This window comes from Gaoshiqia sediminis, from assembly GCF_025907915.1.
GTDB classification, from domain to species: domain Bacteria; phylum Bacteroidota; class Bacteroidia; order Bacteroidales; family Prolixibacteraceae; genus Gaoshiqia; species Gaoshiqia sediminis.
Window position 1 is genome coordinate 57,672 of sequence record NZ_JAPAAF010000012.1, and the last position, 55,207, is coordinate 112,878.

General features: G+C 46.3%; 38 protein-coding genes and 1 tRNA gene (1 of these 39 running past the window's edge). 32 read left to right on the top strand and 7 right to left on the bottom strand.

The window, feature by feature from the left end; genetic code table 11:
• From N2K84_RS10240 to N2K84_RS10250, 3 genes are all read right to left on the bottom strand, one after another.
• On the bottom strand, positions 1–980 hold the start of the coding sequence (locus N2K84_RS10240; protein WP_282591713.1) for a TonB-dependent receptor. The gene continues 2,326 nt to the left of window position 1, outside the view; the window shows 980 of its 3,306 coding nt (coding positions 1–980); the start codon lies at positions 978–980; the stop codon falls past the left edge of the window.
• A 153-nt stretch (positions 981–1,133) separates the two neighbouring features.
• A complete protein-coding gene (locus N2K84_RS10245) occupies positions 1,134–2,111 on the bottom strand; it encodes a FecR family protein (protein ID WP_282591714.1) in 978 nt (325 codons plus the stop codon).
• 81 nt (positions 2,112–2,192) lie between these two features.
• The gene (locus tag N2K84_RS10250; RefSeq protein ID WP_282591715.1) at positions 2,193–2,783 is read right to left on the bottom strand and encodes an RNA polymerase sigma-70 factor; all 591 of its coding nucleotides are present in this window, start codon (positions 2,781–2,783) and stop codon (positions 2,193–2,195) included.
• Positions 2,784–3,295: 512 nt separating this feature from the next.
• Here N2K84_RS10250 and N2K84_RS10255 point away from each other — a divergent pair.
• From N2K84_RS10255 to katG, 11 genes are all read left to right on the top strand, one after another.
• Positions 3,296–3,928 (top strand): DUF6266 family protein, encoded by a 633-nt coding sequence (locus tag N2K84_RS10255; protein WP_282591716.1) that lies wholly within the window; start codon positions 3,296–3,298, stop codon positions 3,926–3,928.
• Positions 3,929–4,224: 296 nt separating this feature from the next.
• Positions 4,225–6,657 carry a TonB-dependent receptor gene (locus N2K84_RS10260; protein ID WP_282591717.1) on the top strand — a complete coding sequence of 811 codons (2,433 nt, stop codon included), beginning with the start codon at positions 4,225–4,227 and terminating at the stop codon, positions 6,655–6,657.
• Between the two features lie 36 nt (positions 6,658–6,693).
• The gene (locus N2K84_RS10265) at positions 6,694–7,920 is read left to right on the top strand and encodes a DUF4374 domain-containing protein (protein ID WP_282591718.1); all 1,227 of its coding nucleotides are present in this window, start codon (positions 6,694–6,696) and stop codon (positions 7,918–7,920) included.
• 90 nt (positions 7,921–8,010) lie between these two features.
• Positions 8,011–9,201 (top strand): PepSY-associated TM helix domain-containing protein, encoded by a 1,191-nt coding sequence (locus tag N2K84_RS10270; RefSeq protein WP_282591719.1) that lies wholly within the window; start codon positions 8,011–8,013, stop codon positions 9,199–9,201.
• 220 nt (positions 9,202–9,421) lie between these two features.
• A complete protein-coding gene (locus N2K84_RS10275) occupies positions 9,422–10,009 on the top strand; it encodes an RNA polymerase sigma factor (RefSeq protein WP_282591720.1) in 588 nt (195 codons plus the stop codon).
• A gap of 65 nt (positions 10,010–10,074) precedes the next feature.
• Positions 10,075–11,166: a FecR family protein gene (locus tag N2K84_RS10280; protein WP_282591721.1), complete on the top strand. Its 1,092-nt coding sequence runs from the start codon at positions 10,075–10,077 to the stop codon at positions 11,164–11,166.
• Positions 11,167–11,380: 214 nt separating this feature from the next.
• On the top strand, positions 11,381–14,767 hold the full coding sequence (locus N2K84_RS10285) for a TonB-dependent receptor (RefSeq protein ID WP_282591722.1): 3,387 nt from the start codon (positions 11,381–11,383) through the stop codon (positions 14,765–14,767).
• A 19-nt stretch (positions 14,768–14,786) separates the two neighbouring features.
• Positions 14,787–16,508 carry a RagB/SusD family nutrient uptake outer membrane protein gene (locus N2K84_RS10290; RefSeq protein WP_282591723.1) on the top strand — a complete coding sequence of 574 codons (1,722 nt, stop codon included), beginning with the start codon at positions 14,787–14,789 and terminating at the stop codon, positions 16,506–16,508.
• Between the two features lie 100 nt (positions 16,509–16,608).
• Positions 16,609–18,015, top strand: a complete 1,407-nt coding sequence (locus N2K84_RS10295) for a glycoside hydrolase family 28 protein (RefSeq protein WP_282591724.1) — start codon at positions 16,609–16,611, stop codon at positions 18,013–18,015.
• Positions 18,016–18,087: 72 nt separating this feature from the next.
• Entirely contained in the window at positions 18,088–19,635 is a 1,548-nt protein-coding gene (locus N2K84_RS10300) for a glycoside hydrolase family 43 protein (RefSeq protein WP_282591725.1), read from the top strand.
• A gap of 329 nt (positions 19,636–19,964) precedes the next feature.
• Positions 19,965–22,205, top strand: coding sequence for a catalase/peroxidase HPI (gene katG, locus N2K84_RS10305; protein ID WP_282591726.1), 2,241 nt, complete (start codon positions 19,965–19,967; stop codon positions 22,203–22,205).
• 1,431 nt (positions 22,206–23,636) lie between these two features.
• Here the strand turns inward: katG and N2K84_RS10310 are convergent.
• Positions 23,637–23,709, bottom strand: a tRNA-Met gene (locus N2K84_RS10310).
• 208 nt (positions 23,710–23,917) lie between these two features.
• Between N2K84_RS10310 and N2K84_RS10315 the strand changes: the two genes are divergently transcribed.
• The 5 genes from N2K84_RS10315 (at position 23,918) to N2K84_RS10335 (ending at position 28,723) form a co-directional block, all read left to right on the top strand.
• Positions 23,918–24,778 carry a M23 family metallopeptidase gene (locus tag N2K84_RS10315; RefSeq protein ID WP_282591727.1) on the top strand — a complete coding sequence of 287 codons (861 nt, stop codon included), beginning with the start codon at positions 23,918–23,920 and terminating at the stop codon, positions 24,776–24,778.
• A gap of 8 nt (positions 24,779–24,786) precedes the next feature.
• Complete coding sequence (locus tag N2K84_RS10320) at positions 24,787–25,947, top strand: 1-deoxy-D-xylulose-5-phosphate reductoisomerase (RefSeq protein WP_282591728.1); 1,161 nt, start codon at positions 24,787–24,789, stop codon at positions 25,945–25,947.
• 19 nt (positions 25,948–25,966) lie between these two features.
• Positions 25,967–27,301, top strand: a complete 1,335-nt coding sequence (rseP, locus tag N2K84_RS10325) for an RIP metalloprotease RseP (RefSeq protein WP_282591729.1) — start codon at positions 25,967–25,969, stop codon at positions 27,299–27,301.
• 49 nt (positions 27,302–27,350) lie between these two features.
• Positions 27,351–27,560 carry a twin-arginine translocase TatA/TatE family subunit gene (gene tatA, locus N2K84_RS10330; protein WP_282591730.1) on the top strand — a complete coding sequence of 70 codons (210 nt, stop codon included), beginning with the start codon at positions 27,351–27,353 and terminating at the stop codon, positions 27,558–27,560.
• A gap of 128 nt (positions 27,561–27,688) precedes the next feature.
• Complete coding sequence (locus N2K84_RS10335; protein ID WP_282591731.1) at positions 27,689–28,723, top strand: DUF4837 family protein; 1,035 nt, start codon at positions 27,689–27,691, stop codon at positions 28,721–28,723.
• Between the two features lie 72 nt (positions 28,724–28,795).
• Here the strand turns inward: N2K84_RS10335 and N2K84_RS10340 are convergent, their stop codons facing one another.
• Positions 28,796–29,365 carry a DUF3332 domain-containing protein gene (locus N2K84_RS10340; RefSeq protein WP_282591732.1) on the bottom strand — a complete coding sequence of 190 codons (570 nt, stop codon included), beginning with the start codon at positions 29,363–29,365 and terminating at the stop codon, positions 28,796–28,798.
• A 236-nt stretch (positions 29,366–29,601) separates the two neighbouring features.
• Here N2K84_RS10340 and N2K84_RS10345 point away from each other — a divergent pair, with 236 nt between their 5' ends.
• Together N2K84_RS10345 and N2K84_RS10350 are read left to right on the top strand one after the other, a co-directional pair.
• Positions 29,602–30,630: an agmatine deiminase family protein gene (locus tag N2K84_RS10345; protein ID WP_282591733.1), complete on the top strand. Its 1,029-nt coding sequence runs from the start codon at positions 29,602–29,604 to the stop codon at positions 30,628–30,630.
• A 16-nt stretch (positions 30,631–30,646) separates the two neighbouring features.
• Positions 30,647–31,540: a carbon-nitrogen hydrolase gene (locus N2K84_RS10350; RefSeq protein ID WP_282591734.1), complete on the top strand. Its 894-nt coding sequence runs from the start codon at positions 30,647–30,649 to the stop codon at positions 31,538–31,540.
• A 73-nt stretch (positions 31,541–31,613) separates the two neighbouring features.
• Here N2K84_RS10350 and N2K84_RS10355 read toward each other — a convergent pair whose 3' ends face one another.
• Entirely contained in the window at positions 31,614–33,959 is a 2,346-nt protein-coding gene (locus N2K84_RS10355) for a transglycosylase domain-containing protein (protein WP_282591735.1), read from the bottom strand.
• 340 nt (positions 33,960–34,299) lie between these two features.
• On the opposite strand from N2K84_RS10355, the gene topA reads away from it, so the two are divergent.
• The 9 genes from topA to N2K84_RS10400 all read left to right on the top strand — a co-directional run bounded on the left by topA (position 34,300) and on the right by N2K84_RS10400 (position 47,144).
• Positions 34,300–36,627, top strand: coding sequence for a type I DNA topoisomerase (topA, locus tag N2K84_RS10360; RefSeq protein ID WP_282591736.1), 2,328 nt, complete (start codon positions 34,300–34,302; stop codon positions 36,625–36,627).
• 78 nt (positions 36,628–36,705) lie between these two features.
• Complete coding sequence (locus N2K84_RS10365) at positions 36,706–37,860, top strand: formimidoylglutamase (RefSeq protein WP_282591737.1); 1,155 nt, start codon at positions 36,706–36,708, stop codon at positions 37,858–37,860.
• Positions 37,861–37,981: 121 nt separating this feature from the next.
• A complete protein-coding gene (locus N2K84_RS10370) occupies positions 37,982–38,926 on the top strand; it encodes a PorP/SprF family type IX secretion system membrane protein (protein WP_282591738.1) in 945 nt (314 codons plus the stop codon).
• A gap of 32 nt (positions 38,927–38,958) precedes the next feature.
• Positions 38,959–40,299 (top strand): T9SS ring complex lipoprotein PorK/GldK, encoded by a 1,341-nt coding sequence (gene porK / locus N2K84_RS10375; RefSeq protein ID WP_282591739.1) that lies wholly within the window; start codon positions 38,959–38,961, stop codon positions 40,297–40,299.
• Positions 40,300–40,319: 20 nt separating this feature from the next.
• Entirely contained in the window at positions 40,320–41,288 is a 969-nt protein-coding gene (gene porL / locus N2K84_RS10380; RefSeq protein WP_282591740.1) for a type IX secretion system motor protein PorL/GldL, read from the top strand.
• 15 nt (positions 41,289–41,303) lie between these two features.
• Positions 41,304–42,917: a type IX secretion system motor protein PorM/GldM gene (gene porM, locus N2K84_RS10385; RefSeq protein WP_282591741.1), complete on the top strand. Its 1,614-nt coding sequence runs from the start codon at positions 41,304–41,306 to the stop codon at positions 42,915–42,917.
• Between the two features lie 2 nt (positions 42,918–42,919).
• Positions 42,920–43,774 (top strand): type IX secretion system ring subunit PorN/GldN, encoded by an 855-nt coding sequence (porN, locus tag N2K84_RS10390; RefSeq protein WP_282591742.1) that lies wholly within the window; start codon positions 42,920–42,922, stop codon positions 43,772–43,774.
• A gap of 216 nt (positions 43,775–43,990) precedes the next feature.
• The gene (gene porK, locus N2K84_RS10395) at positions 43,991–45,334 is read left to right on the top strand and encodes a T9SS ring complex lipoprotein PorK/GldK (protein WP_282591743.1); all 1,344 of its coding nucleotides are present in this window, start codon (positions 43,991–43,993) and stop codon (positions 45,332–45,334) included.
• Between the two features lie 355 nt (positions 45,335–45,689).
• Positions 45,690–47,144, top strand: coding sequence for an arylsulfatase (locus tag N2K84_RS10400; protein ID WP_282591744.1), 1,455 nt, complete (start codon positions 45,690–45,692; stop codon positions 47,142–47,144).
• Positions 47,145–47,227: 83 nt separating this feature from the next.
• Here N2K84_RS10400 and N2K84_RS10405 read toward each other — a convergent pair whose 3' ends face one another.
• Entirely contained in the window at positions 47,228–49,381 is a 2,154-nt protein-coding gene (locus N2K84_RS10405) for a S46 family peptidase (protein ID WP_282591745.1), read from the bottom strand.
• A gap of 276 nt (positions 49,382–49,657) precedes the next feature.
• Here N2K84_RS10405 and gltX point away from each other — a divergent pair, with 276 nt between their 5' ends.
• The 5 genes from gltX to N2K84_RS10430 all read left to right on the top strand — a co-directional run bounded on the left by gltX (position 49,658) and on the right by N2K84_RS10430 (position 54,881).
• Positions 49,658–51,181: a glutamate--tRNA ligase gene (gene gltX, locus N2K84_RS10410; protein ID WP_282591746.1), complete on the top strand. Its 1,524-nt coding sequence runs from the start codon at positions 49,658–49,660 to the stop codon at positions 51,179–51,181.
• A gap of 409 nt (positions 51,182–51,590) precedes the next feature.
• Positions 51,591–52,820, top strand: coding sequence for a site-specific integrase (locus N2K84_RS10415; RefSeq protein ID WP_282591747.1), 1,230 nt, complete (start codon positions 51,591–51,593; stop codon positions 52,818–52,820).
• A gap of 54 nt (positions 52,821–52,874) precedes the next feature.
• Entirely contained in the window at positions 52,875–53,480 is a 606-nt protein-coding gene (locus N2K84_RS10420; protein ID WP_282591748.1) for a DUF6088 family protein, read from the top strand.
• On the top strand, positions 53,473–54,471 hold the full coding sequence (locus tag N2K84_RS10425; protein ID WP_282591749.1) for a nucleotidyl transferase AbiEii/AbiGii toxin family protein: 999 nt from the start codon (positions 53,473–53,475) through the stop codon (positions 54,469–54,471). Before N2K84_RS10420 ends, N2K84_RS10425 begins: the two co-directional genes overlap by 8 nt.
• Before the next feature lie 2 nt (positions 54,472–54,473).
• The gene (locus tag N2K84_RS10430; protein ID WP_282591750.1) at positions 54,474–54,881 is read left to right on the top strand and encodes a hypothetical protein; all 408 of its coding nucleotides are present in this window, start codon (positions 54,474–54,476) and stop codon (positions 54,879–54,881) included.
• The last annotated feature ends 326 nt before the right edge of the window (positions 54,882–55,207 follow it).

Sequence of the window (55,207 nt, forward strand, 5' to 3'; positions counted from 1 at the left end):
TTACCACTGTATTCCATGTTGATTTTTCCTTCTTCACCTGTTTTGGTTGTCACCAAAATTACACCGTTAGCGGCCCTGGACCCGTAAATAGATGCCGAAGCCGCATCTTTCAGGACAGAAACGCTTTCAATGTTATTTGGATTTAAATCAGACAAATCGCCTTGAATCCCATCAATCAGAACTAATGGATCAGAACCGGCACTACTGAAGGTTCCTGTTCCTCTAATCCTGATCGAGATACCTTCATTGCCAGGCTCGCCCGAATTTTGAGTAATCTGAACACCAGGCATCAACCCCTGTATCATGGATGCCGCATTTGTCACCGGCCGTTTTACTATATCCTCACCGCTAACTGAAGCAATGGCACCAGTCAGGTTAACCTTTTTCTGCGTACCGTAACCTACGGCAACCACTTCTTCCAGACCAATGGTTTCTTCCGTTAGGGTGACACTAATTTCCCGTTTTCCGCCTACCGGGATCTCTTGCGCCTTCATCCCCACAAATGAAATCTGCAACACCGCATCTGACGGAACATTACTCAGGTTGTAATTCCCGTCAACATCGGTAATCGTGCCTGCTGTGGTTCCTTTCACCACTACAGTTACCCCGGGAAGGGGTTGCCCGGAAGAGTCGGTCACTTTACCACTCACGTTGGCAGGTTGCTGCGATTGATTCATTTTTACTCCGGCACGAAGGATGACTTGCCGGCCAATAATCTCATAATTAACGTTTTTATCCCGAAAAATCTCATCCATTACGGTTTGGATCGGCGCATTGCTTACGTCGATAGAAACTTTTGAATTTACATCTATCTCTTCGTTAAAAAAGAAGCGGAATTCGCTTTTGTCTTCAATTTCACGAAGCACGGTAACGATCTTTTCATTTTGGTACTCCAGGCTGAGCTTGGTGTTCTGGGAGTACAAGTCGGCAGCTAAACTGCTGAAAACCGTAAGCATGATTAGTAACAGGGTCAGTTTCATACGTCTTAGGTTTTGATAAAGAAATGGCCTGATGCCATTACTACATCGTTTTTTTTCCATAATTTTACAATTTGAAGTGAGTAATTTGATTTGAATCAGGTTATTCGAAAAAAGGCAGGATCTCGCACATCCTGTCTTTTTGTTTCTTGCTGATTAGTTGGTACTTATTTTTAATATTCCTTGTTTTTGATCATAGGCATAAGTTATAGGTTTGGTCATTTGAATGTAGGCCATGACTTCGGTGACTGTTTCGTTATAAATTGTCCCGGTAAACCGGATCGGGGCCAGCTGCTCATCCAGCGAAATCTGTATGCCGAAGTGGCGTTCCAATCTTTTCGTCACTTCGCTTAAAGGTTCGTTCTCAAACGAAATAAAGCCGTTCTTCCAGCTGATGGCCTTTTCGGTGTCCACCGCCTCAACGATCAGTTCCCGCCTGGCTGTGAGGCTAAGTTGCTGGCCGGGCGCCAGAAGCTGCTCCTTGTCTTCGGTATTAAATTGGATTTTCCCTTCTACCAGGGTGGCTTGAAAATCCAGGTTGTCATAGGCTCTCACGTTAAACGAAGTGCCCAGCACGCGGATGTCGCCGTAATCAGATGAAACAATGAAGGGCGCCTTTCCTTTCACCACTTCAAAGAAGGCCTCACCGGTTAGGCTGACCTCCCGGCTGTTTCCGGCAAATTGTTGCGGAAAACGGAAGGTGGTGCCGGAGTTGAGCCACACCCGCGAGCCATCCGGAAGGGTCAGTTCGGCCTTTTCGCCGTTGGGCACCCGGATTTCGGCAGTCGTTGTTTCTATACCGGAAATACTGCCCGGCCCGCTCGTGATTAGTTGTCCGAGATAGATGCCCAGTGCAAAAATGACCAGCAGGATGGCTGCATACCGCATCACGGTTGAAATCTTCAGCATCCGGCCCTTTGCGGCGGGCTGCTTCTGGCGGAACTTGTGATAGGAGGCTTCGATTTGTTGTTTGCCCATCTTCGTCTGGGAGGCCGACAAGGCCCAGGCATTTTTCAAGTCTTCATATTGCTTGCGTAAAGCCGGATCCTGGCCAATTTCTTTCAACACCTGTTCCCGCTGTGCGGCATCCAGGTTCCCGGAGATGAGTTCAATGAGTTGTTTTTCCTTTTCCATAATTTCGTACTTCGGTTATATAATCCACCGAAAACGAAATACCCTTGCCCGGTTGGCAATTTTTTTGAAAAAAAATGAAAATCAGCGAACGAGCAGGAAGCCCAGCAGCGGCAAATAATCTTTCAGGTTTATTTTAAATAGCTTGATGGCCTTGGTGATATGGCCTTCCACCGTTTTAACCGAAAGACCCAGCTCATCGGCAATCTCGCGGTTTTTCTTGTGGACGAAGCGACTCAGCTCGAACACCTGCCGGCATTGCGGCGGCAGCTGTTCCAGGGTGGCCTGTACCAGATGCTCAATCTCGGAAAAATCGCTTTCGGTGGTTTCCAACCGCATCAAAGCCCCGGCATTCAGCTCCAGCTCCAGCGGATGAAAGCTGGGCGACTGCAACAGCCGTTGCCGGTAGCGTTCGTCACGCAGTTTTTTCAGGCTGTTGTTCTTGGCCAGGGTGTACAGGTAGGCATTCAGGTTGCTGTCAACCTGCAAATCGGACCTCTTCTGCCACAGGGTCAGAAAGGTGTCGTGCACCACATCTTCGGCCACCTCGTGGTGCGGAAGATATTCAAGCACAAAATAATACAGTCGGGGGTAGAAATGCTGATAAACAACCTTGAAGGAAGTTTCATCTCCCGTCAGCAGCAAGTGGAAAAGTTGTTTATCATTTTTTGTCATCAGGGTTTAGTAAGGTTGACAAACAAAAATAGCAAAAAATATGGGTAGTGCCACCCGGGGCTTTCCAGACAGGGAAATCGTCTTTAAAATATCGTTCACTCTTTCCAAGAACACAAGCGTTTAAAGTTCCTGATGCATAAGGCATTCCCGGGATATGCAGGGTAGTTGATATAGGCGGTTAGCCATGGTCTGGCCTGTTGGTCACGACGTGTCGTGACCGTACCTGGCTTTTTTGTTTGGAGATATTTCGGATTTATTCCGGTGTGTAGGGCCACGGTACGCCGTGGCTGACAGGATGGTACTGACCTTGAAGGGGGAGTTTTCGATCTTCTGTGGGAAAGAATAGCAGCTTAAATTATTAAAAGCGGTTTCCCTGTGCTCTCCCGCTTGACAATGCCCGGATAAAGTTCTAACTTTATACTAAGTTTATTTTTACTTTCTGTTAGGTTTCTGTTATCTAACTAAGAAAAAGTAAAGAGAAAAATTGCGTAAATGATGTAATAATTACGAATATGGCCCGAACCAAATCCTTTCCAGGACTCTACCTGAGTGGAAAAATAGGCAACCTGGTATTTGTACCGTATGGTGACGAAGTGATTGTGCGCAGCTTGCCCGAACGCCGGAAACCCGGCAGCTGGAGCGAAAAGCAACAGCAGCAGCGCAAGCGGTTCCAGGCAGCGCGGGTTTTTTACAATTCGGTTCGCGAAAGCGTGGTGATCCCGATCTGGAAACTATCGGCTACGAAAAAGCTGACGGCCTACAACTTGTTTCTGAAAGCCAACCTCGGAGCTTTCGACAAAAACGGCGAGCTGGCTGATTATTCGCGCCTGCACTTCTCGACGGGTCCTTTGCCGCAGCCCCAGCAGCTGACGGCTGCACGAAGTGCCGATAACTCCAGTCAGGTTGTTTTATGCTGGAACCCGGAAGCCCAATCCAAGGCCGAATCAGCCGGTGATGAATTGCTCTGTATGTGGGCACGAGAAGGGCAGCTCCTCGGGCCCATAGCGACCGGCAGCATCCGGAGCGAGGGACAAAGTATCCTCGAGCATCCTTCTGTGGAGGGCGGGGAGAGCTGGAACCTGTATCTTTTCTTCCGGAATAAAAACCACACCAGCTATTCGGATGATAAGCACTTTCAATTGTAACAACCCTTTCCCGAAAACCCATTTAGGCGCCAAACACCCGATTTAGCTGCTACTTCCCGAGTGTCGTTGTTTTCTTTTTCAGTGACACAATCCGGAATTAGCTTTCATTGATACGCCAATTCGTTTGCTTCACGATTTGCTACTTCAAGGTAAGTTTTTTCCAAAAACACGGTGACCAGAGGCTTCAGAATCCCAACAAATGGGGATTGCCAACCCCGCCCGCCCACTCTACTTTTGCCCACATCGAACCGGAGGAATGTAGCAGTCCGGGAAATCGATGCATTATCAATTAAAACATGGCAACATTGAAATTATTGAATATCAGGGAAAAGCTGATTCGGGTAACTCTGACCTTAATTGTCGTAATGACAATCGGGGATCTGGCTCACGGTCAATCTGAAAGGAGCAGCATTTCTGGTGTAATCCGGTCGAATACCGGGGAGAGTCTGCCCGGAGTGAATGTGCTGCTGGTACATCAGCAAAAAGGAACAGCCACCGACATTGACGGCAGTTTCGGGTTTCGTGAATTATTGCCGGGAAGCTATTTGCTCCAGACCAGCTGCATGGGCTTTGAGCCGGCGCACAAGGAAATTGAGCTGCAAGCTGGCCAGGAACTGAAGGTGGAGTTGCACTTGCAGGAGGAAACCTACACCCTGAATGATGTGGTGGTGAACGGGAAGTCAGCTACCCGTCGGGTGATTGAGCAAGCCTATCAAGTAGCTTCGGTATCGACCAAAGAACTGTTCAACAGCACAGCGGATGCCAAAGCCGTGATCAACCGCATCTCGGGTGTCCGCATTCAGGAAGATGGCGGACTGGGTTCGGACATCAACTTCACCCTGAACGGTTTCTCGGGCGACCAGGTGAAATTTTTCATGGACGGCATTCCGATGGACAATTTTGGTTCGTCGCTCGGCCTGAGTGACCTGCCGGTGAACCTGATCGAACGCATCGACGTGTACAAAGGGGTGGTGCCCGTTTGGTTAGGCACCGATGCCCTGGGGGGCGCCGTGAACATCATCACCAACCGGAACCCCGCTTACTTCGATGCCTCTTACTCAATCGGTTCGTTTCACACACACCGGGCATCGGTAAACGGGGCGTGGACCAACCCGCAAAACGGGTTTACCTTTCGCGCCAACGCCTTCCTGAATTATTCGGACAACGATTACAAGGTGCTGGCGGAAATTGTGCGCAACAATGTGATTGTCGATACGGCTGAAGTACGCCGGTTTCACGATCGCTACCGTTCGGGCACCGTCAAAATTGAAACCGGGGTAGTCAATAAAACCTATGCCGACAACCTGCTTTTCGGGCTTATTGCTTCGGCCAGCGACAAACAAGTGCAACACGGGGCCACCATGAGCACTGTTTACGGGGGCATCATGCGCAACAGCCAATCGCTGATCCCCAACCTGCGCTTCAACAAAAAGAATTTGTTCACCGACGGGCTGGATGTCAGCCTGTACAGCGCCTTTAGCCTGAACGAGTCGCAGGTAACCGACACCCTGCGCGGGGTGCGTTACAACTGGCTGGGCGAGGCCACTGTCACCACGACCGGCGACGGAGAGGTATCGAATGACGGTGAATACTTCCGGACCTTTACTACGTTGGATGAAAAAGAATGGACCAATCAGCTGAATGTGGGCTATGCGCTGAGCACACGAAGCTCGCTGGCACTGAATTATGCTTTCAGCTATTTCCACCGCAAAGCCTTTGATGCGGAAAACCCTGAACTGGCGGACAGCAAGTTCCCGAAGTCGCTGACCAAAAACGTGTTGGGCCTGGCTTACAAGTTCGATTTCAACGGGAGGTGGAGCATGACCGCTTTTGGGAAAACCTTTCTTACCCGGGCAAAAACATCCAAAGAATTTGACTTTGCGCTGGAAACCCAGCGCGTGGAAGCGGTCAAAAATTACCAGCATAATGTTGGGTACGGACTTGCTTCAACCTATTTCATCTTGCCGGAGCTTCAGGTAAAGGCATCGTACGAACACAGTTCGCGGATGCCCATGCCGGAGGAAATTTTTGGCGATGGCTTGTTTATCGATGCCAACCCAGATTTGGGGCCGGAGCAAAGCGACAATTTCAATTTAGGAGCCGAGTACCGGTTCCGGATGAAAGCATCTGAGTTTGCTTTAGGCAGCAGTTTTATTTACCGCGAAGCTGACGATTTGATCTACACCGTTGTGACCATTGCCAGCCCGAAAACCCGCTACGACAACCTGAATAAAACACGGGTGCTCGGAGTGGAAGGAAACTTCCTGTACCGTTACCAGGAATGGTTCCGGTTGGGTGGAAATGTAACCTTTCAGGATATCACCGACCAGGCAGCATTCATCCGGAATGATTCCTATACCGGTTCGGGCTGGCAGAAAAACTATCACTACGGATACCGCCTGCCCAACAAACCCTACTTTTTCGGAAGTGTAAATGCCGGTCTTAGCTTCGCCCGCGTAGGAGCTCCCTCTTCGAGCTTGAACCTGAACTACTTCTTCAATTTTGTGGAGAAATATTTTTTGACCTGGACCGAAATGGGTTCGTCCAACAACAACTATGTTATTCCTCGCCAAACAACACACGACCTGGAAGTGAGTTACAGCATACAGAACGGCAAGTACAATATTTCGGCCGAGTGCCGCAATATGCTCGATGCCCGGGTGTACGACAAATATTACCTGCAAAAGCCGGGTCGTTCATTTGCTGTTAAGCTGCGTTACACGCTTTAAATAAATTGATTGAATAACCCATAAAATTTATACCACATGAAATTTTTAAATGACATTTCGAAACGAACTTTGCTGTCGTTATTAATTGGTTCAACGGCGCTGTTCACAGCCTGTACAGATAAAGAATCGGAAGAAGAATACACCGGCAACGATGCCTTTGTGCTCACGCTGGCCTATGCCGGGGCCAATTTCAACTACGATTATTATACCGTCCGCTTTGATGATATCATGAGCGGAAGCCTGTCGGCTGTTGGAAAAGGTTACCACCAGCTGGGCTATTTTTCGTACGACAAGATAGGCGATCAGATCTTCTCTACCGGTGGGTTGGGAACAGCCGGAATTGTCAGATTGACGAAGGGAGCTGATGGTTCGATCCGGGAAGTTGGAGGAGGCTTATCGTTCGACAACAGCTTGCAGGATGTTATTGAAGCAGAAGACCAAAAACTGGTTGGTGTTGAAATCTCATCCAACTCGGATGTGGTGAAACTTCACATCATGGAACCGGGAAGCGTAACGGTAAGTACTACAAAATCCATCGCGGTTTCTAATTTGACCACCGTTTCCGGCCCCAGCTATTCGGGCATGGTACAAAGCGGCAATTACCTGTACCTGAGCTATTACATCAGCGACCCCACCACCTATGCAACACCAAGCACCGACCAGGCACAGGTGGCCGTTTTTAGCTACCCTTCCCTGGAGTTTGTGAAAGTGATGACCGATGACCGTACCGGTCCGATTGGCGGTTTCGGCACCAAATCGGGACTGATTAAAGATGATAGCGGCAATGTTTACGCCCTGTCGCACAGCAATCCGGCCAATGGGTTCAGCCAGTTTACGCGGGAACCAGCTATTTTACGAATCAACCGTAACGGCACTGAGTTTGACCAAAACTACCTGTTCAGCTTTAACGATGTTGCCGAAGGAAAAACTACTGCCCACCTGATCTACCTGGGCAACGGGAAGGTATTTGCCGAAATGAATACCTCCGATCGCAGTGAACAGTCCACCTGGTCGGATGCTCCGCTTCGTCCGGCAGTACTTGATCTGAACCATAAAACCATCAACTATATCAGCAACATTCCCGAGCATACCGGTATTGGCCGAACGCTGGCATCAACTGCTTTGTACGACGGCAACTATATTTACATGAGCATTCCGGAAGAAGTAAGCACTTACATTTACCGGATTGACCTGACCAATTACACCGCCATTAAAGGCGCTGAAGTGGAAGCAAACTTCGTTGCAGGATTTTTCAAACTATAACCAATAGCATTGCACCAACTCAATACCGGTTTTATCCTGATGGATAATTCCGGTATTGCCCCATTTTTAAATCATCATAACAGGTACAAAATGAGTTTATTAGGAAACAAGGCGAGACAGCTTAGCCGATGGCTCCACCTTTGGCTGGGCTTAACTTCCGGATTAATCGTTTTTATTGTCAGCATCACCGGTTGCCTCTATGTTTTTCAAACGGAAATTAAAGATGCACTGGAGCCCTGGCGCTTTGTGGAGGCGCAGGACAGGGCTTTTGTTCCGCCAAGCCAGTTGGTCGATACGGCGCTGGTCTATATGCCGGGGAAAACGCCCACCGGCCTGACTTATGAAGATGAGACGGGAGCAGCTGCTGTTGGTTTTTACTATACGGAGAACGATAAGCTCGACTTTGGCGTTGTATTTATGAATCCGTATTCCGGTGAGTTCATCCGCAAGCAGGAAGCCGTGTTGCATGGTAGTTTCGATTTCTTCCAGTTTATCATGAAAGGACACCGTCACCTGTGGCTGCCCGAAGCAATCGGTAAAAGGGTAGTGGGAATTGGCGCCTTGATTTATGTTGTTCTACTCATCACCGGACTCATCATGTGGTGGCCCGCGAGCTGGAAAAAGAAGTACCGTGAACGAAGCCTCCGGATTAACTGGAAGGCTGGATTTAAACGTTTGATTTTTGATTTACACAGTGTTTCCGGATTTTACATCCTGATTTTTGTGCTCATCATTGCCTGCACCGGTTTGATCTGGAGCTTTAAATGGTTCGAAAATTCGGTGTACTACCTGGCTTCCGGAGGTGAAATAAAGGCTGCACACACGCATCCGCATTCTGATGTTTCGAAGGCTGCCCTGGCGGTGAGCGATAGCATCCCTGCCATTGACCGTGCCTGGTACCTGACGCTTGCCCAAAACCCAAATCCGGAGCGAATCTACATGACTCCTCATTTAGCGGAAGAAGATGAATCGATCGAGATTTTGGTGTTCAACAAAAAGGGAAAGTTCTATCACCACGACGAGTATTTTTACGACCGTTATACCTTGGAGCCTTTGGCAACAGAAAAGTTCGTCGATGCCAATGCGGCCGATAAGCTCGACCTGATGAATTACGACATTCACACCGGCGCCATTCTGGGTTTACCCGGAAAGATTTTGGCATTTATCGTCAGTTTAATCAGCGCCAGCTTACCGGTAACCGGTTTCCTGGTTTGGTTCAATAAGCGAAAAGCACAGCGTAAACTCCGGTATTCATTGGCGGGGCAGCAAGGAAAAAGATAAAGGCATCCCGGGGAATTTCTTATTTAGGTCTTTTCGGTAAGGGACGTTCTTTTTATGTCGGTTCACCGGATTGGAACAAGCTGGCTTGTACAATTCAAGTTTTAGTCATAATTTTAAAATTCTGATTTGAGCTTGTTTTGTTTTTCAAACCCTTCTGTAAGTAGCTAATTTTGTGAGTATCCGGCAAAGTATCATAACACAAAGGTCTGTCTGGGAAAGAATGAAGAAAGGAGATCAAGCAGCACTGGCTGACCTTTTCTCCTGTTATTACCCGGATTTGTACCACTATGGCTTAAAGATCCTTCACTTACCCGATTTGATCGACGACTCGATCCAGGATGTGTTTATCCGGATCTGGGAAAAAAGAGGTACCCTTGGAGAAGTTCTAAATCCACAAGCCTACCTGATCAGCTGTTTGCGGCGTAAATTGTTCGAAAATAAAGAGAAATATTTCGGACACGACCTTCCGGACACGACTGATGTCGAAACCCAGGCGGCTTTCCTCTTCGAACCAGCCGAATTTATGGAGGTGGAGGAAACAACGGAGCAACTTCGACAGTCCATGATTCGGGCGATAAACAGGCTTCCCGAACGGCAACGCGAACTGATATTGCTACGCTTTTATAACAATTTGCCTTACCGCGAAATTGCTCTGATTATGAATATTAACGAGCAAAGCGTTAAAAATTTGATGCAACGGGCCCTTACCCACCTGCGCCTTCACACCAACCGGCAACTACAGGAAGGAGTGGATTCTCTGAAAGATCTCAGGCTAACGCTTTTTGTATTTTTTCGAAAAAAAAATTAGAGATTACCGGGTACCTTTTTTACTTTTTACTCTCTATTCAAGTAAAGAGCAGAAAAGCCCAAGATATGGTAAACCACAAAAAACTGGATCAACTTCTTGCTGATGAAAACTTTCAGGATGATCTGCGGGCAGCGCTGAAAGATCCTCAACGGATGAAAGTTCAGTTCATTCAGAAGTACTCGATCCGTGAAGAAGAATTTCAATATGCACAGCGCATTCTCGGTACTCTCTCCTTTCAACGAGCAGAAATTGACCACAAACAGATCGATAAATCTTTCAATCGTGTCTTGGAGCAAATTGAGAGGCCAAGGATCCTGGCAAATAAGAAAACAACAGTCAGCCTTTGGTTCACACGTATCGCTGCTGTTTTGACTCTCCCGCTGTTGCTAACCACCTTTTATTTTTATCAGCAAACGCGAATATTACAGTTCCCAGCTCAACCGGCTTCCGGCTTGGTGGCCCAACACACGTTTCATGCCCCCCTGGGCATAAAAACCCAGGTGGTGCTGCCCGACGGTTCTTTGGTCTGGCTGAATTCCGGAAGCAGTCTGACATTTCCGGTAGTTTTTCAACCCAATCAACGGGAAATTCAATTGCAGGGAGAGGCTTATTTTGAGGTGGTAAAGAACCCTGCTGCCCCCATGTTGGTTTCCACCGAACACATGAAAATCAAGGTGTATGGAACGAAATTCAATGTGAACGCTTTTGCTGATGACCAGATTGTCCGCACAACCCTGGTGGAAGGAAAAGTGACCCTGATCCCTGAAAACAATACAAAGGAATATGCCTTGAGTCCGGGATATACCGCACTGTACTACTCGGAAACAAAAGAAATTAAAGCCAGTGAGGTAACCAATATGACGGCCTACACCGGATGGAAAGACGGAAAACTTCTGCTTCAGGACGAAAACTTCGGAGATATTCTAAAAAAGTTGGAACGCTGGTATAATGTGGAGATCCAGTTATCGGATCCATCGCTGGCTGACTATACCTTGTATGCAACCTTTGTTGATGAGAGTATTGAACAAGTATTAAGCATTATTTCCAATTCCTTACCTATCCAGGTAGAATTTCCAAAGCGAATAAGACAAGCTGACGGGAGCTATGCCAAACGAAAAATAATGATACACAGGAACTGGACTAAATCTATTTCTTAGAAAAGGAAAAACAGAAGATAACATAACAAAAAAAGAAATGCCTATGTAGGAACATCACTAAACAAGAACAGGAAAGAGCGGCAACTCTTTCCTGTTTGGATTAAAAATCACGGATTTATTATCACTAACAAATCAATTCAAAAGTATGAAAAAAAACAAAAGAATCCACTTCGGAGACCTGCTTGTCAGGCACTTCGGAAAAATTGCACTAAAAATGAAACTAACAACCGTATTCATTTTACTCGGGATTATTCAGTCTGTAGCTCTGAACAGCTATTCCCAATCCACCCGATTGACCATGGAACTGCGGGATGTGTCGGTCGTTGACGCCCTGCGTACCATTGAAGATCAAAGTGAGTTCTACTTCGTCTATAACAAAGATGCTATTGATCTGGAAAGGAAAGTGAGCCTGGAAGCCAGAAACCTGTCGATTCAGGAGATACTGGACCATATGTTTCAGGAAACTAACGTCGGCTATCAGATATCTGACCGTCACATTATCTTATCCACCCTTCAGGCCAATCAGCAACCTCGAACAGTTGGAGGAAAAGTGACCGATGCAACCGGCGCCTCATTACCTGGCGTTACTGTTGTCGTAAAAGGAACGACCCAAGGGACAATTACAGACATCGACGGCGTATATTCACTAGCAAATGTTCCTGTAAATTCCACCTTGGTATTTTCTTTCGTTGGTATGGAAAGCCAAGAGGTTCCCGTCGGTACCCAAAGTAATATTCAGGTTGTGATGAAAGAAGAAACCATCGGTATTGAAGAGGTAGTTGCTGTTGGATATGGTACGATGAAAAAGAGTGACTTAACTGGATCGATTGGGAGCGTAAAATCGGAAAACCTCGTTTCCAGAGGGTCCACTTCGGTTATGGAAGGTTTACAAGGTCAGGTTGCCGGTGTGAATATCCAGCAGGTATCCAGCCGTGCCGGCGATGGTTTTAGTGTTCAAATTCGCGGTAAAAGCTCCATGCAGGGAGGAGAGCCTTTATATGTGATCGATGGGGTGGTTTGCGATAATATGAACTTCCTGAATCCAATGGATATTGAGAAAATCGACGTGTTAAAGGATGCTTCATCCACCGCTATTTATGGTTCGCGTGCCACTAACGGCGTGTTGATCATTACTACCAAAAAGGGAACGGAAATCTCGGATAAAACGAAAACTCTGGTCAGTTACGATGCCTATTACGGGGTTAAGAAATCAGCCTACATGCCCGATTTTATGGATGGTGACGAATTTTTGAAATATCGATTCTCCCGGTATGTAAGCTCCTCCATGAATGCGGCTACCGGTGCAACAACCTGGAACATGACTGATGCTAATTTCCGGAATTTTTGGGGTGGCGACAGTCCGGTAATCAAAGAATTCTATGCCGATAAAAACTACACTAATTGGCCTGATATTGTGCTTCGCGATGGACAGCAGCAAAACCATTTTGTCAATGTTGCCGGTAACAGCAAAGATATAAGCTATCGTGTTGGTGTAGGTTATCAATCGGAAAAAGGGATCCTTTACGATGAGTACGAACGGTGGAACGTGAAAGCCAGTTTCGATTCAAACATAAGTGATCAACTCACTGTGGGTTTTAATGCCAACCTGGCTACTTCATTGCAAAACAGAGGAAGTCAACGGTCAGTACAAACCGGGTTCAATATGTCGCCGGTTATGCCGGCTTACTATTGGGAAGGCGAAAATGAAGGTGAACCGATTGTTCAGCCAGGCAAAGATGCAGCCGTTTATCCCAGCGGTGGTGGCCCGACTTCAACTCTGAACCCGGTCGTTGATCGCATGAATTCGACCGATGATCTTCGTGCCTATTATGTGATGGCCAATACGTATTTGCAATTTACCCCCGTAAAAGATATCGTTTTAAAGACCACTTTCTCGCCCATGTACACCAAAAAGCATAATGGTATTTTCTATGGCGTAGAAACAGAAAGCCGCCGTGGTAAAACAAATTATGCCGAAGACAATAGCGATGAAGTATTCTCTTACACTTGGGATACCCAAGCCAACTATATGAAACGAATTGGTGACCACAATTTTAATCTCTTAGGTTTGGTGAGTGTTTACAGTCAAACGAACGAAGGAAACAACATGACCGTGGTTGATATGCCTTTTGATGTCAAATGGTACAACCTGGCTTCAGGGACCATTCAAAATCAAGGCAGTTACTTTGAAAAAATCACCATGCTTTCGTATGTGGCCCGTTTAAACTATGATTACAAAGGAAAATACCTGGCCACAATCTCCAGCCGTTGGGATGGTAGCTCCAAGTTTAAGAAAGAAAACCAGTGGGGAGTATTCCCGTCAGCAGCTTTGGCCTGGCGTATGTCGGAAGAAAGCTTTTTGGATGCAGCTAGCTGGTTGACCAACCTGAAGCTTCGCGTCAGCTATGGCATAACCGGGAACAATGCACACGTAGGTCCGTATGATACACGTCCTTTGGCAGATACAAAATATTACTACAATTTCGGAAACGCCGTTGCCAATGGTTACGGATATAGCTTGACAAACTCAGAACTTACCTGGGAGAAAACCAATGAGATTAACCTGGGCGTTGATTTCGGGCTGTGGGACAATCGCGTTTACGGCTCTGTTGATGCTTACCACAAAGTCTCGAAAGATTTGTTGATGGAGATGGACACCCCCTTTGAATTAGGTTCATCAACCGGCTCTATTTGGAGCAATGTTGGGAAGGTTAAAAACCAAGGGGTTGAAGTTCAATTGACAACTGTAAACGTGCAGAAGAAAGATTTTGTATGGACAACTTCCTTCACCTTTGCCCGCAATAAAAATGAGATTCTCGAACTAAATGGTGGCAAAGAAGATTTGACCGGAAACTGGTGGTTTATCGGTCAGCCCATTGACGTGGTTTACGGCTATGTGTTGGATGGTGTATGTACCGCTGAGGAAGCCGCTGCATTTGCAACCGACCCCACCAAGAAAACGAAGTTTTACGAAGGAGAAATGAAGATCAAAGACGTTGACGGATCCGGCACGATTGATCCTGAGGATAAAACAATCCAGGGGCATGTTGAGCCAACGTGGACCGGGAGCTTAATTTCCAATCTCAACTATAAAAACTTCGACTTCTCTTTCAGCATCTACTCTTCACAAGGCAGTAAAGTGTACAGCCCGTTTATGGGAAGTTTTGCCAGCTACAGCAGTCGTGGAACACAACGTCTGAGTATGGATTATTACATTCCTGATGGTGCCCCGGTTTTGGGAGAAGATGGCACTATTTCAACTCAACAAGATACCCACTACGGAAGTTATCCTTTCCCAACTGGAGGAGCAAACAATGCAGGTGCTGGTTCTTTCTGGATTAACAGCAGAGACGGGAGTCAGTATTTTGTTGACAATTCGTATGTTAAAGTGAAAAACATCACACTTGGATATACGCTCCCCAAGAATCTGACTTCAAAGATGAAGCTTTCCAATTTCCGGGTTTACGTCAATGTGCTGAATCCATTCACTTTCACCGACTACAAAGGCTTTGACCCCGAATGGGCAGATGCTGAAGTTAATAACGGTGCGGGTGGTGTAAGCTCCAGAACATATCAGATTGGTGTAAACGTAAAATTTTAACCCTAAAGACAATTAAGATATGAAACAAAAATATATAATTGTGGCGTTGGCCATGCTTCTTTTCTCCGGTTGCTCAGATTTCCTTGAACCAGATATTCGTTCCAGTGAGTCAACGGATGGTTTTTATGCGACCTCAACAGGTTTTGAAAGTTTAACCAATGCAGCATACTCTTCCCTCAGAGATATGTACAATATGCAACCGCTGCTATTCTCAGCAGGAACTGATATTTATGGTGATGGTAAATCTCAGGGAGTTATTATGAACCATTATACGGCACTGAGAGCGACCGAAGGTATCATTCAAACCTTCTATCAGAATTGCTACAGAGGGATTCAATTAGCCAATAGTGTCATTGCCTATGGTGAAACTACCGCAGAATCCAGTGTTCGGAAACAATACATCGATGAAGCTCGTTTTATTCGCGCGTGGTATTATTTTCAGCTGGTTCAGCAATTTGGGGAGGTGGCTTTAAATACCCAGATGTTCGATTATGCTGAAATGAGCCACGAGCGGACCGATATCGGAACGATTTATTCCTTCATTATTGATGAGTTCACGTATCTCATTTCCGGGAATTCCTCTTTGCTTGATCGGAGTGCTTCAGGTGTAGGTCGTGCCAATAAGCGGGCAGCTGCTTTTTTCCTAGCCAAAGCCTACCTTACCCGTGCTTGGTTAAACGGGCAAGGTTATGAATCACTGGAGGATAATATTGCCCAATCATCTGATTTCACAAATGCCGCAACTTATGCGCTGCAGGCTATCAACTCCGAAGTTCCCTCATTATCTATCGAGGATGCTTTTGACTTTGCAAAAGAAAGCAATGATGAAATATTCTGGTCTGTCCAGTTCGATTTTTCGGCTGTAGAAGATCCATCCGGCGATGGCAGTTATCAGCAAGCACAATTTGGCGCCTATTTGGGAGGTTCTGAGAATGCCCGAAACAAGGCAATCGATGGTAATTTGTCTCCTTTTTTAAGGTTGCATCAACTCTATGATAAAGGCGATGGAAGGTATGAGCAGACTTTCATGCAAGAATTTCACACCTGGTATTTTGACTACTATACCAATCCAACCACATCTCCGATTAAAATATATTATGCACCGGCTTGGGCTAGTGATGACGATATTGCTGCCTGGCAGGCTGATGATCCATATGGATTGAAAGCAAATACCTTGATTTCGAAGACAATTGCTAACGGCGGTATTGCCCCATCCAATGGGGCACCAGAAACTTATTTCAACAGAAGAAATATGGACTTCGGTGTACCTTGCATCAAGAAATTTGATGATTATTCAGAAACCTCCTTAAGCAATCGCAGTAGTACTTGTAGTATGCATGATGTTGTTGTTGCACGTTTGGGAGAGGCCTACCTGATTGCTGCTGAGGCTTATGTTATGTCGGGACAGCCGGACAAAGCAGCCAACATGATCACAGCGCTTCGTTCACGCCCCGGAACTATCAAAACAGGTTTTGAAACCGTAATGACTGTGTCAGCCGACGATATGACCATCGATTTCATCCTTGATGAAAGGGCCCGCGAAATGGCCGGTGAATATGTGCGCTGGACTGATTTAAAACGTACACATAAATTGGTTGAATATGTTACAACCTTCAATGAAGATGGAATCAGTGAAGCTGATCTGAAAGGCGACGACGGAAATTACAAATTTTTGCGTCCGATACCGCAAACCGCCATTGACAGGAACCAAGCTGATGTAAATCAAAATCCTGGTTATTAATATTCATAATCCACAGATTTCAGCCGGGCCTGTCTTATATTGACAGTGGACTGCTGAAATTTGTGGATTTTTCTTTTTATAAACTACAAGTGTACGAAGCATGAAAATCACAAATTTACTGGTTCTGGTGATCCTTTTCGTTTCAACCCATTTGCTGGCCCAACCAGATAAGTATGCCTGGGAGGAAACCTATCCACTCATTCAGCAACACATTCAAGTACCCGTTTTTAAAAGTCGTACCTATAACATCGTTGACTATGGAGCTGTATCCAATGACACTTCTGTATTGAATCATGAAGCCATTAACCGGGCAATTGCCATTTGCAGCCTGAACGGAGGCGGAACTGTTTTGGTTCCTCCGGGTACTTGGCATACCGGTCCTATCACGATGAAAAGCCAGGTCAATCTGCACCTGATTGAAGGTGCAACCTTGCTGTTTACTACGGATACAAAGTACTTTCCGGTTGTTTTAACTCGCTGGGAGGGGGTTGATTGTTACAATCTGCAACCTCTGATTTATGCTTATGGAGAAAAAGACATTGCTGTAACCGGCAAGGGAACCATCGATGGAGGAGCCGAAAATGAAAATTGGTGGAAAAAATGTGGTTCACCTCGTTTTGGATGGGAAGAAGGCGACATCTCTCAACGAACAGGAAGGCCTAAATTGTTGCAATGGGCCAACGACAAAGTACCGGTAAGCCAGCGTGTTTTTACTGCCGAGGACGGCATGAGACCGCAACTCATAAACTTTTATCTGTGCCAAAATATTCTAATTGAGGGTGTAACATTGCTTCGTTCTCCTTTTTGGGTAATTCATCCGCTGCTTTGCGAGAATCTAACCATTCGCGGTGTGAAAATGATTAATGATGGCCCAAATGGTGATGGTTGTGACCCGGAATCCTGTAAGAATGTTCTGATAGAGGATTGTTTTTTCAACACCGGAGATGATTGCATCGCCATTAAATCGGGTAGAAATAACGATGGTCGGCGTTGGGCTGTTCCCAGCGAAAATATAATAGTTCGTAATTGTGAGATGAAGAATGGGCATGGAGGGGTGGTCATCGGAAGTGAGATATCGGGCGGGTATAAAAACCTTTTTGTCGAAAATTGTCAAATGGATAGTCCTGAATTGGACAGGGTTATCCGAATAAAAACCAATATCCTAAGGGGTGGCATCGTTGAAAATGTCTATGTTCGTAATATTGAGGTGGGGCAATGTAAAATAGCAGTTGTCAGTGTAAACTTATTATACGAACCCAGAGAAATCGGCGAGCGCTCTTTTGTACCTACTGTCAGAAATATTTTTGTTGAGGACGTTAACTGCCAAAAAAGTCAATATGGGGTCTATTTAAATGGTTTGGAAGATCAATGTAATATCATTGGCATTCACATTAAAAACTCAAGCTTTTCGAACGTTGAAAAAGGAAATTTCGTTAATGGAAAGGTTGATGACATCCATTTTGACAACCTGAAAATAAATGGACGAAATGTAACCAAACTGAAGTAATCAACCTGTTTAATTGCAAACAGGCAAAAAACAAAAATCGACTTCCTGTATATTCTTATAAAGTAACCTTTAATGAAGTTATCGACTCGTCTTTTGTTTATCTGGATTACACTGGCAATTCCAGGCACATTAACTGCTCAGACAAGACATGTCTGGGGCGACCAGGGAAACGGCACATACATAAATCCGGTGCTAAACGCCGACTATTCTGATCCGGATGTTATCCGGGTTGCAGAAGATTATTATATGGTTTGCTCGGAGTTTCATTTTATGGGCATGCCGGTATTGCATTCCAAAGACCTTGTAAACTGGACAATCATTGGCCAAGTTTACGACCGGTTTGAATTTGATCCGGCCTACAGCTCAAATAACCGTTATGCGGGAGGGAGCTGGGCACCGGCCATCCGGTTTCACCAGGGCATATTTTGGGTGTATTTTTGCACTCCGAAAGAAGGACTTTTTATGTCAACGGCCCAATATCCCGAAGGCCCATGGGAGCCTTTGGTTCAAGTTTCGGCTGCTGCAGGCTGGGAAGATCCCTGTCCGTTTTGGGATGATAACGGGCAAGCCTACCTGGGACGCAGCAAAGTTGGAGCAGGCCCCATCATTATTCATAAAATGAGCAATGACGGGAAGTCGCTGCTCGACGATGGGGTAACGGTTTATACCGGCCCCGTTGCCGAAGGAACAAAAATCCACAAGCTGAATGGCTATTACTACCTGAGCATCCCGGAAGGCGGCGTTGAGCAGGGCTGGCAAACCATGCTCAGGTCGAGAAATATTTACGGACCCTACGAAAAGAAAGTGGTATTGGAGACCGGATCTACCGTTATCAATGGTCCTCATCAGGGATCTTTGGTCGAAACGCCCGAAGGAGAATGGTGGTTCCTGCATTTTCAATCTGTCCCGTCAGTTGGTCGGGTCGTACATCTTCAGCCCATGTATTGGCATGACAACTGGCCTGTTATCGGAATCGATCTGGATCGAAACGGAATTGGCGAACCGGTATATGTATGGAAAAAACCTGCTGTTTCGGCTGAATCCAACATCATGAAACCACAATCTTCTGATGATTTTGAATCGGAAGCGTTAGGTCTGCAATGGTCCTGGAACCACAACCCGGTTGATTCGGCCTGGTCGCTCACCAAAATTCCGGGAAAACTGACTTTGGACGCAAATTACGCACCAGCATTTCTGCAAGCAAAAAATACGATCACCCAAAAAGTGATGGGAAACAGCGGAGATGTAGTAGTCCGAATGGATGGAAGTCAATTAATTGAAGGGCAGGTTGCAGGGCTTTGTTTAATGGCCAAAGAGTACGCCTTGGTCGGCATTGAAAGAAAGAAAGACGGGATTTATGTTTTTTCTGAAGTTGGAGGGCTGAAAGAAGAAAGGAAGGTCAACCGCAATGAAGTTGAATTGAAGCTGGTTATCAGTTCTATTCCAAAAAGAAACCAATTATTTTACAGTACTGATGGTCAGAAATTCACCCCGATCGGAGACAAGTTTCATATTTTAAGTGGTAACTGGAAAGGCCCAAAAGTCGGATTATTTTCATTCAATAAGCAGCAGATTGGAGGATCAGCCATCTTTGTTGACTTTTTTTATTCATTCGATTAAGAAACTGTTTAAATTTTGCTCATTTTGATTTTTCGGATTATCCCGAACCCTAAAGGGAGCCCGAAAAATCAAAAAATCACCCTTCAGGGGCGGGGTAAATTTTTTGATTTTGGGCGTGACTTCAAATTTTAAACAGTTTCTAAAAAGATTTCAATCCAAAGATATAAAGAGTAACACGAGAATAAAACTTCATCCGTAAACAACACCATGTTTCATAGTCTAACCCATCGAGATCCAAATGGCACCATAGATAACATCTATCAAAAAATCAATTCGATACGAAAACCTTTTGGTTGTTTTCCTGTAAAAGAAAGAAAAAATTTTGCAGTATGGACAAAGGTAAAAATCAAACAAATCCCTCAGCCAAAGGTGCCGACATGGAAAGTAAGTGCCCGGTTACCGGTCACACGATGACAAAAACTGCCGGAGGTGGCACGTCTAATCGCGATTGGTGGCCAAATATGTTGAATCTGAGCATCCTGCGTCAACATTCCTCGTTGTCCAACCCTATGGGCGGGAAATTTAACTATGCTGAAGCGTTTAAAACACTCGATCTGAAGGCCGTAAAGCAAGACCTCTTCGAGCTTATGAAAAACTCCCAGGACTGGTGGCCTGCCGATTACGGGCACTACGGTCCGTTGTTCATCCGGATGGCCTGGCACAGTGCGGGAACCTACCGCATCCACGATGGGCGCGGCGGTGGTGGCTCAGGAAGTCAGCGTTTTGCACCACTGAACAGCTGGCCCGACAATGCCAACCTCGACAAGGCGCGTCTGCTGCTCTGGCCCATCAAACAAAAATACGGACGGAAAATATCGTGGGCCGATCTGATGATTCTTGCCGGAAACTGCGCCCTGGAGTCGATGGGCTTCAAAACCTTCGGATTTGCCGGAGGGCGTGAGGATATCTGGGAGCCGGAGGAAGATGTTTATTGGGGCTCTGAAGCTGAATGGCTGGGAGACAAACGCTACTCGGGCGATCGTGAGCTCGAGAATCCACTTGCAGCCGTTCAGATGGGGCTTATTTATGTGAATCCTGAAGGGCCGAATGGCAATCCGGATCCGATAGCAGCTGCCAGGGATATTCGCGAAACCTTCCGTCGCATGGCGATGAATGACGAAGAAACGGTGGCACTTATTGCCGGGGGACACACCTTTGGCAAAACCCACGGTGCCGCCGATCCCGGCAAGTATGTAGGCCCCGAGCCCGCAGCAGCTTCCATTGAAGAACAGGGCCTGGGCTGGAAAAATACCTTCGGCAGCGGCAAAGGAGCCGACACGATTACAAGTGGCCTCGAGGGGGCCTGGACTACGACGCCTACCAAATGGAGCAACAACTTTTTGTGGAACCTGTTCGGTTACGAATGGGAGCTGACTAAAAGCCCAGCCGGGGCCCATCAGTGGAAACCAAAGCATGATATGGGCGCCGGTACGGTGCCCGATGCACACGATCCTTCAAAAAAACACGCTCCATTCATGCTGACTACCGACCTCGCCCTGAGGTTTGATCCGGCCTATGAGAAGATCTCACGACGTTTTCTGGAGAATCCGGACGAATTTGCGGATGCTTTCGCCAAGGCGTGGTTTAAACTGACTCACCGCGACATGGGACCCAAAGCACGGTATCTTGGCCTGGAAGTACCCGAGGAAGACCTGATCTGGCAAGACCCCATTCCTCTGGTTACACACAAACTGATCGATGAGCAGGATATTGCCGACTTGAAAAAGCAAATCCTTGGTTCCGGTCTTTCCGTTTCGCAGCTGGTATCGGCTGCCTGGGCGTCGGCTTCAACCTTCCGTGGCTCCGACAAAAGGGGCGGGGCCAATGGTGCACGTATCCGCCTGGCACCCCAGAAATATTGGGAAGTCAATAACCCGACCCAGCTGGCAAAAGTATTGGAAACACTCGAGGGTATCCAGGCGACATTCAATAAAGCACAGTCGGGAGGCAAACAAGTTTCACTGGCCGACCTGATCGTTTTGGGCGGTTGTGCTGCTGTGGAGAAAGCAGCCAAGGACGCCGGCTTTGATGTGACGGTGCCTTTCACACCGGGACGTGCCGATGCCTTGCAGGAGCAAACCGATGTGGAAGCATTCGCCGTGCTTGAACCGCTTGCCGATGGGTTCCGCAACTACATGAAGTACAAATACCTGGCAACTGCTGAGGAAATGCTGGTTGACCGCGCGCAACTGCTAACATTGACGGCACCCGAGATGACTGTTCTAGTGGGTGGCCTGCGCGTGCTGAATACGAACTTCGACCAGTCCGCGCTCGGTGTCTTCACCGACCGGGCAGAAACGCTTACCAACGATTTCTTTGTCAACCTGCTTGACATGGGAACGACATGGAAGGCCACGTCTGATTCGCAGGAAGTGTTTGAAGGTCGCGACCGCAAAACCGGCGAGCTCAAATGGACCGGTACCCGCGTTGATCTCATCTTTGGGTCGAACTCGGAACTCCGTGCCCTGGCCGAAGTTTACGCCTGTGCCGACAGTCAGGAAAAGTTTGTGCAGGACTTTGCAGCTGCCTGGAGCAAGGTTATGAACCTGGATCGTTTCGACCTGGCCTGATTATACTGCATTTAAACTGAATTGGAATAAATTGGATGAGGTGCTCTGGCAACGGGGCACCTTTTCTTTTTCCAAACGTGCGTCCGGCCTTTGCCGGATAAGAGCCCAACGAGCTACCGGGGAAGGAGTGTTTTTCGGATGAAATTGGAGAAATTGAGAATTTAACCGGGAGAGTTCTGGTTTTGCTATCCTTGATCGAAGCGGTGCGGGGGCCGTCAAAACGCCAGGCTGAGGGAATGAAATGGGACGCAGATGACGCAGACCTTGGGAAGGATGAATGATGAATGTCGAATGAGGAATGGGGCGCTTCAAGCAAGCGTCATTGCGAATGAAGCGCAGCGGAATGAAGCAATCTGCAATGACGAATGAAATTAGACGCGGATGACACAGATTTATTTTGACCGGCATGATTTAAAACTGGCCGCTGGCAACTGAAAACTCCCTCTGAAGCCTGATCCCGAAGGGATCAAACCATTCATCACCGCCAATCCGATTGGGGGTTTGCGCAAAATAGAGCGCTTTCCCCAACCCCGAAGCGGGTTGAATAAATCAAAAATCGTTGATCAATAATCGAAAACATTTCCGCCAGAAACTTACGGATGGGGCTTTTCCCCAATCCCCAATCCCTTTTTTTTGTCTTGACACCAAAAAGATTCAAAAAAAGTCAAGGCTCATTTTTATCTTCGTTCCTCCATCTGCCTGAAAGCTAAGTTCAACGAGTGATTTCCTCGTTCCTCGGAACTTCTCGTTTTCACTAAGCTTTCAGTTTGATTCCGGCCTCGATAAAAATAGGCCTCTTTTCGGACCGCAACGTTCGGTACTTCTTTAAAATGGGTTTACACGAATACGGTAATATGTATTTGGGAAATCACTAACCAACAGATTCCAATGCTGGTTCTTGCGGCGGGGAAACCGGATCGGAGCGTGTACGGGGACTTTCAAAACGCCTGGCCGAAGGTTCGTTTTGACACGGTTTTTGCTTCATTTTCATCCCCGTCTGACTGGACGGGCAGGGAATGGAAAAGGGAGAGCCTGTCCGGAAGGACAAAACAAGTATTCGATAGAATCAAGCGCCAATCAATGCGGCGCATGCCAGCTTCGGAGCAACCCAAAACCAAGTGATTGCGCCTTGTTTGTTGTCACGCATTTTGACCCCGGGTTCCGTTTCACTCCACCCGGGGCTATTGACATTTAACCCCGTTGGGGTAACGGTTTTTTTTGGCTTCCCCGAGACAATTCCGTTTGTCATGTAACCCGTCATATTTGTGTACAAAGGGTAGCCTTCGCTGTAGCGGGGACACGACTCGAACGTGCGTCCGGCCTTTGCCGGATAAGAGCCCAACGAGCTACCCGCTTGTGACTTTAGAAAAGTCGATTATAAAAAAAAGCAACAACTGTAAATTTTTAAATTTCAGCTATTGCCTTTAAAAGTAGCGGGGACACGACTCGAACGTGCGACCTTTGGGTTATGAGCCCAACGAGCTACCAACTGCTCCACCCCGCAATATATCGTAAATATTTTTATCTGCTTTGAACGTCTGCCGGGCTCTCATGTCCCGAATGCGGATGCAAATATAAGACAACTTTTTCGGAAAACAAATCTTTCGCTGTATTTTTTAAATTTTTCGGATGCGTTAAAAAGTATTAATTTCCGCCTCTGGCTTAGGCCGTCTATGTATTCTTACTATTTTTGATGCTTCCAACACTGGGGAATGAAAAAGGAGAAAAAAAAGAAAATCATTCAAAAACTAAAGAACCGTTATCGCCTCATTATTTACAATGATTCGACATTTCAGACGGTTTGGAGCACCAAACTAACACGGATGAATGTGTTCGTGATTGGCGGAATGGGTAGTTTATTGCTCATTTTCCTCACCGTCTTGATTATCGCTTACACGCCTATTCGCGAATTTATCCCGGGCTATCCGTCGGGCGATGTGCGCGATTTGATTGTTCGCAATGCGATCATGGTCGATTCGCTGGAGCAACAACTTCACTTACGCGATAACTATTTCGACAAGATCAAGCTGTTGGTTGAAGGAGGCGTTCCCGAGGAGCCCGATTATATGGCCGATACCATGGAAAGGCCGGTAGAAGTGGCGATGCATGCCTATAATCACGATTCGGTTTTCAGGCAAAACCTGTTGGAAGAACAGCTGGGACTCTCGCTGCAACAAAGCGAAACCAAACAAACCAGCCTGGCACAGGTTCATTTTTTTACACCGCTGAAAGGACTTGTTTCTCAGAAGTTTGACAAGAATATAGATCATTTTGCCGTGGATATTGTTGGCTTGCCCAATGCGCGAATTTCTGCCGTGTTGGCCGGGACGGTTGTTTTTGCCGGTTGGACGGTGGAAACGGGGTATGTGATTTATCTTCAGCATGATAATAACCTGATATCGGTGTATAAGCATAATTCGGAATTGTTGAAAAAAGTAGGGGAACAGGTGCAAGCCGGTGAGGTTATTGCTTTTATGGGAAATACCGGCGAGCTGACAACCGGGCCTCATCTGCATTTTGAACTATGGCACAAAGGTACACCTCTTGATCCGATGCAATATATTGATTTTTAATTTTTTGAATGAAAAAACGAATAGCCATTCTCGGGTCAACCGGCTCGATTGGTACGCAAGCGCTGGAAGTTATTGAGCAAAACCCCGATCATTTCGAGGTGGAAGTGCTGACAGCCAACAACAACGTGGAACTGTTGGCTGAACAGGCCAAACGGTTCAAACCCAACATGATTGTAGTGGCTAACGAATGCCGTCACAAACTGTTGTCGGAAATACTGAAAGATGAACCGGTTAAGATATTTGCCGGCAACGATGCCCTGGAGCAGGTGGTTCAGCTGGATACGGTTGATTTGGTGTTGACAGCCATGGTCGGCTATTCGGGCCTGCTACCTACCCTGAAAGCCATTCAGGCGGGGAAGCACATTGCCTTGGCCAACAAGGAAACCCTGGTGGTGGCGGGCGAAATTATCACACGCGAAGCCAACCGGAACAAAGTCAACATTTTTCCGGTCGATTCGGAACATTCGGCTATTTTTCAGTGCCTGGCCGGTGAACACATGAACGAAATCGAGAAGATCTACCTCACCGCTTCGGGCGGGCCGTTCCGCGGGTTCAGCCAGCAACAGCTTGAAAAGGTGACCACCGCCGATGCGCTGAAACACCCCAATTGGGACATGGGCGCAAAAATTACGATTGACTCGGCCAGCATGATGAACAAAGGTTTTGAGGTGATCGAGGCCAAGTGGCTGTTCGACCTGAGGCCGGAACAAATTGATGTGGTTGTCCATCCGCAAAGTATCATTCATTCGATCGTCCAGTTTCGCGATGGCTCGATGAAGGCACAAATGGGACTGCCGGATATGAAGCTACCCATCCAGTATGCGATGAATTTTCCGCAGCGCTTACCCTCCGGATTTAAGCGCTTTAACTTCCTGGACTACCCAAAACTTACCTTCGAACAGCCGGATACAAAAATTTTTCGTAACCTTGCACTGGCTTTCGAAGCTTTAAATCAAGGCGGTAACCTACCCTGCATTCTGAATGCGGCCAACGAAGTGGTGGTGCAGGCTTTTCTTCGCGAGAAAATACGCTTTGTGGATATGCCCGGCCTCATCGAAGAAAGTATGCAGAAAGTCAACTTTATTAAAAATCCGGTGTTGGATGATTACATTCAAACCGATAAAGAAACACGATTGTTAACCGCATCGTTGATTAAACAACGCAATTAAAAACAGACACGATTAGAGAATGGAACAAGTACTGATAAAAGCTGCACAGCTGATTTTAAGCCTTTCAATTTTAGTTATCCTGCACGAATTCGGCCATTTTGCCTTTGCCCGCCTGTTTAAAACCCGGGTAGAGAAATTTTACCTCTTTTTCGATCCCTGGTTTTCGCTTTTTAAAGTGAAGAAAGGCGACACCGAGTACGGGGTGGGCTGGTTGCCTTTAGGTGGCTATGTGAAGATTTCGGGGATGATCGATGAGTCGATGGACAAGGAAGCCATGAAACTTCCGCCCCAACCCTGGGAATTCCGTTCGAAAAAAGCTTACCAACGATTATTGATTATGGTGGGCGGGGTGTTGATGAACTTCCTGCTGGCCTTTCTTATTTACATCGCTGTTTTGTACGCTTGGGGGACGCAGTACCTACCTACCGAGAGTGTGAAACATGGCATCATGGTTTATGAAACCGGAGAAAAGATTGGCCTGCAAGACGGTGATAAGATTCTTTCGGTTGACAACCAGTACATCGAGAATTTCCACAAAATCATCCCCACGGTGGTGCTTGACGGCGCCCGTACCATTCAGGTATTGCGCGAAGGGAAACAAGTGGATGTTGAAATTTCGGACGATGACCTGGCCTTGCTTATTAAAAGTAAAGGGGTGATGGACCCGCGTTTGCCTTTTAAATGTAAAACCGGTAAGATTCTGAACGGATCACCTGCCGAGGTGGCCGGTCTGGAAAAAGGCGATGTGTTTGTGGGTATCGACGGGCACGACTTTCAGTTTTACGACCAATTTACCGGTTATATAAAATCGCACAAGAATGAGGAAATCGCGATCAGTATCCTGCGTGATGATCAGCCGCAAACTCTGTCGGTGACCGTGAGTGAAGACGGAACCATCGGGTTTTTCCCGGTGTTCACTGAGGAGGCGATGAGTTTTCTGCAATACGAAACGATCCGCTATAGTTTCCTGGAATCGATACCGGCAGGCATCAAACGCGGCGTTTCAACCGTGCAGGATTATCTGAAACAGTTTAAGCTGATTTTCTCGCCCAAAACAAAAGCTTACGAATCGTTGGGTGGGTTTATTTCGATTGGAAATATTTTCCCCGGAGCCTGGGATTGGCATGCGTTCTGGAATATGACAGCTTTCCTTTCCATCATTCTGGGAGTAATGAACCTGTTGCCTATTCCGGCGCTGGATGGAGGGCATGTTACCTTTTTGCTGTTCGAAATTGTGACTGGCCGCAAACCCGGAGAGAAATTTTTGGAATATGCGCAAATTGCCGGGATGATCATCTTGTTGTCGCTCGTGTTATTTGCCAACGCCAACGATATTATCAAGCTCTTTAATTAGGAGCGATTAAAAAATTTCTATTTTTGTACAAACCATTAAACTTGAAGCTATGTACTTATCAATTATTGCCGGATTCCTGGGGCCACAAGAAATTATCATCATATTAATCATTGTTGTGCTGTTGTTTGGAGGCCGTAAAATACCTGAACTGATGAAAGGCCTTGGGAAAGGGATGAAGGAGTTTAAAAAGGCAACGAAAGAGGACGATGAGGAGGAGGTTGATCAGGAAAAACCAAATCAGGGAAAAATCAAAGAATAATACATCGACAGAAACTAATCCCGCCTTGATGACGGGATTTTTTATGCCCATTTGCGAAATTCTTGCCGGTCAGCCTTTTCTGGTAAGATTTTTGTATTAGTGGCATCGAACCCGGTAAAAATAGCACCATGAAACGAATCGTCATTATTTTCAGTTTGTTGGTTGTCAGCTCTATGTTCCTGTTTTCATGCAGGGACGATACCAACATGCGCAAAAAAATCACCGGGAAAGCCGGTGAGCTGGTTGTCGTTATTCCGAAGGAAACCTGGGAAGGACAGGCAGGGCAGGCCATCCGGAAGGTATTGGCCCAGCCGCAATTGTCGTTGCCCCAGGATGAGCCGCTTTTCGATTTGATCGATGTTCCACCGGTAGCCTTCAAGGAAATTTTCAAGACCAGCCGGAACATCATCAATGTGCGTATTTCGCCGACCCTGGATTCGGCCAAAGTGGAATTTAAAAAGGATATTTGGGCCTGGCCACAGGCGGTTGTTAATGTTCGGGCTAAATCTTCGGAGGAGCTGGAGCGGATATTTTACATCCATTCCGATCGGATTGCCGCCTATTTTTTGAAAGCCGAGCGCGACCGATTGATCCTGAATTATAAGAAATACAGCGAAAAGGCAGTCAAAAACACGGTGTTAAAAAACCTGAACGTGACGTTGCATGTTCCGCCCGGCTTTGTCGTGGCTGGGGCCGGTGACAATTTTACCTGGGTACGCTACGATACGCCCGACATTATGCAGGGGATTGCCATCTACACATTTCCGTACCAATCAGACAGCACCTTTACCCAAGACTATTTGCTGCAAAAGCGCGACTCTGTGCTGAAAGCCTACATTGACGGACCGACCAAAGGCAGCTTTATGACTACCGAGCATCAACTTCCGCCGCTGTTCAGTGTATTCGAGTTTAAGAACAATTATGCCGCCGAGATGCGTGGCTTGTGGAAGGTGGAAAACGACTTTATGGGCGGGCCTTTCATCAATATGGCCGTTCTGGATGCCGCCAACAACCGAATTGTGGTGCTGGATGGTTTTGTATATGCCCCACGGTTTAACAAGCGAAATTACCTGCGCCAGGTGGAGGCTATGATGTATTCGCTGGAGCTGCCCGATCAGGCGAAGAATGATAAGATCAGCAGCCAGGTGAAAATGGGTAACTGATCTGATACAAATAGAATAAACGAGGGTGCCGACCGTGTCAGCACCCTCGTTTTTATGTAGGCAGGTTATCAGTTATTGCAAGGCCAGCGCAGGCTGCGGATGTAGTTGGTCCTGAACGGCCAGCGGGTCGAAACCAGGCTGAAGGGTCAGCATGCTGCCATCGGGGTTTACCACGTGATAAGAAATTACCTGTCCATCCTGAATTTCTACTTCAACCAGCTTCTGGAATTTCTTACCTTTTTTCAGGTACCAGCTGTTGTCAGATTCGCGGAATATCATTTCGGTTTTTGAATCGGCAACGCCCAGTTCTTCCACGGTCATTTTGAATTTCTCAGACGTTAACTGGTAGGTTTTTCCATCAATTTCAACCAGTTTCTGATGTTTTTCCCCGTCTTTCAGTGTCATCGGGTTTTCGCCCGACCAGAACTCGATGCTATTCAGCACCACGGCATCCACAAAGGTGGCCACGCCATAAACCGGCACAATGATACAGGCCAGGAAAACCAACTCGTTGACAAATTTGTCGCCAACACTGTTGTTCCAGTCGTAAACCGTGCGGGTCAGCTTAAAACTTCCGATGCAGCTTTGCATCAGAACCGCTGCCAAAAGAATCACTACGGAAAGATTTCTTACTTTTTTCATAGTCACAAATTTTAGTTGAAAATATAATACATAACAATAGTTGAATTCAAACGGTTTTGCCTATCGGTGATTTATACCCCGAATTGGATAAACACCGGAAATGTTGGAAACAGAAATTTACCACCTTTTCCTAAAAATATTGGCTTCACGAAGAAGTTTTTGTTTCTGAAATTAAATGCAATTTCAGTTTTTCAGGGAATGAAATGAATCAATTCGATTTTCTTTATTTTTGCGGCATGACAAAACAAGTATCTTATCTGCCTGCCGAGTGGGCCGAACAAAGTGGCGTACAGCTTACCTGGCCGGACGAACAAACGGATTGGGTGACCAACCTGGATGAGGTCATCCCGGTGTATGTACACATGGCCCGCGAAATTATGGCCCGCGAAAAGCTTTTGCTGGTGTGCCGTGACAAATCGATTCTGCCTGATTTCCTCCAAGAAGAACAGGAGAACCTGATTATCCGGGAGATGCCGGTGAACGATACCTGGGCTCGCGATCACGGACCCGTAACCTTGCTGGAAGAGGGAGAGCCGGTTCTGCTGAATTTCCGTTTCAACGGCTGGGGAATGAAATTTGCCGCTTGCGATGACAACCAGATTACGCCGAATTTATACCAGGCACAGGCGTTTCGGGCTGGTGTGCCCCTGCGGGATTATTCGTATTTTACGTTTGAGGGCGGAGCGGTCGAAAGCAACGGCCAGGGATGCCTGCTTACCACCAGCGAATGCCTGCTGTCGAAAAACCGGAATGAGCACCTTAGTAAAAATGAGATTGAATTTTTCCTGAAAACCTGCTTTCAGGCCGAAAAGGTACTTTGGCTTGATCATGGATTTCTGGAAGGCGACGACACCGACAGCCACATTGACACGCTAGCCCGCTTTTGTTCGGAAGATACCATTGCCTACGTGAAATGCACTGATCCTTCCGATATCCACTTTGGCGCCCTGCAAAAAATGGAAGCGCAGTTGCAGCAGCTCACCGATCAGGATGGGCACCCTTTCAAGCTGGTGGCTTTGCCCTTTCCCGACTCTATTGTGGATGAAGATGGACAACGGCTTCCGGCTACTTATGCCAATTTTCTGATTGTGAACCAGGCAGTCTTGTTTCCCGTTTATGGGGTACGGCAAGACGAGGAAGCTGTCCGCGTGGTTGCCTCCTTGTTCCCTGACCGGGAGATCGTGCCCATCAACAGTGTGCCGCTTATCAAGCAGCACGGTTCTATTCACTGCGTGAGTATGCAGTTTCCGGCGGGTGTTTTATAACTAAAAGTTGAAAGAGATGAGCAAAAAAGAAATAGTAATTGGCTTAATTCAGCAAAGCAACACGGCAAATGTTGAAGAAAACAAACAGAAGCTGGCCCGTAATATAACTGATTGTGCAGCTAAAGGCGCCGAATTGGTGGTGTTGCAGGAGCTTCACAACAGCCTGTACTTCTGTCAAACCGAAGATGTGGGCTTGTTCGACCTGGCCGAAACCATCCCGGGACCTTCAACGGCATTTTATGGTGATTTGGCTAAAAAGCATGGGGTTGTGCTTGTTACTTCTCTTTTCGAAAAGCGAGCTGCAGGTTTGTACCACAATACGGCCGTTGTGTTTGAAAAGGATGGCAGCATGGCCGGACGCTACCGTAAAATGCACATTCCGGATGATCCGGGCTTCTACGAAAAATTTTATTTTACGCCGGGCGATCTGGGGTTTGAGCCTATTCAGACTTCGGTAGGCAGGCTTGGCGTGCTGGTTTGCTGGGATCAGTGGTATCCGGAGGCAGCCCGTTTGATGGCCATGGCTGGCGCCGAGCTGCTGATTTATCCCACGGCTATTGGCTGGGATCCGCGTGACGATGCCGATGAGAAAAACCGTCAGCAGCAGGCGTGGATTACCATTCAGCGGTCGCATGCCGTAGCCAATGGCTTGCCGGTTGTGAGCGTGAACCGGGTAGGGCACGAGGCTGACCCGTCGAACAGCTCTGAAGGCATTCAGTTTTGGGGAAACAGCTTTGTTTGCGGACCTCAAGGAGAGGTGCTGGCCCATACGTCCAGCGATCGGGAAGAGAACCTGATCGTTACGGCTAATATTCAGCGCTCGGAAGATGTACGGCGGATTTGGCCTTTCTTCCGCGACCGACGGATTGAGAATTATGCGGGCATCACCCGAAGATTTTTAAACGATTAATAACGACCTTCATTTATAAAAAACAGGGAAGCTCTTTGATGGGCTTCCCTGTTTTTTGTTGTATGTGTTGTTTTTAGAAGAAGTCTTCAAACTCGGCTGGTTTCTGTCTGACATCATTCTCGTCGTCACAATCCAGGTTCAAAATAAAGTTCATCGGCTTTTCAAATTCATGGTCCGGTTTGTATTCCAGGGTTTCATCGGCATACACTTTCTGCATGAAACGTCCCCAAATGGGGAGTGCCAGGTTGGCGCCCTGTCCGGTGGAGATATCGTCAAAGTGGATGCTTCTCAGGTCGGCGCCAGTCCAAACGCCGGCTGCAAGTTGCGGGGTGACTCCCATGAACCAGCCGTCGGAATGGTTTTGTGTGGTGCCGGTTTTTCCGGCAATGGGCCCTTCAATCCTTCCGTAAACCTGGTGCCAGCGCAGTCGGGTTCCGGTACCGTTGTCAATCACCCCGCGCAGCAGGTTGATCATCAGGTAAGCCGTGCGCTCATCAATAGCGTCGTGACGTTCCGGGCGGAAGGTCGCAATCACGTTGCCGTGTTTGTCTTCAATTTTGGTCACAAAAATGGGTTGCGTATAAACACCCTTGTTGGCAAAGGTTCCGTAGGCGCCCACCATTTCGTACAGGGTAATGTCGGAAGTGCCCAGAAACATTGAGGGAACCGGATCAATCCTACTGTAAACGCCCATTTTTTCCATCACTTCGGTTACCGATTGAGGGTTAAACTGTTTCATCACCCAAGCCGAAATTTGGTTGACCGAGTTGGCCAATCCCCATTTCAGGGTAACCATTTTACCATCCATGTCGCTGGAGCTTGAGTTTTTGGCTTCCCACACCGTTCCGTCGGGAAGGATGAATTGTTGCTTCACATTGGGCACCTTTGTACAAGGCGTCAGTCCGTTTTGCATGGCCAGCGTGTACAGGAAGGGTTTCACGGTAGAGCCTACCTGCCGTTTTCCACCTTTCACCATATCGTACATAAAATGCTTGTAATTGGGGCCGCCAACATAGGCACGCACCTGGCCGGTTTCCAAATCCATGGCCATAAACGAAGAACGGAAATAGCCCAGGTAGTGCCGGATGGAGTCCATCGGCGTCATGATGGTGTCCTTTTCTCCTTCCCAGGTGAAAATGGTCATTTCGACCGGTTCGTTAAAGTTTTGTTTGATCTGGCCGGAACTTAAGCCGCGCAAACGCAACACGCGGTAGCGTTCGCTTTGGCGCATGGAGAGGTCGAGCAGGCTGCTGACTTCTGTTTCGCTCAGATCACCGGAAAAGGGCGGTCGTTTCAGTCGTTTCAGGTGGCGGTTGAAGGCAGGTTGCAGCTCCAGCCGCAGGTGATCCTGCAGAGCTTGTTCGGCATACTCCTGCATACGCGAATCAATTGTTGTATAGATTTTTAGCCCGTCTTCGTACAAATCGTAGTTGGTTCCATCCGGTTTGAAGTTCTTTTTACACCAGCCGAACAGGGGATTGGTTTCCCATTCCACCGAATCTTCGCGGAACTTGACCTGTTGCCACGAGGCATATCTGGAGCGTTCGGGTTTATTGGCGCCCATCGTAATCCGAAGGTATTCGCGGAAGTAGGGGGCCAGTCCGCTTTTAAAATCTTCTTTTTGAAAATCCAGTCCCAGGGGCAATGCTGTAATGGAATCGTATTGTTGTTGATTGATGTAGCCATACTTTTTCATCTGAAACAGCACCACATTTCGGCGTTCTTTGGTGAGTTCGGGCCGTCTGACCGGGTTGAACAAGGCCGAATTTTTCGCCATCCCGACCAGCATAGCTGCCTGATGGATTTGCAGGGAATCGGGTTCGGTATGGAAATAAATCCGTGCGGCCGACTTGATGCCCACGGCCAGGTTCAGGAAGTCGTATTTGTTGAGGTACATGGTGATAATCTCTTCCTTTGTGTAGCTTCTTTCCAGCTTTACGGCAATCACCCATTCCTTGAACTTACGCAGTACGAGTTGCAGTTTGTTTTCAAAATCCTGGCGCGGGAACAACATTTTGGCCAGCTGTTGGCTGATGGTACTCCCACCGCCGGTACTGCTGTCGCCTGTTAGCAAGCCTTTCATCACGCGGAACAGTCCCCGCAGGTCGATGCCTGAATGTTTGTAAAACCGGACATCCTCGGTGGCAATCAGCGCTTGGACCAGTTCTTGCGGCAACTGTTCGTACACCACGAAACTGCGGTTCTCCCTGAAATAGCGTCCAAGTACCACGTGGTCACGTGAAATCACTTCCGAGGCCAGCAGGCTTTGCGGGTTTTCCAGCTCTTCAAACGAAGGCATTTCCCCCAGCTTGCCTTTAGCAATTGAAAAGAAAAAACCGGCGACCAGCAGGACCACGACCAAGTAAAGGGTCCAAAATCCCCAGGTATATTTTCTGAATTTTTTATTTCCCTGTTCCATCAGGATTTATTTGATGATTTGACGACAAAGATAACGAAACGAATAAGATTTTTATTTTTATCTGTGGAAGGTCGCCAGACAAGTTTCCGAAACACCGGTAAGCTTGATCCTGTTGTCATTGTGGCTGTTGGCGAGAGCTGTCGTTTGTGGAGTGTTCCTCAAATTTTAATGTTTATAAACCTGGTGCAGACAATCAACCGGCGACCTGAACAACAGATTCAAAACGCAATAAAATAATCATTTTCAAAGAAATATGAAATCGAATTTTGTTGGATGAAAATTTGAAGTTCGGAATACATTTTCTTTTATTTGCAGAAATTTTCACAAAACAGGAGGTTGTATGCACGAGAATCTGGTTATAGTAGAGTCCCCTGCCAAAGCAAAAACGATAGAAAAATTTCTGGGAAAGGATTTTTTGGTAACTTCAAGCATGGGGCATATCAGAGACCTCGAAAAGAAGGATTTTGGAATTGACTTGCAGAATAATTACGAGCCAAAGTATATTGTTTCGCCCGATAAGAAGAAGATTGTCACCGATCTGAAGAAACTTGCCAAAGACGCCAAAACCGTATGGATCGCATCCGATGAGGACCGCGAGGGGGAGGCCATTGCCTGGCACTTGAAAGAAGTGCTGAAATTGGATCCGTCCAAGACCCGGCGCATTGTTTTTCACGAAATTACGAAGGATGCAATTCTGGAAGCTATTGAGAATCCACGTCCGATTGACGAGAATTTGGTAAATGCCCAGCAGGCGCGCCGCGTGTTGGACCGTATTGTGGGTTTTGAAGTTTCGCCGGTTTTGTGGAAAAAAGTAAAACCGTCGCTTTCGGCCGGTCGTGTACAGTCGGTTGCCGTTCGGCTGATTGTTGAGCGCGAACGTGAAATCATCAACTTCGAAAGCACGTCCGGTTTCCGGGTAACAGCCGTATTTTTGGTTCCCGGCGCCAATGGGAATGCCGTTGAGCTGAAAGCCGAACTTAACAAACGATTTGAAACACGTGACGAGGCCCGTCAGTTTTTGGAGAAGTGCAAAACGGCTGAATTCGCGATTGGCGATATTGTGAAAAGACCCTCCAGGCGGTCTCCAGCTGCCCCCTTCACCACATCCACCTTGCAGCAGGAAGCCAGCCGCAAGCTTGGTTACTCGGTGTCGCAAACCATGTCGATCGCTCAGAGGCTCTACGAATCCGGGAAGATTACCTACATGCGTACCGACTCGGTCAACTTGTCGTCGCTGGCGTTGAATACGGCGAAAAGCAAGATTTTGAGCATGCATGGTGAAAAGTACCTGAAAACACGTCAATATAAGACTAAGGCCAAAGGGGCACAGGAGGCTCACGAAGCGATTCGTCCCACGTATATCGATCAGGAAGAAATCAGCGGGAGCAACCAGGAAAAGAAATTATACGAATTAATCTGGAAGCGGACCATCGCGTCGCAAATGGCAGATGCGGAGTTGGAACGCACAACGGTGACGATCAATGTCTCGACCGCTTCCGAGCTGTTTCAGGCTACCGGCGAGGTAATCAAATTCGATGGCTTCCTTCGGGTTTATATGGAATCGACCGATAATGAAGATGAAAGCAGCGATTCTTCAAAAACGTTGTTGCCTCCTGTAAAAGTAAGCCAACCATTACGGGCCGAACTCATTCAGGCAACGGAGCGCTTCACCCAGAAACCACCGCGATACACCGAGGCCAGCCTGGTGAAAAAGCTTGAAGAACAGGGAATTGGCCGTCCGTCAACCTACGCGCCCATTATTACCACCATCCAAAATCGCGGGTATGTGGTGAAAGAAGACCGCCCCGGCATCGAACGCGCCTTTGTTCAACTTAGCCTGAAAAACAGTAAGTTGGACGAGAAAACTAAAACGGAAATAACCGGTGCTGAAAAATCAAAACTGTTCCCGACGGATATTGGCATGGTGGTGAACGACTTTCTGGTTAAGTATTTTGAGCAAATCATGGATTACAGTTTCACCGCCAATGTAGAAGTTGAATTTGATGAAATTGCCGATGGAAAGCGGGTTTGGAACGACGTGATCGACGAATTTTATCAGCCTTTTCACGCTAACATTGAAAACGCGCTTGAGGTGTCGGAACGTACCAATGGCGAACGCCTGTTGGGCGATGATCCGGTGAGCGGAAAACCGGTGTCTGTAAAAATTGGCCGTTTCGGACCGTTGGCCCAGTTGGGCGAGACCACCGAAGAGGGCGAGAAGCCGCAGTTTGCAAGTCTCCGCCCCGGACAAATCCTCGAAACCATCACCTTGGAGGAGGCACTCGAATTGTTTAAGCTTCCGCGCGATTTGGGCGAATATGAAAACAAAAAAGTAACCGTAGCCATCGGCCGTTTTGGTCCGTATGTGCGCCACGACAATAAATTTGTTTCGTTGGAAAAAGGAGTGGATGATCCCTACTCGGTTGATCTCCCTCGTGCTGTTGAGTTGATTGAGGCCAAGCGGGAAAAAGATCGCAATGCCCTGATAAAAACTTTTGAGGAGGAGCCAGAATTGCGGATACTCAACGGACGCTGGGGTCCCTATATTTCGTATAAGAAAAAGAACTTCAAGATTGCGAAGGGTACCGATGCTGAGAAGATGACTCTGGAGGATTGCCTGAAAATTATCAATGAAGGGCCGTCACCCAAGAAAGGCAGGAAAAAATAATATTTTAGGCAGACACCGTCAGGTTGTTTGCCTTTTTTGTTAAAAAGATTAAATTCAACGCTTTGAAACAATAATCAGATGGACCTGGAGCTATATCTCAAACCTGTTGATTTTTCAAAGATTAAGCTGGCGCCTTGGGCACAGAAAAAGTTTGCATTGGGTAGCTTGCTGGAGAAAAATCAGGAAAAACTTCCGTTGAATAAGGCGAAGATTGTATTGATTGGCGTTGAGGAAGACCGGAACTCGGTGGTAAAGGGCAGTGCAAAATCACCCGACAAGATTAGGGAGCACCTTTACAGCCTTAACCGAATTGCTCCCCGCTACAAAATCCTGGACCTGGGAAACATCAAAGTGGGAAAGTCAGTAAATGATACTTATTTTGCGCTGAAGGATGTTTGTAGTTATCTGGTAGGGCAGGGCATTGCGGTAGTTGTTTTGGGTGGCAGTCAGGATCTCACCATTGGCATGACCAAAGCATTTGAGGAAAAAGCATTCAACCTGGTAAATGTGGACCCGAAATTTGATTACCGAAAGGGTGCAAAAAATATTGACTCAGAAAATTACCTCAGTCTGATTTTTGAACGGCATCCGAACCTGTTTTCGCAGGCAACGCTGGGCTACCAGAATTATTTTACCGATGCTCTGGAGCTTGATTATGCGACAAGCCTAAGCGCCGAAACCAGGAGGCTTGGGCAAATACGGTACAATATGGCAGAAATTGAACCTTATATGCGGCATGCCGATATTTTAAGTTTCGATTTGAATGCTGTGCGGCAGGTTGAGGCGCCAGGGCAATATTTTGCCTCGCCAAATGGATTGTATGCAGAAGAGGCTTGCCAGATAGCTCATTACGCCGGAATGGCGGATCAGCTGAAGGTTGCTGGTTTTTTTAACTTAGTTCCCGGACTTGATCCATCCGGTTTGAGCAACAAGCTGATGGCTCAAATAGTGTGGCATTTCATGGAAGGGTTTCACTATAAAGTAGTGGAGGATCCAAACGAAAATCAAGGCGAGTTCGATGAATTTATCATTGAAATGGATGATATTGACTTGCCATTGACTTTTTTGCAAAGCCGGAAAACAGGTCGGTGGTGGATGAGAATTACGGATGAAAACAGCAGTTTGGAGCTTGCCGTTCCCTGTACCCAGGAAGATTATGAGCTGGCAGCACGTTATGAAATTCCTGACCGGTGGTGGCAAAATATCAGAAAATTAAATCGTTTGGTAAAATAAATGAACTGTCCGGTTCGTTGATAAGTTTCCAAATCCATGGCGATTAAGGAAAAAAGAAAGAAGTCCGGTTTTGTACTTTTGTTGGCTTAAGCTGTTTCAGAAGGGCTGAATTTACGGGTATATGAAAAAAATAATTTACTTTTTATTTTTGTTAATATTATTTAACTTAGCCGCAATCGCTCAACAAGACCCGCAGCTCAGTTTTAATAAGTTAACGCAGCTGACCGTAAATCCGGGATACGCAGGGAGCAATTCTGCTGTTTCGGGCTTGATTTTAAACCGGTATCAGTGGTCAGGGTTCGAAGGAGCTCCCAAGACGTTGATTTTTAGTGTGGAGTCGTTGGTTGATTTGTTTGGTGGTAAAAGTGGGCTTGGACTGAATATTATCAGTGATGAGCTTGGCTTTGAAAAAAATATATTGGTTAACCTAAATTATGCATATCTTGTACAGACAAGTCTGGGAAGTTTGGGCATTGGTACTTCCCTGGGGATTTTTAATAAGGCAATCGATGGTGATTGGTCGGTCCCGGAAGGAAGTTACTATGTAAATCCCAATTCTGATGGATTAATTCCTTCAGGAAGTGTTAGTCAGGTTGCATATGATTTAGGATTTGGTTTATATTTGACAAATAAAGATTATTTTGCCGGTTTGTCAGTAACCCACTTGAACCAGGCAAAAATAGAGTTCTCGGATATGGCATACACCTTTTATACCCGGCACTATTATCTTAGTGGGGGTTACCGGGTGCAACTGTCAGATCCATCTTTCGTGTTACAACCCGCTGTTTTCGTGAAGACAGATTTGGCCGGCACCCAAGTTGATTTTAATGTTGACCTGGTGTTTCGGGATCGGTTTTGGGGTGGTTTGGGTTACCGGTTGGATGATGCCGTCATTATTTCGGTGGGCGTGGAAATGATGAGTGGACTTCGGTTGGGTTATGCCTATGATCTGGTTCTTTCAGCGTTAGGGCGATATAGTAACGGATCACATGAATTGTACCTGAACTATTCGTTCGATTTGAAGAAGAACCGGGAAAAAAAGTACAAGAGTGTTCGTTTTTTGTGAAAAATTATAAGTAAGCAACATACAGCGTCGTTATGAAAAAATTATTCTCTCTGGGCTTCATAGTTGTTCTGATCTTCTCGATGATGAGCTGTAGTAATCAAGGTGGAAGTGGCGAGCTGACCGGTGTTCCCGGACGCGGCAAATGGTTTGAACCCGCTCCTTACGGGATGACCTTCATCCATCGGGGAAGTATAAACATCGGTCCCAGCGACCAGGATGCCAGTTGGTCTGAAACGCCAACGAAAACAGTTTCGGTTGATGCTTTCTGGATGGATGATACTGAGATTACCAACAACGAATATCGTCAGTTTGTCCATTGGGTGAGGGATTCAATTGCCCGGACCTTGCTGGGGCAGCAGTTTCCTGAATTCATGATATCCGAAGATCGCGATGGAAATCCAATTGACCCTCCGGTAATCAACTGGCAGGAACGTCTTGAATGGGACAACCCCGATTATGTGGATGTGTTGGAAGAAATGTATTATCAGGAGAATGATCGTTTTTTCAACAAAAAGGAAATTGACTCCCGCAAGCTTTTTTATACCTATTATTGGATCGATTACCAGCAGGCTGCTAAGCGTTCGAATATGTACAACTACGAAACGCAAAGTTATGATGGTGTTGTTTATGACCGAAGTGGACAATCAAAACCTATTGAGAGCCGTTCATCTTTTATTTTTAGCGAACAAGTAAATGTGTATCCGGACACCCTGTGCTGGATTCGCGACTATACCTATTCCTACAACGAACCTTGGGCTACCCGTTACTTCTGGCATCCCGGGTTCGACGATTATCCGGTGGTGGGCGTTACCTGGACCCAAGCCAAAGCCTTCTGCAGCTGGCGGACCCGTTTGCATAACGAATACCTGCTGAGCAAAAGAGAACAGCCGTTACAAGACTATCGCCTGCCCACTGAGGTAGAATGGGAGTACGCTGCCCGTGGTGAAAAGCAAATTTCGATGTATCCGTGGGGTGGGTATTACACCCGCGACGATCAGGGCCGTTTCCTCGCCAACTTTAAGCCACTACGTGGTAATTATGTGGAAGATGGTGGCATGGCTACCATGAAAGTAGGGAATTACGATCCCAACAAATTCGGCTTGTATGATATGGCCGGTAACGTTGCCGAATGGACGATTACTGCTTACGATGAATCGGCCTACATGTATATGCATGATTTTAACCCAAACTTTGAATATAATGCCAAACCCGATGATCCTGCTACGATGAAGCGGAAAGTAATTCGCGGTGGTTCCTGGAAAGATATCGCCTCGTTTGTGCAAACATCCACCAGGAGTTATGAATATCAGGATACAACCAAATCGTATATTGGTTTTCGTTGTGTTCGGTCTTCGTTTGGTAACGAGTTTTAAATCCCTTAATTTGAAAGCATATGAATTTTGGTGAAATTTTAGAGAGTAAACGCTGGAAAACCTTCACGGGTTATGTGTACAACTTTGGCGCTTCGGTGGTTTTGCTGGGGGCATTGTTCAAACTTCAGCACTGGGCTTTTTCCGGACCGTTGTTGGTGATCGGACTGTGTACCGAAGCTTTTATTTTCTTTATCTCGGCATTTGAACCGCCATTAGAAATGCCCGAATGGTCGAAAGTTTATCCAGAATTAAGGGAGGATTACGATCCGGATGCCTTGGAAGCAGTGGAAAAACCGAACATGAAGTTGGATAAGCTTTTTGAGAAAGCGGACCTTTCACCCGATTTGATTTCAAAAATCACCAAAGGGCTGACCGATTTGAGTAATACAGCCTCTTCTATCAGTGATATTACTTCGGCCACACTGGCAACCGATGTGTATGTGAAAAACCTGAACTCCGCATCAGAATCCATGAGTACTTTTGCCGAGATCAATACACAAGCCAACAGTAACATTAGTCGTTCGGTGAATACGTTGGTGGATTCCTATACGTCCACAGCTCAACAGCTCGCCCAAAAAGGGGATCAGATGCTGAACCAGTTGGCTGTTTCCGGTGAGGAGTTTACCAATCGTCTCAACCAGTCCGGGAGCAAACTGGTGAGCTCATACAGTAAAGTCGCCGAGGTAATCGAACAGGGATTTGATACGCTGGGAAAGAATTCATCGCAGTATAGTGAAAACTTCAGCAAGCTCAATCAAAACCTTCAGGCGTTAAATGCTTCTTACGAGTCGCAGCTGAAGGGTACGAGCGAACAATTACAGGCCACCCAAAAATTCTTTGCCGAAATAAACCAGATGAATTCGTATGTTCAGTCATCTGTGGAAGAGGTTAAAAAATACCAGAGCAATGCAGCCGAGTTGAATAAACACCTGGAGGCGCTCAATGCTATTTATAGCAATATGCTCGGCGCCATGAACTATAAAAAATAATTTTGAACCGAGCTTATGGGAACGAAAAATTGCCCGGAAACACCGAGGCAAAAAATGATAAACATGATGTATCTGGTGCTGTTGGCAATGATGGCGCTAAATGTTGCATCAGAGGTTTTGGATGCCTTTCGGATTGTTGATACCAGTCTTTTGCAGACTTTGAAAAGCCTGGACCAAAAGAATGATCAGCTTTTTGCATCTTTCAATCAGGCATATGAACTGAACCAGGAGAAAGTAAAGCCTTGGCTGGATAAAGCCAATCAGGTGAAATCCGGTGTCGATTCTCTTTTGAATAAGATTACTGATATCAAGGAAGAAATGGTTATCCGGGCCGGTGGAACTTATATCGCTACTATCGAAGACTATAAGGTAAGCCCGGACCGTTCGTACATCACCAACACCAAAGGTGATACCATTCTGATCAAGAAAGATGACGAGCTGAATGTACCGTCTGAGGTCATGATCCGATTGAAGCGGGCAACCGAGTTGAAAGAGTCCATTAGTTCACTGCGTGAAGAGCTGTTGGCGCTGGTTGAAGAAGAAGGCCCTATCCGGACCTCCATTATTCAGGATTTGGATACTTCCGATCCGCGGTCCCGGCTCAAAGAAGGAGGTGAGAAGAAGACTTGGGAATCGGAGCATTTCGAAAACAAACCAATTATTGCGGTGATTGCCCTTCTCTCTAAAATTCAGATCGATATCCAAAATACGGAAACGAACATCCTGAATTACTTGTACTCGCAAATTGATGCCAGTTCTTTCAAATTCAATAAGTTAAATGCGGTTGTTATTCCGCGGTCTTCTTATGTGCTGGAAGGGGATGTTTACCATGCCAAAGTTTTTCTGGCAGCTGAAGATACCACTCAGCAACCTGAAATTATCGTCAATAACAAATCGCTTCGTATTGAAGACGGAAAAGGGATTTTCGAGGTTCCTGCTTCTTCGGCCGGAACCTTCAACTGGAGTGGGTTGATTAATTTCAAAACACCTGAAGGTGCTATTAATACGTACCGCTTTGAGCAGGAATACCAGGTTGGAAAGCCGAGTGTGACGATCTCACCCACTAAAATGAATGTTTTCTATTTGAATATACCAAACCCGATCAGTGTGTCCGTGCCGGGTGTTCCGTCCGAAAATCTTTCGGTTTCGGTTACCAATGGACGGATTGAAAAGCGACCTGATGGTTATTTGGTGTATCCGACTAAAGAAGACATCAACGGAAAAGAAACCAAGGTGGTTGTGAATGCCAACATCAACGGTGTGAACCGTAGTATGGGACAGATGGTTTTCAGGGTGAAACGCGTACCCGATCCACTTGCAACCATTGCCGAGAAAAATGGTGGTGTGTTACGGAAAGAAGACCTGATGGCCGAGCAAGGTGTTTTTGCCAGTTTGGTAGATTTTGATTTCGACCTGAAGTTTGTCATTACTCAATTTGATGTAACTATTACCGGTGCCGGCGGTTATACCAATACCTGGTCTTCCAAGTCGAACCGGTTTACGGCGGAACAGAAGCAGCAGTTCGGGAACCTGCAACCGGGAAGCATCATTTATTTTGATAACATCGTTGCGCACGGAGATGATAATACCAACCGGGAGTTATCTCCGATTAGTTTTAAAATCAGATAGATATGAAAAACGTTTTAGTTTTATTAGGGATTGTAATTTGCATGGTTAGCGCTTCTTTTACCGAAGTACACGCGCAAATTGTTGACGGGGCCTATAAACGTACCGACATAAGCAAGAAGAAGCCAATGCCTCTGCCACCTTTGCGGGAGGCGGATGTGATGTGGTCGAAAAAAATATGGCGGATTATCGACCTGCGCGAAAAAATGAACCAGGTGATGTATTTCCCAACAGTTGAAACGGAGGGACGGAACAGCTTGGTTAATTTATTGCTGAAAGGAATCGAAAGTGGGCTGCTAACTGCTTACGATGCACGTACCGACGATGAGTTTAAGGTGCCGCTGACCTACGAACAAGTTAAGGAAGCCTTTGGGGCGACCACCCGCACCCGACGGGTTCGTGACCTTGAAACCGGCGAATTTCGGGATCAGGTTATCACCGCTGAAATTCGCGGCGAAGAAGTAAAACAATTTATGGTGAAGGAAGAATGGTACTTCGATAAACAGACTTCAACCATGAATACCCGCATTATCGGCATTTGCCCGATTCAGGAATATTACCGCGATGAGGATGTTAACCGGCAGAATGTGCAGCGCCGCCAGGTATTTTGGGTGTATTACCCCGAAGCCCGTGACTTGCTGGCTTCCAATGCCGTCATGAACCCAAATAATATTGCCCAAAGCATGTCGTATGACGACTTGTTTATCAAGCGGAAATTCAATAGCTACGTGGTAAAACAGTCCAATGTTTACAACAACCGGGCGATCAGCCAGTACCTGACCGGACGCGATGCAATGCTCGAGTCGGAACGAATTGAGCAAGACATTTTCAATTACGAGCAGGATCTCTGGGAATATTAAACGGAATTTGCCCGGATGAATTCGGTTTGACTGTCAACGAAAAATAATGCACAACAGATAAAAGGAGCTGCTTCAAAAGATAATGCCAACGTGTTCCTGTTATGCGGGTTAATAAACGAAGATAATAACCTTGGAATTACAACCAGCGCGAAGAACGGATTTCAGGGTCCCCAAACTGGTGTTGGCCTGGCCTTTTGAGACAGCTTTCTGATTTATATGAAAAAACCCGTTACCATATTAGTCTTGGCATCTTTGATCGCTTTCATTTCCTGTCAGCGGAATGAGTTGCTGCAATATGTTGACGATAAGCCACTAAAACCTTTCTACGAACCCAGCCCCTTTGGGATGAGTTACATCAACCGGGGCAGTTTTGTTATCGGGCCCGATGATGAAATACAAGACGAAGCCACGCCGCTCAAACGGGTTTCCATCGAGTCATTCTGGATGGACGATACCGAAATCACCAATAACGAATATCGTCAGTTTGTGTATTGGGTACGCGACTCGATCGCCCGGACCATCCTATCCGAAAGCTTTCCGGAATTTATGCTGACAGAGGATGGACGCGGAAATCCATACGACCAGCCCCGTCTCAACTGGGAAGATCCGATTGAATGGCATAACCCTGATTTTCAGAGCGCGTTGGAGGAATTGTACCTGCCGGCTGATGACCGGGTTTTCTTCCCGAAATCAATCGATTCGCGAAAGTTGATTTTCGATTATCATTGGATCGATTACCAACAAGCTGCCAAAAGGAGCAACAGCTATAATTTCGAAACCCAATCGTACCAGGGAACAGTTACCGGCCTGCGTGGTGAGGAAATACCCATTAAGGACCGATCGGCCTTCATCATGCGCGAATCTACGCCGGTTTATCCCGATACGTTGTGCTGGGTCCGCGACTATACCTATTCCTACAACGACCCCAAAACCGAGAAGTACTTCTGGCATGTTGCCTTTGACGATTATCCGGTGGTTGGCGTTACCTGGAAGCAAGCCGTGGCGTTTTGTCATTGGCGGACCAAATTGTATAACGAGTACCAGTTGCGTTTGGGTGAAGTGGATGTGCACAATTACCGGTTGCCTACCGAGGCCGAATGGGAATATGCCGCCCGTGGGGGAGAGGAGCGTACGCTATACCCCTGGGGAAACTACTACATTCGGAACCAAATGGGCTGTTTCATTGCCAATTTTAAGCCAAACCGCGGGAACTATGTGGCCGATAGCCGGAGTGCTACGACAACCATGAAGGTGGGCAGCTACGATCCGAACAATAAGAAGCTTTACGATATGGCCGGAAACGTGGCCGAATGGACCAGCACGGCCTTCTATGAATCGGCCTACGAGCTGATGAGTGACTTCAATCCCACTTTTGAGTACAATGCTTTTCCGCAGGATCCTCCAACCATGAAAAGAAAAGTAATTCGCGGCGGCTCCTGGAAAGATATTGCTTACTTTTTACGCAATGGCACACGAAGTTTCGAGTACCAGGATTCCGCCAAATCCTATATTGGCTTCCGCTGTGTAAAAACCTCTTTTGCCGACGAGTTTAAGCAGTAGCGGTCGGTTTTTTAGCTTCATCTTTTAGCTCTTTTCTATTGGAATTCCTGCTCCTTTAGTGGGGGTATTCGCCTTGCGTCTTTTCCTGAATTTCTTCTTTATGATCCGTTTCTAACCGGTACGGCAGGGGGTATATTTTTTATCTGGAGGCAATAAAAATTTAACAGGTATTAAAAAATAATTTGACAGGTATTAAAAATAAATTTGATATCTGTTAAAAAATAATTTGATAGGTATTAAAAATCTCTTCCTTCCTGAGGAAAGTTTCACTGGCTTTGGATGCGAATTTTATTGGCTGCTATTCTTATTTCCGGCTACACTTCTTACTTTTAGTTTTCAAACTAAAAAACCTTAAATGAAACAAATGAAATCGATAAAACTAATGACCGGCATAAGCTTGTGCGCCGTTCTACCGGCATGTCAGCCTGCTGCGGAAAAGACACCGTCCCTCCCCAATGTGATTTACATGTTGGCCGATGACTTGGGTTACGGCGATCTGAGCTGCTACGGGCAAACACATTTCCAGACCCCGAATATCGACCGGTTGGCGCGCGAAGGCATGCTGTTCACCCAACATTATGCGGGTTGTACGGTTTGTGCGCCATCACGCTCATCGTTGCTCACCGGACAAACCACCGGGCACACGCCTGTGCGTGGAAATAAAAGTTGGGAGCCCGAAGGGCAATGGCCTATGCCTGCCGAGTCGGTAACTCTTGCCGAACTGCTGAAAGAGGCGGGATACGCTACCGGCTGTTTCGGAAAATGGGGGCTGGGTTTTACAGGAACCTCCGGCGATCCGAATTCGCAGGGATTTGATGAGTTTTACGGCTATAACTGCCAATCGTTGGCACATAATTACTATCCGGGGCATTTGTGGCACAATCAGGATAAAATCGTTCTGGAAGGTAATGCCGGTGATGGATTTGAAACCTATGCCCCCGGATTGATTCACCAGCAGGCTTTGCAGTTTATGGAAGCGAATAAAGATAAGCCATTTTTCATGTACTATCCGTCGCCAATCCCGCATGCCGAATTGTTGTTGCCCAACGAGGAGATGGAGCCTTTCCGGGGAAAATACCTTCCGGAGAAAAGCTATCAGGGAGCCGAGCCTAGCGACGACCGCTTTCGATTGGGAGCTTACGGGAGCCAGGATGAATGCCATGCCGCTTTTGCCGCTATGGTGAGTTTGCTCGACCGACAGGTGGGCGAAATCCTGGATAAGTTGGAGGAGTTGGGCCTGGCCGAAAACACGATTGTTATTTTCACTTCCGATAATGGCCCGCACCTCGAAGGTGGCGCTGATCCGGATTATTTCGACAGCAACGGTCCGCTGCGTGGCTACAAACGCGATTTGTATGAAGGAGGCATCCGCGAACCCATGTTGGTACGCTGGCCCGGAAAGGTGCAGGCCGGATCTCACAGCGACCACATATCGGCCTTTTGGGATGTGATGCCGACGCTGACCGAGCTGGCCGGTTTGGAAAGTCCGCAGAATATCGATGGCATTTCTTTTTTGCCCACATTATTGGGAATAGAAGGACAGCAGGAGCACGATTACCTGTACTGGGAATTTCATGAAATGGGAGGACGGCAGGCCATCCGCCAAGGGAACTGGAAGCTGGTGGTTACGCAGGTATCCAATCTCGAAAATACCAAGGTTGAGTTATTCGATCTGGAAACCGATTTGGGTGAGGAAACCGATTTGGCACAACAAGAACCAGAGGTTGTTGAAAGACTATTCGGGTTGCTGTCCCAGGCCCGCACACCTTCGGAGGTTTTCGATTTTCAGGCAGCAACGGTCATTCGGTAGTTCAGGCAGGGATAAATTATACAAAAACAGGCTGGCCCCACGATAAGGAGCCAGCCTGTTTTTTTTATGCCGTGCCAGCTTGTTTATTTCACGATGGTCATTTCATCGATCAGGTGGGTGGCTCCGGCAAATTTGTCGATCGTCCACAAAACAAAGCGAATGTCCACGTTGATGCATTTCTGCAGTTCCGGTTCAAAAGCAAGATCGCCGCTCATGGCTTCCCAGTTTCCGTCAAACGCAACGCCAATCAGTTCGCCTTTCCCGTTGATAACGGGACTGCCTGAGTTTCCGCCGGTGATATCGTTGTTGGAGATGAAACAGGTGCGCAGCACGCCATCTTTGTCAGCGTAATCGCCAAAATCGTTGGCATAGTACAACTCTTTTAAGCGGGCAGGCACGTCAAATTCATCGTCTCCCGGGATTTCTTTTTCGATGTATCCTTTCAGGGTGGTGTAGTAGTCGTACTCCACACCATCCCGCGGAATATAGCCACCCACCGTGCCGTAAGTCAATCGCATGGTGCTGTTGGCATCGGGGTAAAATTTCCGGTCCTTGTCCATTTCCATCAAACCGGCCACAAACAGGCGGCGGCCTTTCAGCAGGTCGTCGGTGGTTTTACTGGTCACATCGCCAATAATCGACATAGTTTGGAATACGCTCGAAGCGGTATTAAAGGCCGGATCTTTGTCGAGGGACTTAAAGTTGGGTTTGGCCAGGAAAGCCTCCAGTTTGGCCCTGTCCGCAAAAATGGTTTTGTTGTACATATTGGCTACATAGGCATCGAAATCGCCTTTGTATTTCGATTTAACGTCCCTGAAAAAGGCCGGATGAAACACCGGGCTGACATTCTTGTCGTAAATTTTCATCAGGGCAGCGGCTATTTTCTGGTCGGTAGCGGCGTCGTAGTCTTTAAAATATTCGTCGAGTTCGGATTGGATCCGGGCCACGTTCATGTCAATGCGTTCCTGGTTGTCGCCTTTCTTCAAGGCTTCGTATAAGCCTTTCGCACCGTAGCTGAAATAGAAGATCTCCGGTCCGCGGAGCATGGTTTCCATCAGATATTCGTACGCTTTTTCGTCTTCCAGGTCTTGGTAGGCGCTTTCAATCAGGCTCAGGGCTTCGCCGTATTTTGCCTGGCGTTCTTCGCTGGCATTCACCCACTGGGTAAACTCATCCTCAATGGCTTTTTTCTTTTCAATCACATCCAGGGCAGCCAGACCTTTGTTTTGGCCGATGCTGTATTTGTAGTAATTGGAGCTGCGGGCATACTTGGATGCGTACTGAATGTTGGCTTTCTGGCTCGAAGTCATGTAGCCTTTCATGAGGGCCAGTTTGGCTTCGCGCACTTCTACACGAACCGGGTTGGTAACCGTCATGGTGTAGTTTACGCCAAACGACGATTTATACCGGTTGGTGCTTCCGGGATAACCCATTACCATCGCAAAATCTCCCTCTTCATATCCTTTCAGCGAAATGGGGAAGTGGTGCTTGGGTTGGTAGGGCACGTTTTCTTCCGAGTAATCGGCGGGTTTGCCATCGGGGCTGCAATATACGCGGAACAAGCTGAAATCGCCGGTATGACGCGGCCACATCCAGTTGTCGGTGTCGCCGCCAAATTTGCCGATCGATGCCGGGGGCGCGCCTACCAGACGAATGTCGCGGAAGGTTTCGTAGATGAACAGATAATAACGGTTACCATTCAGCAAGGGCTGCACTTTGGCTTCGTAATCGTTCTCCTCGGTTGCTTCTTTTTGAATTTCGAAAGCCTTTTTCTGAATTTGTACCTGGCGCTCATCATCGCTGATTCCTTCTTCCAGGCTGCCCAGCACACGTTCGGTCACATCTTCCACACGAACTAAAAACGAAACGGTTTTTCCGGGGTTGGCCAATTCTTCCTCGCGGGTTTTGGCCCAGAAACCATCACGAAGGTAATCGTGGTCCACTGAGCTATGTGCCTGGATTTCTCCAAAACCACAGTGGTGGTTGGTGAGTAAAAGTCCATCCGGTGAAATCACTTCAGCGGTACATGATCCCCGGTCGAGTGCAACCACGGCATCTTTTAAACTTGAGTTGTTAATGTTGTAAATGTCATCGGCGGTCAATTCGAACCCCATCTGTTGCATATCGCTGATGTTCAGTTTTTGAACCAGCGAGGGCAACCACATCCCTTCATCAGCTTTGGCCGCACTGTGCAATAACAGGCTCAGGGTAAAAGCTGCCAGTAAAGTTCTCTTCATTCTGTATCAATTAATTAATAATAATAGCGTAAAAAGTTACAAAGATATAGATATCTGGGTTTCAGCAATAATAATTTTGGCTTTGCTGTTCTATATCATGAACCCTTTTATTGGTTTCCCGCCAGCTGGATTCATTACAATTCTTTATTATTTTCTTTGCAGAATTGCTGTTAGCAGATGGGGGCTGCCACTTATTTTCGTTGTTGGCTTTGGACTTTTGCCTCGGTGCAGGTTTAAAAATCCCTATCTTTGCGAGCAAAATTGAAAAGCATAATCATGGAACGAAAAGTGAGGGTGCGTTTTGCCCCAAGTCCAACCGGCCCCCTGCATATGGGGGGAGTTCGCACGGCCCTGTTCAATTACTTGTTTGCCAAAAAGCTGGGCGGCGATTTTTTGTTGCGAATTGAAGACACGGACCAAAACCGGTTTGTGCCGGGAGCCGAAGAATACATCATCGAGTCGTTGAAGTGGTGTGGTTTGGTGCCCGATGAAGGTGTTGGTTTTGGAGGCGATTTTGGCCCGTACCGGCAAAGCGAACGGAAAGCCATTTACCGGCAGTACGCCGATCAACTGGTTGAAAGCGGCCATGCTTATTATGCTTTCGATACCCCCGATGAACTGGATGCCCTGCGCGCCGAAGCTGAAGCCAACAAAACGGTTTTCTCGTACGATTTGCATACCCGGGGGAACTTGCAAAATTCACTTACCTTGCCGGCAGCAATTGTTCAACAAAAAATTGAAGCTGGTGACCCCTGGGTTATTCGCTTCAAAATGCCCGAAAATACCGATGTGGTTGAGCGCGACCTGATTCGCGGTGAAGTAAAATTCAATACCAACCAGCTGGACGATAAGGTACTTTTTAAGGCCGACGGTATGCCTACTTACCACCTGGCCAATGTGGTGGACGATCATCTAATGGAGATCACCCATGTGATTCGCGGTGAAGAATGGCTACCCTCCATGCCACTGCATATTTTATTGTACGAAGCGCTTGGTTGGGCCGGAAACCGACCCCAATTCGCACATCTTCCGCTGATATTGAAGCCTACAGGGAAAGGAAAGCTGAGCAAACGCGATGGCGATAAAATGGGTTTCCCAGTGTTTCCGCTGTTGTGGTCCGATCCCAAAACCTGCGAAGTGTTTCGCGGATATCGGGAAGATGGCTATTTCCCAGAGGCTTTTGTAAACCTATTGGCCTTGCTGGGCTGGAATGCCGGTACCGAACAGGAACTTTTCTCGATGCAGGAATTGATCGAAAATTTTAGCCTTGAACGAGTGGTGAAATCCGGCGCCCGTTTCGATCCGGAAAAGGCCAAATGGTTCAATCGCAACTATATGCAGCAAAAATCGGATGACGAGTTGGCATCGCTTTTCAACGTAATCCTGGAAGAAAAAGGGATTCGCCCGGATGATGCGAAACTGGTGCATATCGTTGGGCTGATCAAGGAGCGTTGCGAATTTGTGGCCGATTTGTGGGAGCAGGGCAAATACTTCTTTGAAGCGCCGTCCGGCTACGATGAAAAAACCGTCAGCAAAAAGTGGAAAGAAGACACATCCGAAAAGTTAGCGGCCCTGGTCGCTTTCTTCCGCACCCAGGATAACTGGGAAGCCATTGCCATGAAAGAGGCTTTTTCAGCTTTTATGAACGAGAAAGGCTGGGGCTTTGGCGTTGTGATGGTGCCCATACGGCTGGCCTTGGTTGGCAGCAGTCAGGGCGTGGATTTGTTTGATATTTGCGAATTGATCGGCAAAGACGAAACCATCAGGCGGATTGAAAAGGCGATAGTAACACTGGGCTAGCAATATATTGACCCGGCAGATTTGGTAATCTGGTCTGGGCCCTATTTGAAACAGGTTTTCACCCGGTAATATGATCCGGTCGGGAACCTGTTCTTTTTTTTGGCATTTTGTATGTAAATTGTATGCAAGCAAATAAAAAAGCAGTTACACAACTCTGTAACTGCTTGATTTTGAAGTGGGCCCAACTGGGCTTGAACCAGTGACTCCCTGATTATGAGTATTAAGACCATGATTTTCTCCTATTTTCTTCTGTTTCTATATGCGCTCTAATTGATTGACTGTTAGGTTCGTATGCGATGTTTGTATTTTATCAAATAGTACCTATTTTGAAATAATCGCTATATTTGTGTGCAAATTGTGTGCAAATATTCGATTTGCACACAAGCAATAAAAGTTAAATATACTGTCTATGTTCAATTATGCAAACAGTGGAGTTACGGTATCTTCTATTTTAGATGACCGGAGGGCAACCAAAGACAATTTATTCCCTGTCAAAATACGTGTAACATTCCAGCGTATCCGCAAGTACTATTCAACCGGGAAATATATAACATCAGATGGATGGGAAAAACTTCCCAATAGCAAGAGTAAGAAAATGATTTCTATGCGATTGGATATTCAAAATTCATTTGATGTTGTGAAAGGCATCGTTCAGATTTTGCTGTACGATGGTGGCTTTTCCTTTGAGGCATTAAATAGCCGAATGACCAAGTCCCCCTCAGATACATTAAATGCTGGATTTAAGTTAAAGATTCAGGCTTTATTGGATAATGAACAGGTTGGAACTCATCTATTCTATCTGGATGCACTTAAAAGTGTGGAATCTTATGGTGGAGAGAATATTCCATACATGGCCGTTACCGTAGATTGGCTAAAAAACTACGAAAAGTACATGCTAAAATTAGGACGAGCATATACAACCATAGGAATGTATTGCCGTGCAATCCGTTCTGTTATTAATGAGGCAAAAAGAGCTGGAATAATAAAGGAAAATCAATATCCGTTTGGTAATGGGAGATATGAAATACCAACTGGAACAGGCCGGAAACTGGCACTTACATTGCAACAAATAAAATCAGTAGCTAATTATACTGACGGAAAAGAAACGACAGAGAAATATCGCGATCTGTGGTTTTTCTCCTACTTGTGTAATGGTATCAACTTCGCAGACATGCTTACGCTCAAATATTCCAATATACGGAACGGTGAGATTTGTTTTTTACGTGCAAAAACATCCCGAACGTCCAAGGTGAAAAAAGAAGTATGTGCGATTTTGACACTTGAAATGGACGTAATTATCAAAAGATGGGGCAAAAAATCCCCAAAGCCGGATGATTATATATTTGGTTATCTTACAGGCAAGGAAACACCCTTTGAGGAAAAAGATGTAATAAAAGCTGTCACTAAACTTTGTAATAAGAGACTAAAAAAGATCGGAATAACTTTAGGGATTGAATCCTTGAGCACATATACTGCCCGGCATTCCTATGCCACAGTTTTAAAGCGAAGTGGTGCTAATATTGCCTATATTTCTGAAAGTTTAGGTCATAATGATTTGAAGACGACAGAAAATTATCTGGCGTCCTTTGAAAAAGAAGAACGAGTAAAAAACGCAAGTTTTCTGACGAATTTTGGATAATTTATTGTCATACATTTATACTATATTTGTGACAATAATTTGAATGAATAATACATGCAATCTATTCATAAACAGATAGAAAAACTCATTAAAGGAAAGAGGCGTGGGAATGTTCTTTTTGCGAGTGATTTTAAATCTTTGGGTAGTGGTGATGCAGTCCGGCAGGTTCTTTCAAGGCTTTGCCGGGAGAACCTCATAATACGGTTGTCGAATGGAATTTATCTCTATCCGAAAATCAGCAAGTATGTGGGAATAGTTTATCCTTCAGTAGAAGAAATAGCAAAAGCAATTGCCAGAAAAGAAAAGGCCAGGTTGATACCAACCGGAGTCTTTGCGTTGAACAAATTGGGATTATCAACCCAGGTTCCAATGAAGGTTGTTTTTCTTACCGATGGTGCGCCACGAATTATTAAAGTGGGCAAAAGAGCTACTATCCGATTTAAAAAGACCGTAGCCAAATACCTTTCATTTAAAGGAAGTATCTCCACGCTTGTAATATTTGCATTGAAAGAAATTGGGAAAGGGAACGTAACAGAACCCGAACTGAAAAAAATCAGTGAGGCTTTGGCTTATGAAGCCACTGAAAATATTTTACATGACGCTGTTCTTGCACCGGAATGGATTGCGGATATACTCTTAAAATTGAAGAAAAGTGAATAATTGGATTAAAATCCCTGAAAAAGAAAGAGCTGAACTGCTTAGTAGTGTGGCATTGACAACTGGGTTGCCTAATATTGCTATCGAAAAAGACTGGTGGGTAACAATGGTACTGTATGCCTTGTTTTCTTGCGAGTGTGCAGCTCATATTGTTTTCAAGGGAGGAACATCATTAAGTAAAGCATGGAACCTTATTGAACGATTTTCCGAAGACATTGATATTGTCATTGACCGGGCTTTCTTTGGTTTTGAGGGTGAACTGAGAAAGAAACAAATAACCAATCTTCGCCGTGCCTCATGTTCATACACTAAGGATAAGCTGAAAGACGAGTTGGATAATAAATTGCAAGAAGCGGGGATAAGTGAATATTCATTATTTATTCAGGAAACAAAGGATTCTACACAGGATCCGCAGGTCATAGAAGTTCAATATCAATCACTTTTTTCGTCTGATAATTATATTCTGGACAAAGTGATGGTCGAGATTGGCGCTCGATCCCTGATGGAACCCAGTAAAGATGTCCTTTTGCGTTCAATTCTTGCGGATAATTATCCGCAAGCTGATTTTGCAGATGATTATTTTGCGGTTCCGACAGTTATTCCGCAGCGGACTTTCCTTGAAAAAGCTTTTCTCTTACACGAGGAATTTCAGAAACCTTTGGAAAATATACGTGTAGATCGCATGTCCAGGCACATTTATGACCTGGAAAAATTGATGGATACCGATTTTGCATATGATGCACTTAACAGTTTTGATTTGTATCAAGCAATCGTTGAGCATCGCAGAACGCTAACAGCAATGAAGGAAGTGGATTATTCTACTCATGTCCCCGAAAAAATAAATTTTGTACCTCCAGTGGCCATTATTGATTTGTGGAGAAGGGATTATGAAACCATGCAGTCAAATATGATTTACGGAGATTCGTTACCGTTTGACAAGTTAATAGACAGGCTTAAAGAACTGAATGAGAGATTCAGACAAATAAAAATATAGTTATGCCCCGTCGCAAGCAATACAAAATATTAGCCAGGGAAATGGAAATTTATGATACCATTGTAGCTGAATTGCAGAAGAATCCAGAACTGGCTGGCTACGATATGGATACCATTGAATTATCGGTGAAAAAGAAAATAACTCCCCGCATCCAAAATATCGATAAGGCAATAAGAAACCTGGAACGGTACATTGTTGTGAACAAGGAATTCATTCAAGTCGTGAACGGGGAAACGATCGTTCTGAAAAAAGATATTGTCAAAATGTTAAAAATTTCGCGGCCAACCCTTAATAAATGGATCAAGGATGGATTTGTAAGTTCCGTAAAATCTAAAGTAATGGACAATACAGAGATCTTTCCGCCTGATTTGATTCTGGCACAACTTCAAAGTCAAAAGAAGAAAATGTAAAAAAAGGTTTCAGCTTTACATGGATTATGTTTCAATCGTTTTATTCCCAATTGTAAATTGATAAGTTCAATTCGAGGATTTATCCCTCATTTTTTGCCACTATTCACTTCGTTTTGCGCTTTTGTGTAAGGCGGTTTATCTGTTTGATTACCAATTGTATTCGTTTTTATTTTACTCCTGGGTTTTTAAAGCTTAGGTGTAACCATAAAATTGAATACTATGTCAGACATTATTGTAACAACGCCCGACGAACTAAGGGCAATCGTAAGTGAGGCAGTTTCCCAGGCACTGCCCAAACAGGCTTCTCCTCAGCCAACAATTGATAC

Excerpts from the sequence above, each read along its gene's own strand:
- N2K84_RS10250 (WP_282591715.1), bottom strand. The coding sequence starts at position 2,783 with ATGACAAAAAATGATAAACAACTTTTCCACTTGCTGCTGACGGGAGAT.
- N2K84_RS10355 (WP_282591735.1), bottom strand. The coding sequence starts at position 33,959 with ATGGAACAGGGAAATAAAAAATTCAGAAAATATACCTGGGGATTTTGG.
- N2K84_RS10415 (WP_282591747.1), top strand. The coding sequence starts at position 51,591 with ATGTTCAATTATGCAAACAGTGGAGTTACGGTATCTTCTATTTTAGAT.
- N2K84_RS10340 (WP_282591732.1), bottom strand. The coding sequence starts at position 29,365 with ATGAAAAAAGTAAGAAATCTTTCCGTAGTGATTCTTTTGGCAGCGGTT.
- N2K84_RS10315 (WP_282591727.1), top strand. The coding sequence starts at position 23,918 with ATGAAAAAGGAGAAAAAAAAGAAAATCATTCAAAAACTAAAGAACCGT.
- N2K84_RS10350 (WP_282591734.1), top strand. The coding sequence starts at position 30,647 with ATGAGCAAAAAAGAAATAGTAATTGGCTTAATTCAGCAAAGCAACACG.
- N2K84_RS10400 (WP_282591744.1), top strand. The coding sequence starts at position 45,690 with ATGAAACAAATGAAATCGATAAAACTAATGACCGGCATAAGCTTGTGC.
- N2K84_RS10405 (WP_282591745.1), bottom strand. The coding sequence starts at position 49,381 with ATGAAGAGAACTTTACTGGCAGCTTTTACCCTGAGCCTGTTATTGCAC.
- N2K84_RS10260 (WP_282591717.1), top strand. The coding sequence starts at position 4,225 with ATGGCAACATTGAAATTATTGAATATCAGGGAAAAGCTGATTCGGGTA.
- gltX (WP_282591746.1), top strand. The coding sequence starts at position 49,658 with ATGGAACGAAAAGTGAGGGTGCGTTTTGCCCCAAGTCCAACCGGCCCC.
- N2K84_RS10320 (WP_282591728.1), top strand. The coding sequence starts at position 24,787 with ATGAAAAAACGAATAGCCATTCTCGGGTCAACCGGCTCGATTGGTACG.
- katG (WP_282591726.1), top strand. The coding sequence starts at position 19,965 with ATGGACAAAGGTAAAAATCAAACAAATCCCTCAGCCAAAGGTGCCGAC.
- N2K84_RS10300 (WP_282591725.1), top strand. The coding sequence starts at position 18,088 with ATGAAGTTATCGACTCGTCTTTTGTTTATCTGGATTACACTGGCAATT.
- N2K84_RS10280 (WP_282591721.1), top strand. The coding sequence starts at position 10,075 with ATGGTAAACCACAAAAAACTGGATCAACTTCTTGCTGATGAAAACTTT.
- rseP (WP_282591729.1), top strand. The coding sequence starts at position 25,967 with ATGGAACAAGTACTGATAAAAGCTGCACAGCTGATTTTAAGCCTTTCA.
- N2K84_RS10430 (WP_282591750.1), top strand. The coding sequence starts at position 54,474 with ATGCCCCGTCGCAAGCAATACAAAATATTAGCCAGGGAAATGGAAATT.
- N2K84_RS10290 (WP_282591723.1), top strand. The coding sequence starts at position 14,787 with ATGAAACAAAAATATATAATTGTGGCGTTGGCCATGCTTCTTTTCTCC.
- N2K84_RS10270 (WP_282591719.1), top strand. The coding sequence starts at position 8,011 with ATGAGTTTATTAGGAAACAAGGCGAGACAGCTTAGCCGATGGCTCCAC.
- N2K84_RS10255 (WP_282591716.1), top strand. The coding sequence starts at position 3,296 with ATGGCCCGAACCAAATCCTTTCCAGGACTCTACCTGAGTGGAAAAATA.
- N2K84_RS10365 (WP_282591737.1), top strand. The coding sequence starts at position 36,706 with ATGGACCTGGAGCTATATCTCAAACCTGTTGATTTTTCAAAGATTAAG.
- N2K84_RS10370 (WP_282591738.1), top strand. The coding sequence starts at position 37,982 with ATGAAAAAAATAATTTACTTTTTATTTTTGTTAATATTATTTAACTTA.
- N2K84_RS10295 (WP_282591724.1), top strand. The coding sequence starts at position 16,609 with ATGAAAATCACAAATTTACTGGTTCTGGTGATCCTTTTCGTTTCAACC.
- porN (WP_282591742.1), top strand. The coding sequence starts at position 42,920 with ATGAAAAACGTTTTAGTTTTATTAGGGATTGTAATTTGCATGGTTAGC.
- tatA (WP_282591730.1), top strand. The coding sequence starts at position 27,351 with ATGTACTTATCAATTATTGCCGGATTCCTGGGGCCACAAGAAATTATC.
- porK (WP_282591739.1), top strand. The coding sequence starts at position 38,959 with ATGAAAAAATTATTCTCTCTGGGCTTCATAGTTGTTCTGATCTTCTCG.
- N2K84_RS10335 (WP_282591731.1), top strand. The coding sequence starts at position 27,689 with ATGAAACGAATCGTCATTATTTTCAGTTTGTTGGTTGTCAGCTCTATG.
- N2K84_RS10275 (WP_282591720.1), top strand. The coding sequence starts at position 9,422 with ATGAAGAAAGGAGATCAAGCAGCACTGGCTGACCTTTTCTCCTGTTAT.
- N2K84_RS10265 (WP_282591718.1), top strand. The coding sequence starts at position 6,694 with ATGAAATTTTTAAATGACATTTCGAAACGAACTTTGCTGTCGTTATTA.
- porK (WP_282591743.1), top strand. The coding sequence starts at position 43,991 with ATGAAAAAACCCGTTACCATATTAGTCTTGGCATCTTTGATCGCTTTC.
- N2K84_RS10420 (WP_282591748.1), top strand. The coding sequence starts at position 52,875 with ATGCAATCTATTCATAAACAGATAGAAAAACTCATTAAAGGAAAGAGG.
- porM (WP_282591741.1), top strand. The coding sequence starts at position 41,304 with ATGGGAACGAAAAATTGCCCGGAAACACCGAGGCAAAAAATGATAAAC.
- topA (WP_282591736.1), top strand. The coding sequence starts at position 34,300 with ATGCACGAGAATCTGGTTATAGTAGAGTCCCCTGCCAAAGCAAAAACG.
- N2K84_RS10345 (WP_282591733.1), top strand. The coding sequence starts at position 29,602 with ATGACAAAACAAGTATCTTATCTGCCTGCCGAGTGGGCCGAACAAAGT.
- N2K84_RS10285 (WP_282591722.1), top strand. The coding sequence starts at position 11,381 with ATGAAACTAACAACCGTATTCATTTTACTCGGGATTATTCAGTCTGTA.
- N2K84_RS10245 (WP_282591714.1), bottom strand. The coding sequence starts at position 2,111 with ATGGAAAAGGAAAAACAACTCATTGAACTCATCTCCGGGAACCTGGAT.
- porL (WP_282591740.1), top strand. The coding sequence starts at position 40,320 with ATGAATTTTGGTGAAATTTTAGAGAGTAAACGCTGGAAAACCTTCACG.